This is a genomic window from Labilibaculum manganireducens (genome assembly GCF_963665805.2).
GTDB lineage: Bacteria > Bacteroidota > Bacteroidia > Bacteroidales > Marinifilaceae > Labilibaculum > Labilibaculum manganireducens.
In genome coordinates, this window is the sequence record NZ_CAXXEE010000003.1 from 2,998,922 (window position 1) to 3,056,592 (window position 57,671).

52 protein-coding genes (2 of these 52 running past the window's edge) are annotated in these 57,671 nt (G+C 36.2%); 25 read left to right on the forward strand and 27 right to left on the reverse strand.

Translation table 11 applies throughout. The features are described from left to right. A protein-coding gene (locus tag ACHZAX_RS11625; RefSeq protein WP_320019239.1) for a T9SS type A sorting domain-containing protein crosses the window boundary here: on the reverse strand, positions 1-1,079 show its 5' portion. The gene continues 1,006 nt to the left of window position 1, outside the view; the window shows 1,079 of its 2,085 coding nt (coding positions 1-1,079); the start codon lies at positions 1,077-1,079; the stop codon falls past the left edge of the window. Positions 1,080-1,370: 291 nt separating this feature from the next. On the opposite strand from ACHZAX_RS11625, the gene ACHZAX_RS11630 reads away from it, so the two are divergent. Next, entirely contained in the window at positions 1,371-1,751 is a 381-nt protein-coding gene (locus tag ACHZAX_RS11630; RefSeq protein WP_320019240.1) for a response regulator, read from the forward strand. Between the two features lie 16 nt (positions 1,752-1,767). On the opposite strand, the gene ACHZAX_RS11635 is transcribed toward ACHZAX_RS11630, so the two are convergent. From ACHZAX_RS11635 to ACHZAX_RS11660, 6 genes are all read right to left on the reverse strand, one after another. Then, a complete protein-coding gene (locus ACHZAX_RS11635; protein ID WP_124992798.1) occupies positions 1,768-2,952 on the reverse strand; it encodes a SpoIIE family protein phosphatase in 1,185 nt (394 codons plus the stop codon). After that, the gene (locus ACHZAX_RS11640; protein WP_101307899.1) at positions 2,952-4,805 is read right to left on the reverse strand and encodes a [Fe-Fe] hydrogenase large subunit C-terminal domain-containing protein; all 1,854 of its coding nucleotides are present in this window, start codon (positions 4,803-4,805) and stop codon (positions 2,952-2,954) included. The genes ACHZAX_RS11635 and ACHZAX_RS11640 overlap by 1 nt, the downstream gene beginning before the upstream one ends. A gap of 29 nt (positions 4,806-4,834) precedes the next feature. Next, positions 4,835-5,086, reverse strand: coding sequence for an NAD(P)H-dependent oxidoreductase subunit E (locus ACHZAX_RS11645; protein WP_101307900.1), 252 nt, complete (start codon positions 5,084-5,086; stop codon positions 4,835-4,837). Between the two features lie 126 nt (positions 5,087-5,212). Beyond that, positions 5,213-6,397, reverse strand: a complete 1,185-nt coding sequence (locus ACHZAX_RS11650; RefSeq protein ID WP_320019241.1) for a SpoIIE family protein phosphatase — start codon at positions 6,395-6,397, stop codon at positions 5,213-5,215. A gap of 9 nt (positions 6,398-6,406) precedes the next feature. Beyond that, positions 6,407-8,122: a [Fe-Fe] hydrogenase large subunit C-terminal domain-containing protein gene (locus ACHZAX_RS11655; RefSeq protein ID WP_320019242.1), complete on the reverse strand. Its 1,716-nt coding sequence runs from the start codon at positions 8,120-8,122 to the stop codon at positions 6,407-6,409. Positions 8,123-9,026: 904 nt separating this feature from the next. Next, positions 9,027-9,404 carry a RidA family protein gene (locus ACHZAX_RS11660; RefSeq protein ID WP_101307903.1) on the reverse strand — a complete coding sequence of 126 codons (378 nt, stop codon included), beginning with the start codon at positions 9,402-9,404 and terminating at the stop codon, positions 9,027-9,029. A gap of 71 nt (positions 9,405-9,475) precedes the next feature. On the opposite strand from ACHZAX_RS11660, the gene ACHZAX_RS11665 reads away from it, so the two are divergent. Beyond that, the gene (locus ACHZAX_RS11665; protein WP_320019243.1) at positions 9,476-10,048 is read left to right on the forward strand and encodes an anthranilate synthase component II; all 573 of its coding nucleotides are present in this window, start codon (positions 9,476-9,478) and stop codon (positions 10,046-10,048) included. Between the two features lie 50 nt (positions 10,049-10,098). Here ACHZAX_RS11665 and ACHZAX_RS11670 read toward each other — a convergent pair whose 3' ends face one another. After that, the gene (locus ACHZAX_RS11670; protein ID WP_320019244.1) at positions 10,099-12,720 is read right to left on the reverse strand and encodes a putative LPS assembly protein LptD; all 2,622 of its coding nucleotides are present in this window, start codon (positions 12,718-12,720) and stop codon (positions 10,099-10,101) included. Between the two features lie 164 nt (positions 12,721-12,884). Here ACHZAX_RS11670 and ACHZAX_RS11675 point away from each other — a divergent pair, with 164 nt between their 5' ends. The 10 genes from ACHZAX_RS11675 (at position 12,885) to ACHZAX_RS11720 (ending at position 24,009) form a co-directional block, all read left to right on the forward strand. Continuing rightward, a complete protein-coding gene (locus ACHZAX_RS11675; RefSeq protein WP_394698266.1) occupies positions 12,885-14,063 on the forward strand; it encodes an N-acetylmuramoyl-L-alanine amidase family protein in 1,179 nt (392 codons plus the stop codon). A 58-nt stretch (positions 14,064-14,121) separates the two neighbouring features. Beyond that, complete coding sequence (locus ACHZAX_RS11680; protein ID WP_320019246.1) at positions 14,122-15,351, forward strand: MlaD family protein; 1,230 nt, start codon at positions 14,122-14,124, stop codon at positions 15,349-15,351. A gap of 389 nt (positions 15,352-15,740) precedes the next feature. Next, entirely contained in the window at positions 15,741-17,171 is a 1,431-nt protein-coding gene (gene dnaA / locus ACHZAX_RS11685) for a chromosomal replication initiator protein DnaA (protein WP_101307908.1), read from the forward strand. A 108-nt stretch (positions 17,172-17,279) separates the two neighbouring features. Beyond that, positions 17,280-18,140: an EamA family transporter gene (locus tag ACHZAX_RS11690; RefSeq protein WP_143470801.1), complete on the forward strand. Its 861-nt coding sequence runs from the start codon at positions 17,280-17,282 to the stop codon at positions 18,138-18,140. A gap of 25 nt (positions 18,141-18,165) precedes the next feature. Next, positions 18,166-18,777 (forward strand): IMPACT family protein, encoded by a 612-nt coding sequence (locus tag ACHZAX_RS11695; RefSeq protein ID WP_320019247.1) that lies wholly within the window; start codon positions 18,166-18,168, stop codon positions 18,775-18,777. A gap of 386 nt (positions 18,778-19,163) precedes the next feature. Continuing rightward, positions 19,164-20,069 (forward strand): aspartate carbamoyltransferase, encoded by a 906-nt coding sequence (pyrB, locus tag ACHZAX_RS11700; protein ID WP_101307912.1) that lies wholly within the window; start codon positions 19,164-19,166, stop codon positions 20,067-20,069. 32 nt (positions 20,070-20,101) lie between these two features. Beyond that, on the forward strand, positions 20,102-20,560 hold the full coding sequence (gene pyrI / locus ACHZAX_RS11705) for an aspartate carbamoyltransferase regulatory subunit (RefSeq protein ID WP_101307913.1): 459 nt from the start codon (positions 20,102-20,104) through the stop codon (positions 20,558-20,560). A gap of 133 nt (positions 20,561-20,693) precedes the next feature. After that, positions 20,694-21,353, forward strand: a complete 660-nt coding sequence (locus ACHZAX_RS11710; RefSeq protein ID WP_320019248.1) for a hypothetical protein — start codon at positions 20,694-20,696, stop codon at positions 21,351-21,353. Positions 21,354-22,062: 709 nt separating this feature from the next. Continuing rightward, a complete protein-coding gene (locus ACHZAX_RS11715; RefSeq protein WP_101307915.1) occupies positions 22,063-23,553 on the forward strand; it encodes a dihydrolipoyl dehydrogenase family protein in 1,491 nt (496 codons plus the stop codon). Between the two features lie 141 nt (positions 23,554-23,694). Continuing rightward, a complete protein-coding gene (locus tag ACHZAX_RS11720) occupies positions 23,695-24,009 on the forward strand; it encodes a hypothetical protein (RefSeq protein ID WP_320019249.1) in 315 nt (104 codons plus the stop codon). 66 nt (positions 24,010-24,075) lie between these two features. Here the strand turns inward: ACHZAX_RS11720 and ACHZAX_RS11725 are convergent, their stop codons facing one another. The 5 genes from ACHZAX_RS11725 to ACHZAX_RS11745 form a co-directional block, all read right to left on the reverse strand. Further along, positions 24,076-24,741: a hypothetical protein gene (locus tag ACHZAX_RS11725; protein ID WP_101307917.1), complete on the reverse strand. Its 666-nt coding sequence runs from the start codon at positions 24,739-24,741 to the stop codon at positions 24,076-24,078. Continuing rightward, entirely contained in the window at positions 24,734-25,261 is a 528-nt protein-coding gene (locus ACHZAX_RS11730; protein WP_101307918.1) for an RNA polymerase sigma factor, read from the reverse strand. Before ACHZAX_RS11730 ends, ACHZAX_RS11725 begins: the two co-directional genes overlap by 8 nt. Further along, a complete protein-coding gene (locus ACHZAX_RS11735) occupies positions 25,254-25,484 on the reverse strand; it encodes a hypothetical protein (RefSeq protein WP_320019250.1) in 231 nt (76 codons plus the stop codon). Before ACHZAX_RS11735 ends, ACHZAX_RS11730 begins: the two co-directional genes overlap by 8 nt. 227 nt (positions 25,485-25,711) lie before the next feature. Next, positions 25,712-26,227, reverse strand: a complete 516-nt coding sequence (locus tag ACHZAX_RS11740) for a hypothetical protein (RefSeq protein WP_320019251.1) — start codon at positions 26,225-26,227, stop codon at positions 25,712-25,714. A 49-nt stretch (positions 26,228-26,276) separates the two neighbouring features. Then, complete coding sequence (locus ACHZAX_RS11745; RefSeq protein WP_101307921.1) at positions 26,277-26,636, reverse strand: hypothetical protein; 360 nt, start codon at positions 26,634-26,636, stop codon at positions 26,277-26,279. A 328-nt stretch (positions 26,637-26,964) separates the two neighbouring features. Between ACHZAX_RS11745 and ACHZAX_RS11750 the strand changes: the two genes are divergently transcribed. The 5 genes from ACHZAX_RS11750 (at position 26,965) to ACHZAX_RS11770 (ending at position 34,219) form a co-directional block, all read left to right on the forward strand. Next, positions 26,965-29,325 carry a TonB-dependent receptor gene (locus tag ACHZAX_RS11750; RefSeq protein ID WP_320019252.1) on the forward strand — a complete coding sequence of 787 codons (2,361 nt, stop codon included), beginning with the start codon at positions 26,965-26,967 and terminating at the stop codon, positions 29,323-29,325. Between the two features lie 149 nt (positions 29,326-29,474). Then, on the forward strand, positions 29,475-30,050 hold the full coding sequence (locus tag ACHZAX_RS11755) for an RNA polymerase sigma-70 factor (protein WP_180327157.1): 576 nt from the start codon (positions 29,475-29,477) through the stop codon (positions 30,048-30,050). An 86-nt stretch (positions 30,051-30,136) separates the two neighbouring features. Continuing rightward, the gene (locus ACHZAX_RS11760; RefSeq protein WP_320019253.1) at positions 30,137-31,162 is read left to right on the forward strand and encodes a FecR family protein; all 1,026 of its coding nucleotides are present in this window, start codon (positions 30,137-30,139) and stop codon (positions 31,160-31,162) included. Then, a complete protein-coding gene (locus ACHZAX_RS11765) occupies positions 31,155-33,005 on the forward strand; it encodes a carboxypeptidase-like regulatory domain-containing protein (RefSeq protein ID WP_320019254.1) in 1,851 nt (616 codons plus the stop codon). Before ACHZAX_RS11760 ends, ACHZAX_RS11765 begins: the two co-directional genes overlap by 8 nt. Before the next feature lie 164 nt (positions 33,006-33,169). Beyond that, the gene (locus tag ACHZAX_RS11770; protein ID WP_320019255.1) at positions 33,170-34,219 is read left to right on the forward strand and encodes an LA_2272 family surface repeat-containing protein; all 1,050 of its coding nucleotides are present in this window, start codon (positions 33,170-33,172) and stop codon (positions 34,217-34,219) included. A 173-nt stretch (positions 34,220-34,392) separates the two neighbouring features. Here ACHZAX_RS11770 and ovoA read toward each other — a convergent pair whose 3' ends face one another. Beyond that, positions 34,393-36,528 (reverse strand): 5-histidylcysteine sulfoxide synthase, encoded by a 2,136-nt coding sequence (gene ovoA, locus ACHZAX_RS11775; RefSeq protein ID WP_320019256.1) that lies wholly within the window; start codon positions 36,526-36,528, stop codon positions 34,393-34,395. Positions 36,529-36,693: 165 nt separating this feature from the next. Between ovoA and ACHZAX_RS11780 the strand changes: the two genes are divergently transcribed. Next, positions 36,694-36,936, forward strand: a complete 243-nt coding sequence (locus ACHZAX_RS11780; protein WP_101307928.1) for a GlsB/YeaQ/YmgE family stress response membrane protein — start codon at positions 36,694-36,696, stop codon at positions 36,934-36,936. A 69-nt stretch (positions 36,937-37,005) separates the two neighbouring features. Here ACHZAX_RS11780 and ACHZAX_RS11785 read toward each other — a convergent pair whose 3' ends face one another. Both ACHZAX_RS11785 and ACHZAX_RS11790 read right to left on the reverse strand, forming a co-directional pair. Further along, positions 37,006-37,323, reverse strand: coding sequence for an antibiotic biosynthesis monooxygenase family protein (locus ACHZAX_RS11785; RefSeq protein WP_320019257.1), 318 nt, complete (start codon positions 37,321-37,323; stop codon positions 37,006-37,008). Next, positions 37,320-38,267 (reverse strand): hydrogen peroxide-inducible genes activator, encoded by a 948-nt coding sequence (locus ACHZAX_RS11790; RefSeq protein ID WP_101307930.1) that lies wholly within the window; start codon positions 38,265-38,267, stop codon positions 37,320-37,322. Before ACHZAX_RS11790 ends, ACHZAX_RS11785 begins: the two co-directional genes overlap by 4 nt. 213 nt (positions 38,268-38,480) lie before the next feature. Here ACHZAX_RS11790 and mtnN point away from each other — a divergent pair, with 213 nt between their 5' ends. The 4 genes from mtnN to ACHZAX_RS11810 all read left to right on the forward strand — a co-directional run bounded on the left by mtnN (position 38,481) and on the right by ACHZAX_RS11810 (position 42,534). Continuing rightward, complete coding sequence (mtnN, locus tag ACHZAX_RS11795) at positions 38,481-39,185, forward strand: 5'-methylthioadenosine/S-adenosylhomocysteine nucleosidase (RefSeq protein ID WP_320019258.1); 705 nt, start codon at positions 38,481-38,483, stop codon at positions 39,183-39,185. An 11-nt stretch (positions 39,186-39,196) separates the two neighbouring features. Then, the gene (locus tag ACHZAX_RS11800) at positions 39,197-39,676 is read left to right on the forward strand and encodes an S-ribosylhomocysteine lyase (protein ID WP_101307932.1); all 480 of its coding nucleotides are present in this window, start codon (positions 39,197-39,199) and stop codon (positions 39,674-39,676) included. A 105-nt stretch (positions 39,677-39,781) separates the two neighbouring features. Beyond that, on the forward strand, positions 39,782-40,231 hold the full coding sequence (locus ACHZAX_RS11805) for a hypothetical protein (RefSeq protein ID WP_320019259.1): 450 nt from the start codon (positions 39,782-39,784) through the stop codon (positions 40,229-40,231). 188 nt (positions 40,232-40,419) lie between these two features. Next, positions 40,420-42,534, forward strand: a complete 2,115-nt coding sequence (locus ACHZAX_RS11810) for a M3 family metallopeptidase (protein ID WP_320019260.1) — start codon at positions 40,420-40,422, stop codon at positions 42,532-42,534. Positions 42,535-42,651: 117 nt separating this feature from the next. Here ACHZAX_RS11810 and ACHZAX_RS11815 read toward each other — a convergent pair whose 3' ends face one another. After that, entirely contained in the window at positions 42,652-43,239 is a 588-nt protein-coding gene (locus tag ACHZAX_RS11815; RefSeq protein ID WP_101307935.1) for a TetR/AcrR family transcriptional regulator, read from the reverse strand. Positions 43,240-43,853: 614 nt separating this feature from the next. Between ACHZAX_RS11815 and ACHZAX_RS11820 the strand changes: the two genes are divergently transcribed. Further along, on the forward strand, positions 43,854-45,374 hold the full coding sequence (locus tag ACHZAX_RS11820; protein WP_101307936.1) for a hypothetical protein: 1,521 nt from the start codon (positions 43,854-43,856) through the stop codon (positions 45,372-45,374). Positions 45,375-45,493: 119 nt separating this feature from the next. Then, the gene (locus ACHZAX_RS11825) at positions 45,494-46,723 is read left to right on the forward strand and encodes a hypothetical protein (RefSeq protein WP_320019261.1); all 1,230 of its coding nucleotides are present in this window, start codon (positions 45,494-45,496) and stop codon (positions 46,721-46,723) included. A 50-nt stretch (positions 46,724-46,773) separates the two neighbouring features. Here ACHZAX_RS11825 and ACHZAX_RS11830 read toward each other — a convergent pair whose 3' ends face one another. Beyond that, entirely contained in the window at positions 46,774-47,307 is a 534-nt protein-coding gene (locus ACHZAX_RS11830) for a YkgJ family cysteine cluster protein (RefSeq protein ID WP_320019262.1), read from the reverse strand. A gap of 42 nt (positions 47,308-47,349) precedes the next feature. Next, positions 47,350-48,045 carry a DNA/RNA nuclease SfsA gene (sfsA, locus tag ACHZAX_RS11835; protein WP_320019263.1) on the reverse strand — a complete coding sequence of 232 codons (696 nt, stop codon included), beginning with the start codon at positions 48,043-48,045 and terminating at the stop codon, positions 47,350-47,352. Positions 48,046-48,122: 77 nt separating this feature from the next. Here sfsA and ACHZAX_RS11840 point away from each other — a divergent pair, with 77 nt between their 5' ends. Then, a complete protein-coding gene (locus ACHZAX_RS11840) occupies positions 48,123-49,361 on the forward strand; it encodes a hypothetical protein (RefSeq protein ID WP_320019264.1) in 1,239 nt (412 codons plus the stop codon). A gap of 44 nt (positions 49,362-49,405) precedes the next feature. Here ACHZAX_RS11840 and ACHZAX_RS11845 read toward each other — a convergent pair whose 3' ends face one another. The 8 genes from ACHZAX_RS11845 to fabG form a co-directional block, all read right to left on the reverse strand. Continuing rightward, the gene (locus ACHZAX_RS11845) at positions 49,406-50,695 is read right to left on the reverse strand and encodes a spondin domain-containing protein (protein ID WP_320019265.1); all 1,290 of its coding nucleotides are present in this window, start codon (positions 50,693-50,695) and stop codon (positions 49,406-49,408) included. Between the two features lie 99 nt (positions 50,696-50,794). Beyond that, complete coding sequence (locus ACHZAX_RS11850) at positions 50,795-51,463, reverse strand: Crp/Fnr family transcriptional regulator (RefSeq protein ID WP_320019266.1); 669 nt, start codon at positions 51,461-51,463, stop codon at positions 50,795-50,797. 129 nt (positions 51,464-51,592) lie between these two features. After that, positions 51,593-52,081: a superoxide dismutase [Ni] gene (locus tag ACHZAX_RS11855; RefSeq protein ID WP_320019267.1), complete on the reverse strand. Its 489-nt coding sequence runs from the start codon at positions 52,079-52,081 to the stop codon at positions 51,593-51,595. A 227-nt stretch (positions 52,082-52,308) separates the two neighbouring features. Next, positions 52,309-53,085, reverse strand: coding sequence for a LytR/AlgR family response regulator transcription factor (locus ACHZAX_RS11860; RefSeq protein WP_101307942.1), 777 nt, complete (start codon positions 53,083-53,085; stop codon positions 52,309-52,311). 31 nt (positions 53,086-53,116) lie between these two features. After that, positions 53,117-54,157, reverse strand: coding sequence for a histidine kinase (locus ACHZAX_RS11865; RefSeq protein ID WP_320019268.1), 1,041 nt, complete (start codon positions 54,155-54,157; stop codon positions 53,117-53,119). A 34-nt stretch (positions 54,158-54,191) separates the two neighbouring features. Further along, positions 54,192-55,229 carry a sensor histidine kinase gene (locus tag ACHZAX_RS11870; protein ID WP_320019269.1) on the reverse strand — a complete coding sequence of 346 codons (1,038 nt, stop codon included), beginning with the start codon at positions 55,227-55,229 and terminating at the stop codon, positions 54,192-54,194. Between the two features lie 165 nt (positions 55,230-55,394). Next, the gene (locus ACHZAX_RS11875; protein ID WP_320019270.1) at positions 55,395-56,834 is read right to left on the reverse strand and encodes a hypothetical protein; all 1,440 of its coding nucleotides are present in this window, start codon (positions 56,832-56,834) and stop codon (positions 55,395-55,397) included. 678 nt (positions 56,835-57,512) lie between these two features. Then, positions 57,513-57,671, reverse strand: the final stretch of a protein-coding gene (gene fabG, locus ACHZAX_RS11880; protein WP_101307946.1) for a 3-oxoacyl-[acyl-carrier-protein] reductase. Its footprint extends 588 nt past the window's final position; only the last 159 of its 747 coding nucleotides appear in the window; its start codon lies beyond the right edge, outside the window — the gene reads right to left on this strand; the stop codon is at positions 57,513-57,515.

The window sequence follows — 57,671 nt, forward strand, 5'->3', positions numbered from 1 at the left end:
GTATCTGAATAAGAATCTGTTAGCGGTGCATCGTAATCAGCAGATATTTTTTTCACATCTCCTTGCGGATGATGGATACAGGTTGTGTTTATGGGTACCCGGCCTGATCTGTCCCAACCTGCATAATAAGGAGAATACGACGCAGGTGGTATTACTGAAAGTTCTAAAAGTGTAAAATCCAACCCGCTTGTTGTAGCCAGCAAACTTGATCCGGAGATAGATTGCGATTTTGAACCAACAGAGGATTCACAATCTACAGCTTCATAATTAAAAACGAAAATGGCAACATCTGCATCTTCCTGAGTATTTACAGCATGATGGGCCGTCAGTAAAAAAGGCCGTCCATCATAGCCGGTGTTATTTATCAGGGCACCCGATGCAATGTAACCACCATACAAAATATGGCAGACTGAGTGCTTTTCAACCTGCCATTCATCTCCTGCTGTACAATTAATATTTACATTACAGGTTCCTGATGATTTTAGCCTGGAGGCTCCTTGCAGCTGATTAAAAATATTTTTATAGTCATGCAGTACACTACCAATTTCTAAATCCGCAATAAAATCAGGATGCAAAGGTTCTATATATTCTACAGTTATTTCATCTCCCTGCAAAGGTTCAACCGAAAACCTGCCCGATTCTTTATTGTTTTTTTCGTTGTATGCCCCAAGTATCCGGTTCGATTGATTATTGTAAACAAACATCTGACTACCTGCCGGAATTCTAAATTTAGAAAAAATCAATCCTAAAGAATATGCTCCGGGCGACGAAATGGATATCCGCCAGACTCTTCTGCCATCGTCTAAAACCTGCCATTTACCGGAATTTAAGGCATTGTAGCTTGTTGTATATCGATAAGCATACTGTGCATGCTTCAGATAACTTTTACCTTCAACCTGTTCATATGCCTTACTCATTGTTGCCGTCTTGAAACGAGGCAAATAAATGGTTGACAATTCCGACTTTAACTTTCCTTTTTTTAATAAAGGTTCACCACCATAAGAGATTTGAGCCTTGGAGGAAACCCAAAAAAAAGTTAAGCTAATAAATAGCCCGAATCGAATAAATTTAGAGGTCATGCAGGTATATTTCAATCAATAATTATCAAAAATAGCAATTAAGAAAGAAATGTCAACCTATTACCGATAAACAATCGGTATGACCAAACCTGTTTCAACAAATCTATTTCAAATACAACAGTAAATCGTATGAAAACCAATATGATATCATTTCCTGATAATTCAAAATAAATAGTTAATCAACTACCTTTTTAAAGGGATTCTATATAAAGCATCTTCTTTTGAATGCTAATAATTTTATATAAATTTGAATTAAGTAAATAACCAATTTAGTACACCAAACTATACCTCATGAATTTAATCGAACGTAATTGGTCCTCAAAAACCATTCTTATTGCAGAAGATGTAGAATCCAATTTTCTTTTTTTGGAAGAGGTAATCCGAAAAACAGGGGCTGCAGTTCTCTGGGCAAAAAACGGGGAGGATGCTATTGAAATGTTTAACTGCAATAAGGTTGACTTAATATTAATGGACATTCAAATGCCACTAATGAACGGTTTTGAGGCAACAAAAATCATCAAGAAACAAAATCCAAAAATTCCAATAATTTCGCAAACAGCATATGCAATGTCCGAAGACCGGATTAAGAGTCTGAACGCCGGTTGTGATGATTATATAGCCAAACCAATACCAAGTCAAAAATTATTAGACTTACTTTCTGTTTACATCTAATCAGAACGCACCCAACCTAAATAAAGGTTAAAGTAACATCTTTTAAAAATTTATCCTCAAGAAGACTTACTATTCTTTTTACAACTGTTCTTCTGATCTCCAATTCAATTGGTAAACTGGGATCCTGATGAGCAAAATTAATTCTTGTTCCGGAAATAATAGAAATTTTATCGCTCTGTAAAAGATAGTGCACAATCTGATCTGCAGGCCCGTCTCCCAAATCATAATCACTGTTGTAATCCCCAAGAATCCGGGCAACTTTTCCAATTGTTAAAATGCCTTCGGTAACCAAATTTATGCTTTCCATATAAGAAGCCGGTGGAAGTTCCGGATCAGTAATTTTCATTCCTGCCGCAAATTTCAAATTTAATTCGCGACCCAAAATTTCGGCCGTTGTTCCTCCGCAAATAATTTTTTTCCCTTTAAAATGATACACTCTCATGGCCAGCTCAGCATCCTTATCCTTTTCGTAAGGAGGACCCGTGCAAATTAAAAGTTTACGCGGCTCCCGATAATAAATTACACCGGCACTAGTATCGTCCTTTAGCTCATCCTGATCGTTTCTGGCAGCTTTTTTCACTAACTGCATGCCCAAATTACGGGCAGATATGTAAGGGGTCGATTTTACAATATTGGTGACAAATTTTAACGCACTTTCATGTCCCCATCCAAAAGGCAATTCCCTGCTTCCCATTCCCGACTGCATAATTCCATCGGACCAAAACAGAATACGATCTTCTTTTCGGGCAGTAAATTCACAGGTTCTAAGTTCTTTGCCTTGATTTTCTTCACTGTCAAGCAGAATTGTCCTCCATCCCGGATCAAAAACCTCAGAGCCACGCATTACCACACACAAGGGATTGTCGAACTCAATGATACGCGTTGTTCCATCAAATTCAATATCAATTATGGTAAAGGTTGAATAGCTTACTTTTCGAACGCTGCAAACAGGAAGCGTGTTCATGATAATTTCGGCAATGGTTTTTACATCTTTGTGCTCTGCGGTAAAATTCATCGCCATAGATGCAGTTAAAGTTGCCAGCACATTGGCCTTCACTCCACTTCCCATGCCATCACTCAACACGGCAATTGTTCTGTTTTCCTCTTTAATTCTCTTCGAGAGAAACACATCACCGCAAATCATTTCACCATGATGAAAGAGTTGCTGACAGTCGATATCTATATGAAATTTCTCATCCATTATTCGCCTTTCCCTTCTTCCCCTGAAGCATGGGATTTAATGATCGAGCTTAGTAATTTTTCCGTTTTGGAAGCACTCTCACCCAATAAAAAGGCAATTTGCTGCACTGTTTGAAGATTCTCTTTAATAACCGCTCTTGCTCTGCCAATAACCTCTTCTCGCCTTACTTCAGGAGCGTATAAATCGCGAATAATACCACCAACAATCTTATTCTTTTTAATGGTAAAAACCGAAACATTAAACAACCTGTTTCCAAAATGTACATCCTTATTTAAGATATCCTCTCCATTTAAAATTACTGTGGAAAAGAATTTATGAAAACTGATCAATTTTGTTAAATCTGCATCAACTAACCCGGGAATAATTTCATTTAGCATTCGGGTCTCTTCACCCAATAAATCAACAAAAGTTTTATTCGACTCAATCACTTTCAGCCTTTCGTCGACAATTACAACACCCGAAGGAAGTTTCTGCAACATAGCCGACACCGTTTCTGAAGCTTCCTGCGCTATAATTCTTTCTTCGTTGGCAATTCTTTCCGATTCCTTTAAAGCCGCTTTTGTTTTAGTTAACTGCGCATTTGTATTTCCCAGCTCCTTAATATAGCTGTTCATATTTTTAATTGTAAAGGAAGAACACATCTCATAATTGGCCAGCCCCTGACATTTTGCAATCGCAAACTCCCTGCAAGACTCATAGCCACAGGAACCGCATCCCAATTGATCCTCAATTTTTCCTTTTCCCATCTCCACCAATACTTCCAATATCTCTTCTTCTGTAGGAACAGGAAGCTCCCTTCCTTTCGATTTAAATCCCCGGGTTAAATCAAGATCGCTGTATTCATCAATTTCTTTCTGCCATTTAATCTCATCAAGAGTTTTTAACCTTTTACGCACGTAACGAATTACTTTCGACCGACGAGAAAATTTTCTTCCCCCCGGCGAAGTTCCAGGTCCCATAATGCAGCCTTCGCAATAAAATAAATCAAGATGCTGATATAAATCGTGCTGAGTTTTAAACTCATTGATCGACCTCAAAAAATTATTTCTTCCCTCAGTACTAATAATCCCGCCATTCAGCATCGATATATCAATATCTGCAGCCTGAAACAGACCATGACTAATTGGAAACAGACCTCCTAAACGAGCGAATGGAGGATCAAACTCTGAGAATTCAACTGAGTTTTCCGAAACTCCGTACTCTGTAAACAGCTTCCTTAATTCTGCAAAACTCAAAACCGCATGAACACTTCCGTCAGTTCCATTAAATGCTTTCACATCATCTTTGCTGGCAACGCAAGGCGATAAAGAAACAATCTTAACATTTTTTCCATACTTTTTTCGTACTACTTTTGCCATGGCAATGCCCGGCGGTACAATTGGTGCCAGATTATCAACCAAACCAGGATGGAAATACTCGATATTATTTACAAGAGCCGGACATTTTGTTGAGATATAATATTTCCCATGGAAATTCTTGAACAGTTCCTTGTAGCGGTAGGCCACCAAATCTGCACCAAAAGCAGCTTCAACAACGTAATCAAAGCCCAAAGCCCTAATCATACCAACAAAGTTCCGAAAGTCCAGAATATCATCAAACTCACCGGAAATACTAGGATCACATATGGCAACTACAGGCTCGGTATCAGCTAACAATTGCTTAACCAAATCTTCCGAACTTCTATATTCTATCGCATTTTGAGCACAAACGGCAACACAATTTCCACAACCAATACATCTGCTTTTAATGATGTTTGCAAAATCATCTTTTATTTTAATTGCTTTGGCAGGACAAACCCGAATACACGTATAACTAAGATTACACTTATTCTTATTGGTTACAATTAATGGCATAATGAGTTTTTTAGGATTGAAAGACTTAATTAAACGAGCCCGAAAACACCGTTTAATATTTCAACAACACTATCCGGATCGACTTCCTCGTGCAGTTCATCTCCAATTTTTAAAATAGGTCCTTTTGCACAATTCCCTGTACACAATTCACCATGAAAGAACACCTTGTCTTTCAATTTATTTTCTTCCAAAAAGGTATTAATTGCTTTTAAAGCTTTTCCGTTACCTCTTGAAAAACAAGAACTTCCCAAGCAAATGGTAATTTCGATTTTTTCGGCCATTTAGTTATTGTCTTTATGATCTGTTTCATGAGGATTGTTACTTTCTTCCAATTCACCAACAAGACTACCCACCAAATGGAAATTCAATCAACAATACCCCATGTTTAATATGGGTTATATTTCATTTTAAATATAACTAAGATCTACTTCTTTTAAAAACTTTTCCTCCAGCAGAGCAACAATATTCTTTACAACGGTTCTTCGTATCTCTAATTCCATTGGTAAATTAGGATCCTGATGCGCAACATTTATTTTTGTTCCATTAATAATAAAAATTTTATCACTTTCCAATAAAACCCGAACCAGCAGATCCGCCGGACCTTGTCGCAATGATAAATTTTGCCTGTAATTTTTAAGTAAGCGATATACTTTACCCAAAGTTAAAATGCCCTCGGTAACCAAATCAATACCATTAATATGTGATATTGGCGGCAATTCCGAATCAGTAATTGTTAATTCAACCTCAATTGGAGCCTGAATTTCACGAGAGATAATCCCGGCTGTTGTGCCCCCGCAAACCACCTTCTTACCCACAAATTCCACAACTTGTTTTGCCAACTGTGCATCCTTCGATTTTTCGTAGGGAGGTCCCGTACATATTAATAAATTTCGTGGTTCCCGAAAATAGAGTACTCCACACGAAGTATCATCTTTAGGTTTATTTCCATAATTAGCACAGGCCCGGTCAACAACCGAAACACCCAATTGCCGGGCAGATATAAATGGCTGTCTGCGAATCAATCCTTTTACGTACGCATCCAGATTATCCAAGCCCCAGCCAAATGGCAATCGCGTACTTCCCATTCCCGAATTTGTAACTCCATCGGAGCAGAATACAATCCTGTCTTCCTTCTGAGCCATAAACCGATACGAATACAGTACTTTTCCCTCATTGCGATCACCCGTAAGACTTAACTCTTCACAATCGGGGGTAAAACTTTCCAATCCACGCAAAATCAAACATTCCGGATTATCATAACGAATAATCCGGGTCTCTCCATCGCATTCAATTTCAACAATGGTGAAAGTGGAATAACTTGCTTTTCGTTTGCTGCAAACCGGCAGCGTTTTCATAATTACTTCGGCCGCTTTACGAATATCTTTGTTCACTTTCATGTAGTTCAGAATCATCGATGCAGTTAGTGTACCCAGCACGTTCGCTTTAACACCACTTCCCAATCCATCTGATAAAACAAGAATTGTTCGTCCCTCCTCTTTTATTTTCCGCGACATAAACACATCACCACAAATGGACTGACCATTAAAGTTCTTCTGCTGGCATTCTACTTCTATGTAAAAATTGGATGACATAAATGACAGTTAATCTTGTGAGAGACTGTAAAATTCAACGATGGAGTTCAGCATTTCCTCTGTTTCCGAGGCATTCTCTCCAAGTAAGTAAGCAATTTTCTGCACTGTTTCCAGATTTTTTTGATTTACAGATTTTGCTCTCGATATCACTTCTTCCCTCTGAATAAAAGGTTGCGACATATCCCGAAGAATAGCTCCTACTATTTTATTTTTGTGAATACTGAAAAGTGTAATGTGAAACATCTTGTTGCCAAAACGAATATCTTTCTCCAAATTATCAACTCCCGTTGAAAGTGCCGATGAAAACAACTTGTAAAAAGGAGCAATTTTATGCAAATCAGCATCTGCTAAACCAGGAACCGTTTCGTACAATTGTTCAATCTCGGTTCCCATCATTCTGGAAAAACTAAGATTCGCCTCAATAATTTTCAATTGCTCGTTGACAATTACAACTCCCGAAGGAATTTTACGCAAAAGCGCTGATGATTTATCGTGTGCTATTTTGCGCATGTAGGATACGCACATGTTTGGCTCCGACCGATCTTCAAGCAGTGCTCCTGCAAACTCCCTGCAGCTGTTGTAACCACAACCGCCACAATTAATTTCATCTTTATCGGAGTACTTCCCAACCATGGTTAGTGCTTCTTTTATACTATTCTCAGCATGTTCTCTTCGCTCTATTGGCAGAATAGAATCAAAAGTTCTTTCAATTGAAAAATCAGTTTCCAGCTGATAAGCCTGATCTTTACCAAACTTATTGATTACCTCTAAACGTTTAATCGCAGTTGAATAGGACTTACTGGTTCCCGGTCCATTAACACAACCACCATCGCAGGCCAAAAGTTCCAAAAACATCACATTCGATTTCTTGTACTTATCCAAATCAGTTAAAACCAATTGAATATTTGTAATTCCGGAGAAAGTCATATAAACAGCATCGGTTGCAGTGGTGTTGTTCTTCACGCCCATAATCATTCCTCCATCTATTGGGTAAAGAACGCCTCTTCCTGCTTTTCCCGGAACAAAAACCTCTTCTTTTTCGTCCTCCGAAAATAAATAAGGATCGATATTTTCTTCTTCGAACCATTTCCTTACATCCGAAAATGTGAGTGCCGCATCCAACAATTCAGGAAACTGATCACTCTCGGCTTTTTTTGCGATACAAGGACCAATAAAAACAACATGAGTATCATCTCCATACCGGTTTTTAAGGTATTTGGAATGGGTTAAAAGCGGTGATAAAAACGGGGTTATGTAATTTTTATATTTTGGATAATGTTTACAGATCATCTCAACAACCGATGGACATGCCGAAGAAATATAAATTCCTTTATCCTGATTTTCGATGAATTCCGACACTTTTTTTGAGACCTTCTGAGCTCCCAAAGCAGTTTCAGACACATGTGTAAATCCCAATGTTTTTAAAGCGGCAACAATCTGCCCGTCGGACAGATTTGGGAATTCGGTAACAAATGATGGTGCCAATGAAACAATTACTTTTTGATTGCGTTTCAATAAACCCTTCACTTTATTTACATCGTTGCGAACTTTCTTTGCATTTACCGGGCAAATTAAGGTACAGGTTCCGCAGTAAATACAATCATCGTGGAGAATCTGAGCTGAATTATTAACTACCTTAATTGCCTTCAGTTTACATTCCCTTATGCATTTGTAACAATCCTGACAATCGTTTTGCTCCGTATAAACCGGCTTAAAAACATCCATATTATTCTCCTTGTGTTATCTGTATCGATCAACTAAGGACTTCCGCCCCCTTGACCCTTGACCCTTGACCCTTGACCCTTGACCCTTGACCCTTGACCCTTGACCCTTGACCCTTGACCCTTGACCCTTGACCCTTGACCCTTGACCCTTGACCCTTGACCCTTGACCCTTGACCCTTGACCCTTGACCCTTGACCCTTGACCCTTGACCCTTGACCCTTGACCCTTGACCCTTAGTCATGCAAATCTCAGAATTTATGTTTTAGATATCAGATAAAAACTACTATTCTAGAACACATCAATACTATTCATATGAATTTTAAATAATTTTCATGTATTTATATTTCACTACTAAACAAGGGTTTAATCAGATTGTAATTGTACAAATCAGCAATGCCTCTCGGTTGAAAAATACTTGGACAAGCAACACGCGAACCGATCTGTTAAAACATTCATTCAATCTGTTATTCATCCATATTCTTTTCCTATCCTATTCCGCCCCTGTTTTATCCCCCCTCCAGTATTTTATTTCTATTATCGGTTAATACTGTCCTCAATCCTGATGCTTTATCCATTAATCAATTAGAATATCTCACTTATTTACGAGAGAAACTCACATATTTAATAATATAATTCATTAATGTATGAAGGAAATCTTTAACTGTGTTTAGGAAATTTATTAAGATATGCAGGAAATCATTAAATGTATCAGGGAAATTCTTTAAGATATTGAGGAAATCTTTAACTGTATTAGGGAAATTTATTAATGTATTGGAAAAACTCGATATCGTGTGGCAATACTTCCTTTATTCGAACTTATCTCTTATATAGTTACACCGTTAGAATAAGTAAAGGCCACTAATTCAAAAATCAGCAGCCTTTTCATATTTTACACTCCAGTGAATTTATTTCACCGCAATGGTTTCAATCTCAATCAATGCTCCTAAAGGAAGATCTTTCACGGCAAAAGCTGCACGGGCAGGACATTCTTCTTTGTAATATTCGCCATAAACGGCATTCATTTCAGCAAAACCAGAAATGTCACTCAATAAGCAAGTCGATTTAACAACATCCTTATAGGTATAACCTGCCTCTTCAAGTATATAACCAATGTTCTTCATCACCTGCTCGGTTTGCTCCTTTACACCGCCTTCTACAAATTTTCCTGTAGTAACATCAACAGGAAGCTGACCTGAAATGTAAAGTGTTCCGTTAGCTTCGACAGCCTGGCTGTATGGTCCGATTGCTTTTGGAGCCTTTTCTGAATTAATAGTTTTTTTCATTTTGTTTACTCTAAGTGTTTGTAAAAAAATCGCTTATTTTGCGACTTCAAAGTTAAAATAAAAATGCCTGAATGAGAATAGTAATCATAGATAATTACGACTCTTTTACCTACAATTTGGTTCATATCGTTGAGCAGTTTTGCGAACAGGTAATTGTTATGCGGAATGATCGAATAAATTGGAAACAAATAAAAAATTGTGACAAACTCATTTTTTCTCCCGGCCCCGGACTACCAAAAGAAGTAAAAGTAATGGGTGAAATATTGGATCAATATGCCAATTCAAAACCAATACTTGGCGTTTGTCTGGGTATGCAATACATTGGCGAATACTTTGGCGCTGAATTAATCAATCTGAAGGAAATTGTTCACGGTGTTCCAAAAACTACACTAATTGCCGATGACAACGAACTTCTGTTTAAAAATATTCCTTCGAAGTTCAATTCCGGCAGATATCATTCCTGGGCATTATCAAAAAATAATTTCCCAGAATGCCTTCGCATTACGGCAAGGGACGAACAGGACGTGATTATGGCCATTCGCCACAAAAAATTAAATTTATGCGGCGTTCAGTTTCATCCTGAATCCATTATGACACAGTATGGCAAAGAGATTCTTAAAAATTGGATTCTCAATCAGGCATAAAAAACCAGCATGAAAACATACTGGTCTAATAATATTATTAAAGTTTAGCGTTAAAAATTCACATCCTGCCAAGCCTGTTTCTTTTCGTATTTTAAATCTGCCAAAATCGAAGATTCAACATTAATTCGGAAGTTATAAGATTGATACGCCCCAAATGGTATGGTATTGAAAGACATTTGCCAACAGTGCAGGTCACGGGTAATCGTAAATTGAGAAGAAGTTACTTCTTTAGCTGTAAAATCATATCCTGATGAAAAACTAACCTTCCACTTTGGTGTTAAGCTAAAATTTCCATTCACACCCATTCTCTGTCCAACAGTACTTTTTGATGTTGGTTTCGAATAAGTCCAACCGTAATCAATAGAGAACGACCAGGGAATATCAAAATCAACATATCGGGTATCTCTCCAAGGTTCAGCAGACTTATCATTTTTATTGTCCTTCCCACTATCTCCCTTCAGATCTTTTGACGACAAGCTAAAGCCCAAATCGATAGAGGCATTGGTTAATCGTGGGCCAAACTCATTAATTCTAATATTATTAGCATTAAGTTTATATGGATCGACGGTTGAGCGTACACTTAAATCCAATTTTTGATTAAAAAGCTTGGTTCTTCCCGACATTTGGATATTCGACCAGTTCAATGAATCTGCAAACATATTATATGAGGTAGAAAATTTTAAGCTCTCAATAATTTTTACCTTTTTAAATTCTTCTGTTCCGGTTGAATCATTTGCCGTACGCATTTTTGCCTCAACGTTATTATCCAAACCAAAACTAATACTTCCTGATTCCTTCGCTCCTGTTGGAGTTCCATACACACTCCCCTCAAATATTGAATATTCAACATCTTTATCTGTAGCTTCGTTTCGGTAAGTTTTGTAATATTTACTTCTGGGAATACCAATTTCAGGCGTATAACTCACACTAATACTTGGAGTCATTACGTGTCTGATAGCTGCTAATTTTGAGCTTTCCTTAAACGTATACATTCCATAAATTTTTGGACTTAAGGAAAGTGAAGCACTGGTTGAATAATTGTGTGCGTATTTAAAACCCTGAATCGTATCCGTTCGAACACCACCTTCTCCATCCTTTAAGGTGGCATCCCAGCTTTTCTTTACCGATTTGGAATACAAAACACCTTGATAATTTAAGGTTGGCGAAAGTGTAAGATCTTTCGTTAATTTAAAGTTCGTACTAATTGGAATACTGTGTTGATAACCATTTTGCCAATCTTTAACCAATGAAGAACTCATCAGTTCTTTTTCCTTCGTATTGATTCTATTTTCTAATTTTGAAGAATAGCTTACTCCCACCTTATCATACCATTTCAAATTGGTACTTTTCCCTTTTGCCCGGAACGGGTAAATTTGGGTCATATTTAATGACATACTAGGCAAGGTAAGTGAAATTGAAGTATCTCTGCTATTTTGTGAGTGACGAAAACTGGCATTCAAACTAAACGGACTGTCTGCCCATTTTTTACTGTAGGAAATACTTGATTGCTTCTGGTTATTTGTAATCTTCTGTATCGATTGTGAGTTGTTTCTATCATTATTACTGGTAGAAAAGTTAACCGAGGCAGAAAATGTTCGATACGGATTGGCCTTCGCATCTTGAGTATGATTCCAACGAATCGCGAAATCGGTCGACTCCGAAAAATCGGCCAACCCCTTATCACCATAGGTATTGGAATGATATTCTGCAGCAACCCGGCCATTGAACCGGTATCTCTTTTTATAACTCGATTCCATATATCCACCCCACGATCCGTTGGCAAAAATATCACCAGTCACTGCCAAATCCAGATATTCATTAATCGCCCAATAATAACCTCCTCCGCGAAGATTGAATCCTCTTCGCTGCTCTTCTCCATAACTAGGAACAATAATTCCTGATGAATAGGAAGAACTAAAAGGAAACATCGCAAAAGGCAAACCGATAGGCAAAGGCACATCTTCCAACACCAGATAAAGAGGACCTGAAACAATTTTATCGTCCTTTATCATCTTAGCTTTTGTCATTTTCACATAAAAATGCGGATGAGGATGATCACAGGTCGTATATTTTCCATTTCTAAGATAAAAAGTTTTGTCATCAATACGCTTGGTAATTTCAGAATGTACGAATCCACCTTCCTGCTCGGTAATAATTTCATTTACCAAACCCTTGCCTGTGTCAAAATTGTATTTAAGCTCCTTACATGTAAATTCTTCAGCACCATCTTTAAATTCAGGAGTATCGATAAATGTTCCGGTTGAATCTTTTATCCCGTATGCAAAAGCTTCTTTCTTTTCCAAGTCAAGCTCGATGTAGTATGCCCTTAACTCAATCTCACCATATTTTACAAAAGCATTCTTAGTTAAAAACACCTTCTGTCCGGTAAGAGAAAAGACAATTGTATCATCGGAATTGTATTCAATAGTCGCCTCAAAAAAAGCTTTTTTCTCCTTTTTAACAGAATCAGACACTAACGTATCCGACGAAACTTTTAACAATGTATCTTTTTCTGATATTTTATATTCCAATAAATTTGAGACAGCCACAGTATTCCATTCTGTAACCGGCTGATAATTACCATAATCATTAGTCAGATTAATAAACCCGAAGCTACTCAATGGAAATACTATTCCAATGAAAATAATAAAAACTCTTTGTAGTAATTTCAATTGCAATTTTTATCTGTTATTTTTGTAAAATAATCGAATTAAACGGCGCCAAGTCAGATTGACCAAATTTAACAGTCACGCCTTCTTAGGACGCCAAAAATACAAATAAAAGTGCTATATTCCCTAATCGAAACGAACTTCAAAAACATTTTTTAAGTTCTTTTATGAAGATTTTTCTAATGAACATTATTCCAGAATATATATATCGTGGTCTAATTACAAGATCATCAGTCGTTTTATTACTGCTGTGTGCCATTGTTCTACAACCTCTTGCTGGAATGTCGCAAAGCAGTCATTCCAAGATCAATACTGTAGTAATTGACGCTGGTCATGGGGGAAAAGATCCTGGTGCAGTAAGCAAAATCATTAACGAAAAGGACGTTGTTCTAAGTATTGCACTTAAATTAGGTACTTATATAGAAAAATACTTTCCTAATGTTAATGTAATTTATACCCGGAAAACTGATGTTTTTATTCCATTAGATAGAAGATCGGAAATTGCGAACCAAAACAAAGCTGATTTATTCATATCTATTCATGCTAATGCAAATGATAATCCTTCTATTAGCGGAACTGAAACCTATACTTTAGGATTGCATAAAACCAAAGAAAATTTAGCGGTTGCGATGAAAGAAAATTCTGTTATGCTCTACGAAGATGATTACAGTACAAAATATGAAGGATTCGATCCAAAAAATCCTGCCTCCTATATCATCTTTAATCTATTACAAGGTATGAATAGGGAAAACAGTATTAATTTGGCAGAATTCACCGAATTTCAATTTAAAACAAGAGTCGGTCGTCACTCGAGAGGTGTTCGTGAAGCCGGATTCTGGGTTCTGAAGCAAGTTAGTATGCCATCAATACTGGTGGAAGTTGGTTTTGTCTCGAATCCTACCGAAGCCAATTACCTGAAGCATTCTGAAAATCAGGATTATCTTGCCAGTGCAATTTTCAGGGCTTTTCGCGATTACAAAACTAAAGTTGAAGAATCGAGCGTAGTTTTGGAAAGGAAAGAAGAATTAGTTCGTATTGATACAACTATAGCAACATCTGTAATTAATGAACCGGAAACAAATTCACAACTCGAATATTGTGTTCAGGTAAAATCGTCAACAAAACAAATACCGTTAAACTCTGCTGCTTTCAATAATCTTAAAAATATTAAAGAACGTATGAGCGATGGAGTTTATAAATATACCGTTGGATCCACTGACAAATACAAAGAGATTGTTATCCTTCAAAAGGAAATTAGAAAAGTAATTAATGACTGTTTTGTGGTTGTATTTTACAATGGAGAACGTATTTCCCTGTCAAAAGCGAAAAAACTTCAAAAAACATAAGTAGTTTTGCCATTAAAATTACCCACAACCACTCAATCTGAAATTAAAATACCGAATTATGAAATTTTCAAAAGACGCAAAAATAGGACTTGTTGTTATTGGAGCCATTGTAATTTTAATTTGGGGTGTAAACTTTCTGAAAGGATTTAATGTATTCTCCAGCGAACAAGTTTTTTATGCAAGATACGAAAGGGTTGATGGACTAAAAAAATCAAGCTCAGTTACACTAAAGGGCTATAAAGTAGGCCAAATTAAATCCATCAAATTTAGCAGTGCATCAGCAGATCATCTTCTTGTTGAATTTGCTATCTCTGATCAATTTAAACTTCCTGCTAATTCGGTTGCCCGAATTGAGAGTGCAGACATCATGGGCACAAAGGAGATTAAAATTATACCCGGCAAAGGGAAAACTCTGCTTCAAACCGGCGATACAATTAAAGGAAGTATTGAAGGTGATTTAAAAGAACAGGTGAGCATGCAGATGTTGCCACTGAAGAAAAAGGCCGAAAAATTAATGTCTGGTGTTGATTCGGTACTTACAGTAATACAGTATATATTTAATGAGAACACGCGTGATAATTTAACAAGAAGCTTTGGTAGTATCGAACAAACCTTTAAAAAACTTGAAAATGCGTCGGGAACACTTGACACTATAATGACAGGACAAAAAAGTCATTTTGAAAATATTTTCGCAAATGTAGATTCAATAACTGGAAATTTAAAAGACAACAATAAAAACGTATCTACAATTCTATCTAATTTTTCAAATATTAGTGATTCCTTATCGGCTACAAATATTGCTCAAACCATAAACAATGCAAAAGCAACCCTTAAACAAACCAATGAAATTCTTGAAAAAATAAATTCAGGAAAAGGTTCTATGGGCTTATTAATCAATAACGATACTTTATACACAAATCTGGAAGCTGCTTCAAACGGTCTGACCAATTTACTGATTGATGTAAAAAACAATCCTAAAAAATATATGCACTTTTCATTATTTGATACTGGAAAAACCGTTTATATGGATTCTGAAAAATATCAAAAGAAAAAAGACAAAGAGAATCACGTTTACTATAAGGTTCAGATTATGTCTTCTGCCTCTCAAATACCTTTGGATGACACGGCATTTAAAGGACACAGAAAGATTGAAGAAATCTATTTTAACGGAAGGTATAAATATACAATTGGGGAAACACAAAACTATAAGGATATTATCCGACAACTTAAAAAAATTCGTGATGATTTTCCAGATGCCTTTGTAATTAAGATAAGCCCTGAGAATTGATTTATATTAAAAAGCTGAAATTATAGTAAATCAAAACATCTTAAACAACTGAAGCCCTACCTTGTAAGATCAGTTTAATAATCTATTTAACGCACGACTAGTTATGTTTACAGTGGATTAATTATAGATTGTATAATAAAGACCTTAAAGTATCGTATTCGGAAATGACTAACAACCAGAAAGTTAAACAAAGCCTAATATTAATTCATTGATTAACTGCAACTTAAATAATTTCTTTTTTTTTACGATTCTGTATCCCTTGTTTTATATAGAGTAATAAATGTTTTTAAAAAGTCAATAGCTAAATAATTTTTTTTTCATTTTTTTTTTGACAATCTTGCATAAGCAAAATTTAGCACACCCTACATTTTTAAAACACTGACACAGAAATGAATAATCATCACCTCCAGGTTTGGAATAATTGCTTGGCTGTAATAAAGGACAATGTGCCCCCGATAAGTTACAAAACATGGTTCGAACCAATCGTACCATTGAACTTAGAGAACCAAATCCTGACATTGCAAGTACCAAGCCATTTTTTCTACGAGTATTTGGAGGAGCAATACATTGATATTCTAAGAAAAACACTGCGAAAAGAAATTGGCAACAGTGCTAAATTGGAATACAATGTTGTGATGGAAAATAATCACATTGCAAATTCTAAACCTTTTTCTGTTGTAGTTCCCGGGAATAATGGCTCAAGCACAAAAAATCGTCCGGTTAGCATGCCTTCTGATAAGGAAGAACTAACCATTCGAAATCCGTTTGTTATTCCTGGAATTAAAAAATTACATATCGACTCGCAATTAAATCCGGACTATTCATTTGCAAATTTTATTGAAGGAGATTGCAATAGACTGGCAAGATCAGCAGGTGTGGCTGTTTCTGAAAATCCGGGAGGTACAGCTTTTAATCCATTGGTATTGTATGGTGATTCCGGTTTAGGAAAAACCCACCTTGCTCAGGCAATCGGAATTAAAACAAAAGAATTGTATCAGGATAAAACAGTATTGTATGTAAGTGCAAACAAATTCCAGACACAATTTACTGAAGCGATCAGAAATAATAATAAGAATGACTTTCTTCATTTTTATCAAATGATTGATGTTTTAATTATTGATGATATTCAGGAATTAGCAGGGAAAGAAAAAACCCAAAATACATTTTTCCATATATTTAATCACCTTCATCAATCGGGCAAGCAGTTAATTCTTACTTCTGATAAAGCTCCTATTGAGTTGAAGGGAATGGAGAATCGTTTGCTTTCCAGATTTAAATGGGGACTTTCGGCAGATCTTCAGAATCCTGATTACGAAACCAGAGTTCGAATTTTGCATCAGAAAGCATATAAAGATGGTATTGTACTTGATAACGAAGTGATTGAATACATCGCAAGTCATGTAACCAATAATGTTAGAGAACTGGAAGGAGCATTAATTTCATTATTAGCTCAGTCTACCTTAAATAAAAAAGAGCTTAATCTTGAACTAGCTGTTACCATTATCGACAGGCTGGTGAAAAACACCAAGCGAGAGCTTTCTATTGATTACATTCAAAAAGTAGTATGTGATCATTTTTCATTGCCAATTGATGTATTGCAGGTAAAAACCAGAAAAAGAGAAATTGTACAGGCCAGACAGATAGCAATGTACTTCTCGAAAACACTAACAAAAGCATCTTTAGCTTCCATAGGATCGCAAATTGGGAAAAAAGATCATGCTACAGTGTTACATGCCTGCAAAACAGTAAACAATTTGATTGATACTGACAGAGGTTTCAAAACTCAAATTGACGAAATTGACAAGAAATTAAAAATGTAATTTTATTACTAATTATTATATTACTACCCTAAAAGCAGATTCATTTTGAATCTGCTTTTCTAATTTTAGACAAGATATTTTTCATTACTTTGCGCAAAAATTAAGTCTATGCTCAATCTATTATTTGCAATTCTTACTTCCACAGGAATATTTATCACCTTTAAATATCTGGAAAAATTCAAAATTGATATTCTTACCGCTATTGTCATAAACTATATAACGGCCTCTTTATGTGGTTATTTCCTGACAAATACCACATTCAGTTTCAGTAACATTATTCAACAAGACTGGTTCAGCATATCCATATTAATTGGTATTCTTTTTATCATTGTATTCTTTATCATTGGCCGATCTACACAAAAAGCAGGCATATCGGCAACTACTTTAGCTAGTAAAATGTCCTTTGTTCTCCCCTTACTTTTTTCCATCATGTACTATCAGGAAGTCATAACAGGTAAAAAGATTTTTGGGATGATAATTGCAGTTAGTGCAGTATTATTCAGCATTTATAAAGAACAAGGAGATAAGATAAACCGCAGGTATATTTGGTTGCCAATACTTCTTTTTTTTGGAGCCGGAACTGTTGATTCATTGGTTAAATATGCACAACAGGAATACTTAAATTCCGGAGGAACAGAAGAGTTTTCGACACTGCTTTTTGCAATTGCAGGCATTGCAGGATTGATTACTTTGCTTATTCGAAAAGATAAATTACGTGACCTGTTTCAGCTAAAAGTTTTGATTGGTGGAAGTATTTTAGGGCTTGTGAATTTTGGCTCTCTTTATTTCCTGATTGCGTCACTAAACAATTCAGGATTCGACAGCTCAGTGGTTTTCAGTATTGTAAATATTGGAATTGTAGCTTGTTCTGTATTTATTGGCTTGAGCATTTTCGGAGAAAAACTGAACAAAGTAAATATATTGGGAATACTGCTGGCATTTATTGCTATTTTTATCCTGACAAATTAATTTAACAAGTATTTTTGAATAAAAAATGAGTGGCGATACTTACAAAACAATCAATCTGGCATCCGTAGGGCTATACAAAGAAAAAGGAAGTAAATTCATTGCATATGCTTACCCTGTAACCAACGAAGAGGAGATTAAAGAGTATATAGCCAATCTAAAAAAAGAATACTACGATGCCCGGCATCATTGCTATGCATATATGCTTGGAGCTGATAAATCTGAATACAGGGCGAATGATGATGGCGAACCTTCATCTACAGCAGGGAAACCCATTTTGGGACAAATACTCTCGAATGATATTACCAACATACTTATCGTAGTTATTCGTTACTTTGGTGGAACTAAACTAGGTGTAAGTGGGTTAATACATGCATACAAAACAGCAGCAGCCGATGCAATTGCCAATACCGAAATTATTGAAAAGACTGTAAATGACATTTACAATATTAATTTCGATTATCTGGTTATGAATGATGTAATGAAAATCATTAAAGATGATCAACCGGAACAGTTGGGACAAGATTTCAACCTAACCTGCCAAATCACTTTAAGTATCCGACAAAGTGAAGCAGATAGAATCCTTGAAAAATTCTCAAAAATCGATAGCGTTAAAACAGAATTCGTCAAAACCATTTAGTTAATTCGATATCAACATTATATGCATACACATTTCCCTGCTTATTTTTCGCTCAAAAAAAATGTTAATAATTAATCGATTTCTGATTTGATTTTCAGAATTATTTATGCCTATATTTGTAATCTAGAATGGAGATACAACTAATTCAATCTGGAACTGCAAATAATACCAAAAGAAGTAAAGACCTTTACTCCTTCTTACACATTTTCCATTATTTATTTCGAAGCAAACACGATTTGAGGATTAATTCCCGATTTGGCTATTTGGATAATCCTTTTCAAGAATATTTATCAAAAAACCCAACATTACTATCAAATTTAGTAATTGTTGGTTTTTTTTTGTGCAAAAAAAACAATCATATTATAAACACACTTAATTTTTAATCAATGGATAACAAAAGTTTAGTATCGATCGACGACTATACAAAAGAAGAAATCCTGGAAGTATTAGCTAGAGCTGCTGAGTTCGAAAAAAATCCTAACTGCAGCTTATTAGAGGGAAAAGTTGTTGCTTCATTGTTTTTTGAGCCATCAACCCGCACTCGCTTAAGCTTCGAAACTGCAATCAGTCGCATGGGTGGAAGAATTGTTGGATTCACCGATTCTTCGTCATCAAGCGTTACTAAAGGGGAAACTTTAAAGGATACCACTAAAATGGTGAGTAACTATTGCGACCTGATTGTTATGCGTCATCCGATTGAAGGTTCGGCCCGCTACGCATCTGAAGTGTCTGATGTTCCGGTAATTAATGCCGGAGATGGTGCCAACCAGCATCCATCTCAAACCATGCTCGATCTTTATTCCATCATGAAAACACAGGGAACACTTGAAAACCTGAATATTTTTATGGTTGGTGACCTTAAATACGGTCGTACTGTTCATTCTCTGTTGATGGCACTTTCTCACTTCAATCCTACCTTCCATTTTATTGCTCCTCCCGAATTGGAAATTCCCCGCGGGTACAAAATTTTCATGGAAAAAAATAATATCAAATATTTCGAACATACCGAATTTAATGATATTATTAACGATGCTGATATTTTGTATATGACCCGTGTTCAAAAAGAACGTTTTGCGGATCCTTTGGAATATGAAAAAGTAAAAAATGTGTACATCCTTAAGAATGATATGCTTAGCAACACGAAGGATAACATGAGAATTCTTCACCCGCTTCCAAGAGTAAATGAAATAGCTGTGGATGTTGACACCAATCCAAAAGCCTACTATTTTGAACAAGCTTTAAACGGTGTTTATGCCCGACAAGCTATCATAGCAAAAGCTCTTAATCTATAAATTCATACTCACGAATAAAAGCACATCATCATATGAACACAAAAAAAGAATTGCAAGTAAGCGCTATTGAAAACGGAACTGTTATCGATCATATTCCTGCTGAATATCTTTTTCAGGTAATTACAATTTTAGGATTGGACAAAAGTAAAAATTCAGTGACTTTTGGAAACAATTTGGAAAGTAAACTATTGGGAAAGAAAGCTATCATCAAAATTTCCGACAAATTTTTTGAAGATGAAGAAATCAATAAAATTTCATTAATTGCTCCGCATGCAAAACTAAATATCATTCGTGATTACAAAGTTGCAGAAAAGAAAATTGTAGAATCGCCTGAAAAAGTTATTGGTATTGCTAAATGTATGAATCCAAAATGCATTACAAATGTAGAAGCTGTAACCACTCGCTTTAAGGTGATAAATAACTCTCCTATTACCCTAAAATGCCACTATTGTGAGAAAATAACAGATCACAAAAACATAGAAATTGTATAATTGGCATTTCATTGTTCCTCATATAAAAGAAGTCCGTTTGGGCTTCTTTTTTTTGTAGAATAAATATTCATCCCCCATAGATAAAAGGATAATTGCTACCTTTATATTCTCTAAAAAATAAATATCCCATAACATGACATCTTCAGAAGAACAGCTTCGCAAGCTAATATTACAAGCTATTGAGAAAGGGCAAAACGGAAAAATAAGGGCTTGTAATAAAGACTTGAATGCCATTTATTTGATTCTTAAAAAAGATCCTTTCTTACTTTGGGATGATACTGCCATTTCTCAATTGGGAAAGGCAATTATCATGATGCTCCATTTTGATTTGATTGATGATGAAGAACAAAACATCGGCCTGGCTCATCTCTCCTATCTGTTTATTACCAGAGGAATTGAAAAAGAAGAAAATTTGGCTCCTGAAGAAGATCCGGCGGAACTTTTCCGATTAAGAAAAGATCGTGTTATTCTGATGAAAAGTTGTGATGATTCGTTTGTTGATAGTTTACAGGAATTCTATTTTGCGGATAGCAAAACCAAGGATTTGGATGAGTATAACGATCAGAGAAAGGCAGTATTAAGTCGCCTGCCCTATCTTATATTTGCTGACATACATTTAATTGAACAGGAATACCAAAACCTTAGAGATGACGTATACTTACTTGAAACAGCAAATTTTATTGAGTATGAAAACGAGATGAGTGACGAGAACTTACAGGAAGGACTTTTACTGCACAAAATTTTGTATAAACATACGTTTCAAAAGTTAAAAGAAGGCAAATTGCTTTTTTAATGACTGGACAATTACCAATTGATCGGATTCTTAGTAAGATTGCTGTACCTTCTTGCCTGTCTTAATCGTTTATCTACAAATATTACGCATGGCTGTTGCTGAAATTCGAACTACCCCTAAATCCCCTAAAGGGGACTTCTTCAATGAATAGTTAAATTGAGATAATGGATGCACAAGCCATTTTATGGTTTAGCCTAATGCTTGTCCTCAAGTCGGACGAACTCCTACTTTTCTCCTTAAATGAGAAAAGTAGGCAAAAGAATCAAGCCAATCGAAACCTGTAAGGCATTCCAATTCAAACTTGCAGCCCGAATGGCGTTCGATTGACAATTCCCGATCGAAAACTGTAATCGAAAGTATTTACAAAAAATTGTAACTCCCATAAATACAACGCAAGGCCGTTGCTCGATAGTGACTACTTCTATGTGCGCAGGATTGTGTGAGGGATAGCAGCGGTATCCTTTTTTGAGGAACGAAAAAAAGATTTAGCGAATAGCCCGACCCAAAGGGACACACCCAAACATCAGAAAAAGACTTTTTTATCCGCAAAACATATAAAAGCTTATGGGTTTGCACTTTTATTTATATCTTTCTACTTGATTTCGCGGGAAGCGCAAAAATGGCTGTAATTCTTCCTGTTACAAATACATTTTACCTAAGCATAACATGCTTGTAATTCAGCCAATTAGAACAATAAACAATAGTTTTTATGGATATAGAAAAATACGACCTTGTTGTCTTGGGAAGTGGACCGGCAGGTTTCTCGGCAGCAATGCGTGCCATCGATTTTAAAAAATCGGTTTGTATCATCGAGGCAAGTCATTTAGGAGGTGCCGGTATTATGAATGGTGCTTTAACTTCAAAGGCAATGTGGGAATTATCGAGAGATTTTTCAATAGCGTCGTCGGTAATGAGAGGTTATCGTGCATCGGGTTTAAATGTTGACTACAAAAAGGTTCAGCAAACCATTATACAGGCTGCGAAGCAAAAACAGCTGCAAATGCTGTCGCAAATTGAGACTTACTCGGAACCTTCGGAGACTTACGGAAATATTACCTTAAAATACGGCTGGGGAAAATTTATAGATTCGCATACTGTTGAGGTAATTTCCAATAACAAAATAGAACAGATTAAAGGTGATAATTTTATTATTGCGACAGGTTCCCGCCCCAGACCAATGCCTGATGTTGAGATTGATAATGAGCGAATTATTGACTCGGAAGGCATAATGGATTTAAAAGAATTTCCGGAACGAATGATTATTATTGGCTCGGGAATTATTGGTTGTGAATACGCCACTATTTTTTCCAATTACAACCAGACAGAAGTTCACTTATTGGACCGACAACATAAGGTAATTCCTTATGAAGATGATGATTTGAGTAATTTTGTTGGGAAAAATTTAGAAAGCAACGGTGTAATTATACATCACACGGCAAACTTAAGAACAATTCGAAAACGTCCGGATTTTTTAGAAGTTGTACTGGATTATCAAGATGGACATTCAACAGTAATAGAGGTAGATGTGGCTATTGTAGCTATTGGAAGAATGCCGAATCTGGATAATATTGGACTGGAAAATGTTGGAATCAACACTACAAATCGTGGTTATCTTGATATTAATGAAGTTTGTGCCACAGACAATTTTCAATCGTGCAACATTTTTGCTGCAGGTGATGTATCGGGGCATGCACAATTGTATTCGGTTGCTGAACTGCAAGGCAGATATATTGTTGAGGCTTTGTATGGCAACTCAGAATATCCATTGGACTACTCAAATATGTCGACCTTAATGTTCTTTAAACCTGAAGTTGCTGCTGTTGGTTTGAATGAGAAGGCCTGCCAAAAATGTGGTATTCCATACAAAGTTGCAACCTATTCAAACTCATTGGTAAACCGTGCTATTGCCATGCGTGCTACCGATGGATTTGTGAAAATTATTGTAAGTGATGATGGTAAGGATCGAATATTGGGTATGCGTGCTGCAGGGCCGCAGGCTTCTACCCTAATCACATCCATTGCATACCAGATTACACAAAAAGGAACTTTGAAAGACATTCGGCAAAACGTTCATCCACACCCAAGTATTAGCGAGGGAATTCAGGAATGTTTGCGGGTTTTTGAAGGAAAATCAATTTATAAACCCAAAGCCTTTCCCGATTTAATAAAATTGGAAAGTTGGCAACCTGAAGAGGTTTAATACCAAAATAGACGCGATTTATAATCGCGTCTATTTTTTTTGCACTATTCAACTTTCCTCATTCATGCTAAAAAATGTTTTGATATAAATCCCTGAAGATTTCGTAACTTTTAGTAACCCAAAATCTTAAAACAAACAGCTATGAACTCAACAGAAATGATGAACATTATAATGAATGGTGATTGGCGAAATACAGAAACAAATGATGTCTGTTCTTTTTCCTGGTCGGATTCGGATCATTCAATAACGATGAAATACATTTCGGGAGACAAGACCGGACGCAAGGATTCCCATCAATTTGTAAAATTATATCATAACGCTGAGTACCTGAAAAATTGCAATCTACTGCGGTATCAGAGTAATTTGTTTACCAGTGAATTTACACTTGAATCGGAAAATGGTCCCCTTTTGGTGGTTTCGAATGTTTTTGGGAAAATGAAACTTATCCGACAATAATAAAAAAAACGGAAAACCATCTTACAAGAACATATAAGATGGTTTGGTGCTATTCAATACGTGCTGTTAGTTTTCTATTTCTTTTATTAGCTCAAGAGCATTGTCACGAATAGGTTTATACTTTAATATCCAGAGGATATACCCTAACACCAACAATATTACAAGAATATATATAAACAATCCTGTTGCCATAAATACAATTATCATTGGAAATTCATTTACTGTTTTAGCAAACATTTTATACCAATGCTCTCCACTAAACAGAAACTGCCATGCTTCAACCAAATAAACTCTCCAATTTAGATCTGAATTAAAGAACTGCTTAATTGTTAAAAATATTTTTTCGTTAAGACCTAAACCTACAGCTAAGAAAAGAAATGCAGGAATACTAGCCAAATCTATTGGATGGAATATTCTGTATCGTTTTTCTGTTTTCTTCAATAACATCAAAGTTGGTTCGGCATAAGATATTTTTTTCATTTTCTTTTGTGCATAGGCCATACAAAACAAAAATATGGAAAATCCAGACACAATAAATACTACTTTAAGAATTGGCACAAGTCCTCCCTTTTCTATTTCGAAATAGAATATAGGAATGTAAATAATCAGAAGGACGATGTATGTTATTTTTAAAATCTTATAGAGTTTTTGAAGATTATTATCTTCCCTTTTTAATTTACCGATAAACGATCCCATATCGTTTGTATCCTTTGAAATCTTACTATTACTCATGTCTGCCTCCTGATAATTTAGATTTTAACTGCTCTTTAATTCTATGAATTTTCACCTTCACATTAGATTCTTTTATCCCAATTACATCGGCAATTTCTTTCATCGATAACCCTTCAAGCATCAGCGAAATTAAGGCCTTGTCGATCACAGACAATTGATTTAGCTCATTTTGAAGCTGATTAAGCATTGCTTCCTCCCTGTGTTTTTCAAGCAAACTTTCGTCATCAATGATGGAATTCAGATTTTGTGAATCACTGCTAACTATCAATTTCATCTGTCGGAAATTTTTGCCTGTAAAACTAAGAGAAGTATTCACGGCAACCCGATAAACCCATGTACTTACCATTGAATCGCCCCGGAAATTGTCCAGACTTTTCCAAATGTTTACAAGTACTTCCTGATACATGTCTTTCTGATTTTCGGAATTAGAATTGTAATAATTACAAATGCGCCGAATCCGGTCGCTGTTTTCTGCTAAAATTTTATTAAACTGTTCTTCTTTGTTCACTTTATCAATCATTTTTTTGACATTCAAGAGATTTTTCCTGCAAAGGATGTTGCTTGTTGATAGCACAATATATTAAATAAGCCGCTCCGGTAAGAATAAACACAAACGAAATCCCTTCACCAACACCCAATTCAAAATCCGTCAACCGATCATAAAACCGTCTGCATAATAAAAAACCAATATTCCCAACTCCAAAAGAGGCATACAAGTAGTAACGCAATCCTTTATTCTTCATTTTGTACTTTCATTTTAATTTGCAATAAAAAAACTGAAGAGAAAACTTTTCGGTTTGACTAATCACCTAAATTTCCACAAACCAACTATTATTTATAAAGCTTTCTTATCAATTTAGTACCCGAAATTCTGAATAGTTACAAATAATTTTATTTTTTTCGAAAAAAAAATAAAACCGCTTTACATACATCTGTAAAGCGGTTTTATCTGGAGTTTCATCATCGTAGATCAACGCTTTGCCACCTCAGCAACAACTGCTTCAGGATCTTCTAAAATAGCCTGCTCTTCCCGATTCAGTTCCAATTCCCGTATCAATTTCTCTTTAGTTGGGTAATAAGTTGCGAACAGCAGCATAATTATAATGGCAAAACCCAGCAAAAGCAATTCGCCGGTGAGTAAATAGGTAATAATGGCGAAGAAAGCCGTTCCTTCGAGCATTGCATATTTGATAATGCTGATTGCCCGATAAGATTCCATTTTAGTTTTTAATTCAGTCTCCTCTTTTGCCAGCTTTAATTTTTTGTTTGAAACTAAGTTGCCAACACTATAGGTCACAAGAAAAAACAAGGGTATCATAATCATGAACATAGTGCGCAGCACTTCATCGCCGGCCACAACTGCTCCTTGTGTTTGATTGATAAAAACGGCAAAGGATGCGAAAAACACCTGACCAATTAATAAGGCAGCATGAATAAGGGTACTGCTGCGTTGGTACTGCTGAAAATTTTGTTTTGTTTTATTCATATTGGTTTAAGATTTTTCTTTTTGACAGATACTATTTCTTAGATAAAACTTACTTTGAATTCATATAAACAGTAACCGATTTTGAGTTCAGCAAAACCAAAAGTACAATCAGTGTGATGAATAATACTGTATATGCCATAGCGTAATTCAGGCCCATTGCAAAAGCCATGAATATTGTGGCAAACAAAATAAATCCTGTTAGAATTCCTGCAATGTGCCGAACAAATTTCCATTTTGCCAGCAAGCCAATGGCCAGAATAATACTTAAGCCACCCATTATTTTAAAATGCCCGGTTTCTGATACAAAATACTCTTTGTACAAATCGGTTACAATAGGTATTGCAATAAGAATAATGGCAGCACAAAGTGTTGCTTTAAATCCTTTTTGCTGGTAAAATTTTAAATTCATAAAATTGTAATTTTCGTTTCGTATTCATCTGAAACAGCTCATTTACCTGTTTCAATTCCCGAATCTACAAAACAGAAATTAGCTAACAAAACATTTATATCGAAAAATTTAAACCTACTTTATAACATAAAAAAATTACTTTATCTTATTCTATTGAACCGCGGCTCCATTACCAAGTAAAAAAAGGAGGGTGTTATTAAAATCACCTGAAAAGGATATCAAAAAAACTTTTCGCATTAAAATCATTTTTTCCGTTTCACAGTAGGGGTATTTCTTTCTTCAATTGTCTTCCTGATGATTTTAAGAATAATAATGCGAAATAAAAATCATGAAAATAAGAAATTACCTGTTAGTGTTACTGTTGATTCTTGCATGTAATCAGGAATCCAAAGCACAATCAAATAGTAAACTGTACTCCCAAACCATTCGGGGAACCATCATCGATCATGAAACCAAACAAGGACTTGTTGGAGCCAATATTGTGATTCTGAATTCCGATCCGTTTGAGGGAGCGGCGAGTGACATGGATGGCAATTTCATTTTAAAGCAAGTCTCCATTGGCCGAATTTCCATACACATTAGCTGTTTAGGCTACGAAGCAAAAACCATCGCAAATATTGAAATAGGTTCAGCTAAAGAAGTTGTTCTGAAAATTGAGTTAATAGAATCGCTTACTCATATCGAAGAAGTAACGGTTCATCCTAAAACAGCCAGACACGAAACTTTGAATAAAATGGCTACCGTTAGTGGTCAGGCTTTCACCGTTGAAGAAACCAGCAGGTATTCGGGATCTTTGAACGACCCTGCCCGTATGGTATCTGGTTATGCCGGTGTTTCGGGCGACGGCGAGGGCTCAAATGAAATTATTGTACGAGGCAACTCTCCCAAGGGCATTCAATGGCGAATGGAAGGAATAGAAATACCAAATCCAAATCATTTTGCCGACGAAGGATCAACCGGAGGTGCAATTAATGCTCTAAACAGCATCATGCTGAGCAATTCCGATTTCTTCACGGGTGCTTTCACAGCAGAATACGGGAATGCCTATTCGGGAATATTCGATATTAATTTGCGCTCGGGTAATAATTCCAAACACGAAAATACCTTTGGATTTAGCACTTATGGCATCGATTTTACTGTTGAGGGCCCTCTAAAAAAGAATTACTCTGGGTCTTATTTAGCCAACTATCGCTATTCTTCACTTGAACTGTTGGATAATATCGGATTGGTAGATTTCGATGGTGTTCCCAAATATCAGGATGGATCGTTTAAAATTGTACTCCCTACCCAAAAAGCAGGTAAATTCACTCTATTTGGTCTTTTGGGAAAAAGCAACATCCTGGCTAAGGAAGAGAATGATGAGGAAACTATTACTCTTGGGGAATACAATGTTAATTCAGATCTTACTGTAATTGGAATATCAAACCTTTTGCCCATTGGTAAAAAATCGTACCTGAAAAACACTATGGCCTACTCAGCAACCAATACTCAAAATGAATCAAGAATCTTAGGTGATGACAATACTATGTTTGTTGCCTTAAATGAAAAATATCAACACAATTACTTTAAATATGTCAGCACATTCAACACAAAACTAAATGCTAAAAACAGTGTAAAGGCAGGAATTGAATATACCCGTTTGGGTTTTGACATCAAGAGTGTTAACGACTTTAAAAATACCGGAGCATTTACAACAGATGTAAATTCCGAAGGCAAGTCTCATTTATTCCAATCCTTTGTAAGCTGGAAATACAGAATTACATCAGACTTCACTGTAGTAAGCGGGGTGCATGCAAGTTATTTTAAACTGAATAATGATTACACCATTGAACCAAGAGTTGGATTGAAGTATCAGTTTTTATCCAACCAATCATTTTCCTTTGGCTTTGGTATGCATAGCAAAACAGAGAGCCTGTCCACCTATTTCGTTCAATTACATGATAATGAAAATAATACCTACACGCCAAACAAAAATTTAAAAATGAGCAAAGCCATACATTATGTACTTGGCTATAACAATCAGCTGAACCGTAACCTGAATTTAAAAGCAGAGGCCTATTATCAGGATTTATATGATGTAGCTGTTGAAAACGACCCAAACAGTAAAATAGTACTTCAGGATATAAAAGAGGGTTTGGCCGATTTTGATTTTGTGAACAAAGGAACTGGTAAAAACTACGGTTTGGAGTTGAGTCTGGAACGATTCTTCCATAACAATTTTTACTATTTGCTTACAGGATCTTTATACGAATCAAAATTTACAGCCTTGGATGGTATTGAGCGAAATTCAAGATACAATGGAAATTATGCTGCCAATCTTCTTATTGGGAAAGAGTATAAAGTTGGGCGAAATGATCAAAACAGAATTGGTTTAAATGGAAAAATAACATTCAGAGGAGGACAATATTATACGCCGGTAGATATAGCGAAAAGTCAGGAAGCCGGAGAAACCGTATATCTTGCCAATAGTGAATTCAGTAAACAAGGAGATGATCTTTTTATTCTGAATGCCTCATTCTCATACAAGGTGAATCGTAAAAAAACACAACATGAATTTAAAATAGATATTAAAAATGCAAGTAATAATAAGGCCAAAATATTGGAAAGATATAATGAAGCAACTCATAAAATAGAAGATGGTAAACAACTGTCATTATTGCCTACTTTACAGTATATACTTTACTTCTAAGGCTAAATAAAACAGACCAAAACAAATAAACACCACGCAAGAAGCGCAAAAAACGTTCCTTGCGTGGCATTCTATTTATATCTCAGACACTTAATTAATTTACATCATAAAAAAAACATTTACCTTTGTTGCTCTTAACTAGCTTAACATTGACTACTGAAAAAACAATACAATCGGAATGCATTAACAGAACAGATTTCGAAACTTTGTTTAACGCCCATTACAGTCGTTTGTGTTCTTATGCCTATAATTTTCTGAAAGAAGAAGAAGGATCTGAAGAAGTTGTTCAGGAAGTGTTTTTCAAACTATGGATTCACCGACACGATATTCGCATTGAAAGTTCAATGGAATCCTATTTATACCGTGCCGTTCGAAACTCAAGTCTAAATCTGATTAAACACATCAATATCCGGGAAAAATACAAAGAACACAACCGACAAGAAATCGAATATTCCGAACGTCTGGAAAATGATCCGATGAATGCTTCCGAATTGGAGCTTAAAATCAGAAGCAGTATTGATCTGTTGCCTGAACAACGAAGGAAAATATTTATTCTAAGCAGATATGAGCAACTCAAATACAAAGAAATAGCGGATAAATTAGGGATATCTGTTAAAACCGTAGAAAATCAAATGGGAAAAGCCCTGCAATTTTTGCGAAAGGAATTGGCAGACTATCTCCCGTTGCTGGTTCTGTTCTTCAGTCATTTTTTTAACGGAGAATAGGGTTAAACACAATTACAATTGTCATACTTATAAAGAACAATACACCAAATAAAAGCGATACCCCTATTAAGAGAAATTAATTGTGCATGAAAAACGATAACCTACATATTAGTGATGCATTCCTTGCCAAATTCCTTTTGGGTGAAACCAACACGGAAGAGCAAAGCGTGGTTATTCGTTGGCTGGAAGAAAAGCACGAAAACCGCAGACATTTAGATCAATTGGAACAAATTTGGCTGGAAAGCGGCAAATTAAATCCTCATCCAATTTCGGTTAATAAAAAATCAGCATGGACAAAGCTATCTTTTCGGTTAAATCAGCATGAAAAAACCCTCTCTCCGTCTATTCAACGGTTTTCCCGATTTAGAATTGCTTTAATCAGCTCTGCAGCAGCATTCATTCTTGTTCTTTTTGGTATTTTCAATTGGTATTCCGATAATAAAACTCAAACAGAAGAATTCTTACTGACCAACACCAGCCAATCTACCATTCAGGATAGTTTACCTGATGGATCAAAAATTTATTTGAATAAGTTCGCTCACATTAGCTACCACGCATCAAAAACCAGGCAACGCATTGTAAATTTGCAAGGTGATGCATTCTTTACTGTGAAAAGAGATACACTTAGGCCATTTATTGTTAATGCAGGTATTGGAGGCGTTAAGGTGTTGGGGACAAGCTTTCAGGTGAAGATGAAAGAAAACGGAGATATTGCTGTGGATGTGAATTCCGGTAAAGTAGAACTCTTCCGCCCGAATAAAACCCAAACCGATACCTTGCACATGATTTTAACCAATAACGAAGGAGGCTTAATTTCGAACCAACAAGATACAATTATAAGATTGACAAGCAATTCTTCGGCTTTTTTCTGGGTTGATAAAAGATTGTCCTTCAGAAATAAACCATTAAAAGAAGTATTCAAAGTACTTGAATCCTGTTATCACATCACTATAAATTCAGACAATCCTGAAATAAACAATCTTTACTACTCTTCTTCATTCATTGATGAAGATGCTGAAAATGTGATTAAAGTTATCTCAAAGACATTTAACTTAACTTACAGCAGAAAAAAAAACACATTTACTATATCAGACCCGAAAAAGAATGAATAAAATTGCCCTGATTCTATCAATAACAATAGCCTGTATTCTCTGCACCATGAAGATACAGGCTCAAAACTTTCTGGAAAAGAAGATCAACCTGGAAGTTACAAATCAAAGTACTGAAACTACAATGTTTATTCTAGAGAAACTTGGAGGCTTTAACTTCTCATACGATGCAATGTTACTCGACCCAAGTAAAATGATTTCGATTAAGGGCAAGCATCAGTCTCTCGAAGAAATATTGGATGAGCTCTTTAAAGGAAGATTGACCTATAAAGTGATCGGTTCGCATGTTATCTTACAATCAAAAAATAAGGCTGGTTTGAGCAATACCATGTGGGTTTTATCTGGTGTGATTACAAATTCAAACGGAAATCCACTCGAAAATGCAATTGTTTATGAGGTGAATCGGCAAGCTTCATTCATTACCAATCCGAACGGAAAATACCTGTTGCATTTAGAAGGCAATCAAAATTCTGGTATCAACTTTAGCTGCAAAGGGTACAAAGACACCATTGTTTATGTTCAGGCTGGTAAAAAACAGCAGCTAAATATTGTTCTTAAACCATGGCAGGCACAAAGTATCTTTAAAACAGAACCTGCTTTTGCCCAAAACTTACATTCCAGAACCAAAGCAATTAATTGGGCCTATACCAATAAAGAGTTACAGGATATTGGTTTTGTCAACCTTATGGTGACGAACAAAGCACTCTATATTTCCAACAACCTCAATGTGAGAGAAGTACGGTTTATTCAGGTATCATTTATTCCCTCCTGGGGAACCAATCAATTAACAAATGGACTGGTTACAAACAAATTATCTATGAATATTATCGCGGGATATTCGGCAAATATTGAGGGGTTCGAAATTGGAAGCGTAGCCAATATCATCCGGCAGGAAATGAATGGTGTCCAAATTTCCGGCGTTGCGAACGTGGTGGGTGAAGATGTACATGGTGTTCAGGCTTCCGGTGTTGTCAATACAAATTTGGGAAACATGGATGGAGTTCAAATAGCTGGAGCAATTAACAGAGTAAAAGGCGATATAAAAGGCCTTCAAATAGGTGGAGCCATAAATTCTGCTGCTGCAAAATCATTGGACAGCATCCCCTATAGAGGTTGGAACGGACAAATCAGCGGAGGAATTAATCTGCATGGTGGTGAGCGAATTAATCTGCAGGTCGGTGGTGTCTACAATCAAGCAAACTCGGTAGATGGTCTTCAAATTTCGGGGGCAATTAATCTGGTGAGAGGAACAACCAACGGGGTGCAAATATCTGGAATCTACAATCAAACCGACAAGTTGCGGGGCATACAAATTGGTCTCATCAATTTTGCCGACACTATTGAAAATGGTTTTCCGATTGGATTGGTGAATATCATTAAAAACGGCTATCACAAATGGGAACTTTCAACAGATGAGTCGTTTTACTTTAATGCAGCCTACAAAACGGGTGGCAAAAATCTTTACAGCTTTCTAAGAATTGGAGCGGGTAAATATCTTAACATTGCTTATGGTATTGGCTGCACAAGCAATCCCAAACGCAAATTTTCAATCAACTTGGATGTGTCTGGTTCTTCCCTTTTTAACACTGATTCTGACTATGATGCTTTTGCTGGTGATCTGTACCGGGCTCAGCTTGGCCTTAATTTTAAACTGAACAAAAATATCACTATATGCACCGGACCATCTTTCAATTTTTGTAGTCCGTATAAGGAACAAAAAGAGCTTAACAAAACCAATTTATCCAATAAAAACAATCTCTTTTTTGGAAATTACTATTTAGATAAGTCTGTAAATACCAAGAAAGGTCAGTATTGGTTTGGCTGGCAATTCGGCCTTAGATTTTAAACATTTATAATCAGATTCAACACAAAGAGCATGAAAGGATATGGATGCACTTCTGCATTCTTCTTATCTTCTTTCCTAAGATCAATTTTTTGAAATTTTAAATAGGGGTATCTCCAACTACAATTGTCTTCCTTCTATAAGATCATAAAATCAAATTTATAGAAATGACAAAAGTAAGAATTGCATTAGCATGCATGATACTGAGCTTAATAAGCCCGGTTATTGCCCAAAACCACACAAAATATCAAGCTGGTTTTGTTTCTCCTATCGGAACCAATGGAACAAACTCAATCAAATACATCAACGATTATTCCTTTAACTTACTGATAGGAATTAATGGTGGTGTAAATAAAATGGAAATTGGTGGCTTAGCAAATTACAACAAAGGAAAAACGACTGGATTTCAACTTGCCGGAGTTACGAATATTACCAAAAACATATCAGATGGTTGTATAATTTCCGGAGTCGCTAACCTGATAACTGATGATGTAAAAGGATTTCAGCTTTCTGGTGTCGGCAATATTAATTCCAGGAATTCAAATGGAGTAATGATATCCGGTGTTGCTAATATCACAAAAGAAAATGCCAAGGGATTTCAATTGTCCACGGCAAACATCACCAAAAACAAATTAAATGGCGTGCAAATAGGAGCTTTCAACTATGCAAAAGTCCTAAAAGGAAGTCAAATAGGTGTTTTTAATCTTGTTGACAGCCTTGAAAGCGGCATCCCAATAGGCCTTTTCTCTATTGTAAAAGGAGGTTATTATGCGCTTGAAATTTCTACCAATGATGTTATTCACGCTAATTTAAACTACAAAATGGGTGTTGAGCATTTCTATACCCTATTTACAGTTGGATTTGATCGATACAAGGGCAAAGATCTTTTTAAATACGGCACCGGATTTGGAAGCTTGCTCCCTATTGGGCAAAGATACAAGCTATCCTTTGAAGCAACATCAAACCAATTGGTATACGATAACGACTGGAGTGAATTAAATCTTTTAAACACATTGCAAACCAATTTTCATTTTCACTTTACTCCTCAATGTTCCCTCTTTGCCGGCCCTACCCTTAATGCTTACATAACCAATAAGAAAGTTGGTGAACAATATGGAACAATAGACATGCCACACACGATCTACGATCATACAAGCAGTAAAAACAAATTGTTTGTATGGATTGGTTTTAATGCTGGTGTTTCATTCCAATTTTAACCGAAACTAACAAAAAAGAGGGTGTCCAAAAAGTATAGTTCCATTGTCATTCTGATCCCGATGAATCGGGACGAAGAATCTTTGACTCTGAAAAACAGATGTTTCGACTTCCGTTCAACATGACAATCCGATACAAAATATTACTTTTTGGACACCCTCTTTTGTTTTGTGAATTATTTCTTCCTCCAAATCGTCATCTGCGCTATGGTATGCTGAAATTTCCGTGACGTTTCACGAATTACAAAAGGAACATCCCTGGGCTCATCCAACAAATCGAAATGTTCCCTCAAAATGTTCTTTAAACCATCGAATGATGTAAAAGGTTCACCATCTTTTCGGTATCCTCCTACCCATTTATCAACTTCGGTAAATTCTTCGAGCCAAGTATAGGGTGAAGTAAGAACCAAAATTCCACCATCATTAATCCTCATATGAATATCTTGCAAAAACTTAATAGGATCGTACAATCTATCGATTAAATTGCCTGCAAAAACCAAATCGTATCCGGAATAAATGGGTTTTAAATTGCACGCATCAGCCTGAAAAAATTCTACGCTGTCACGAACGGAACCCAAGTCATGATCCACCAATTTAATTTCCTGATGACTCGTTAGTTTCCCTTCTTCCTGTCGGATATACTTTAACTTTCCGCTTTCTTTCAACTGGGTTCCAATGCGAATAAAACGAGCTGAAAAATCCAAACCTGTTACCTTATCGAAATATTTCGCCAGCTCGAAAGTCGTTCTGCCCGTTGCACATCCAATATCCAATGCATTCCCTTTAGTAAGGCCTTTTAAATGATCTTTGATAAGAGCAAGACAAGCTTTGGAATAATCTTTCACACCAAAATATTCCTCTCCATACTGGAATTCACAATATTGCGATACTAAACTATCCGTTTCATAGTAATCCGTTTCAATTTCCACCTCCTGATCTGATTCAATGTATCGAAAACCTGCATGCTGAAAAAAATGACGGCGAAAAGCATAACGGGAATCACGAATGGCCAGATTTCCTGTTGATATCCAGGATCCACCTTTAATCAGATTGTGTTTAGCATCGAAAGTTGGCGTCGAAAAATCATCGTAAAACGGATGAATCTCAAAACCGTCCAAACCTGAAATAGGCATCTCTGTCCATTGCCACACATTCCCAATTACATCATAAAAACCACCAGTTTCAAATTTATCCACCGGACAAGAAGAAGAATAGTACTCCAAATTTATATTTCCGGGAGCCATTTCCCATTCCGGTTGATCTGCAATATTAAATGAATCGCGCAAACGATAATACTCCGCCTCGGTTGGCAAGCGCAAAGTTTTGCCTGTCTTCGCAGATTTCCAGTTACAGAAAGCCTTTGCTTCCAGATAATTCACTTCTACAGGCCAATTCCAAGGCATTTCAATCATCTCGAGCATGGTACGAAGCTTCCATTCGCTTCCTTCTTTCAGCCACCACAAAGGATGCTCACATTTTTTATAAGTCACCCAGCCCCAGCCTTCTTCCGTCCACCATTTTTCTGTTTTGTATCCATCATCGTCAACAAAAGCCTTAAACTCCTCATTCGAAACCAAAAACTTCGATGCATGAAATGATTTAATTTTAGATTGGAATTCTCCAAACTCATTGTCCCAGCCATACAGGGCATTGTCCTTGCCTTTTCCTATTCTTACCTTTCCCGATTTCACTTTTAACAATTCGTTGACCGGAGCATCTCCCCATTCCATACAAATCTTAAACAGCAAATTGGGTTTTACCAAATGGATAGGCAACTGACGAATCAATACCGATGATGTTTCGATATGAATTCGCTGATGCTCTATTCCCATCATTATTACCCAAAACTGACTTTCCCAATTGATAGGAATTGTCAGCGGAAGCTCTAAAATCAGCTTCTCAATCATCTTCTTTGCCTCATTACGATAAGCCAGAGTTTCCTGCGCAGTTGGCCATTCGTAATGTTTGTCATTCAAATCATCCCACGACATTTCGTCAACACCAACTGCAAACATCGATTCAAATTTTGGATTCAATCTATCAGTAATGATTCCTGCCAATATCAATTTATTTACAAAAAAGGTGGCTGTATGTCCAAAATAAAAAGCCAGAGGATGGCGCAATGGATCAGCCCGGTGTAAAAATGCCTCTTGTCCGTTTAAGCAATCGTATAAGAGTTCATCCAATTCCCATGTCTTTCTAAAATAGTTGAGAATCTCTTTTCTTTTTTCTTCCGGATTCCCTTGGTTCAATATCGGTGTTTTAGTCACCAATAAATCCTGATGACTCTTTGTTTCTATCATATTTTCCATAAAATTTCAGCTTTGAATATTCCATTTTCATTGCAAAAATGAAGTTAATAATTATTCTTATCCATTCAAAAATCCATTGTAATGCAATACGAGTAATCAACAATAAAAAGATTGTTTTTGTTTTAAGAAATTTTAGTAATTTAATAAAGCACTAATTCTCAACACATGAACTATCTTATTTTTTTACTAATTGGACTTGTAGCCGGATGGATTGCGAGCATTTTATTAAAAGGTCGTGGTTATGGCATGATAATCAACCTGATTTTAGGTGTTATTGGTTCTTTTATAGGAGGTACAATCTTTGGTATTTTTGGGATACATTTAAATGGATTCTTTGGTTTGCTAATATCTGCAACAGTAGGAGCTATTGTTCTTATTTGGGTAGTAGGCTTATTTTCGAAGAAATAAGGCTCTTTTTACAGCATTCACCCCTAAATCCCCTTTAGGGATTTGGGTTACATTTATGAATCCAAAACACTATTTCTCGAAAAAATAATCCGATTCCACCTTACAGATTCGAACAGCATATTTTTCGTACCAATTCTCTTTGCCTCTTTCCTGAGCAATTTGATGTGCCGGATGCGCCTGCCATTTTTTAATGGCGTCCAGACTCTCCCAATACGAAACTGTTATTCCAACTTCATTTCTGGCCGATTCGGCACCCAGAAAACCTGGTTGTCTTTTCGCCAATTCCATCATAGAATCTGCCATTTCATCATAAGCATTATCTTCACCAGTTTTTACCGATGAAAATACTACCGCATAATAAGGTGTTCTTATCGTTTTAGCAATCATTTTTCTATAAAATTAGTTTTAACAATCTCCTTATCTTCCTCTCTTAGCATCTGCGAAGGCACACTCTCTTTAATCACCTGACTAATTGCATTCAACAGATTAAGTCTCACCTCTGTTTTTAACGAAACCATACTTATTTCTCTTACCTTCTTCTTCCCTTTTATCTCCTTAATCATTTCTTCCTGCTCCGAAGGAATCATTAAAGTAGATAGTTCAGGCAGGAAAGTAATTCCTCCCTTATATTCCACAATTCTACGTAAAGCGTCGATATTGTTACTCTCATATATAAAATTTCCATTCTGATTGGGCCGGGCACTGCAAATATTAGTCACCTGATCCATAAAACAATTTCCTTCTTTAAGCAACCAAACATCCGAAAAATCCAATTTACTAATGTCTATTTTATCCTGTGAATACAACTCATGTTTATCCGACACATACAAATAAAACTGCTCGTAAAATAAAGGAACCAAATCAAGATTACTCTTTAATTCTATTGGTGTTGAGATAATTCCGGCATGAAAAATTCCGGTTTTAATTCCCTGCAAAATATTTTCGGTGATTGCCTCCTGAATCTTTATTTTAATCCTGGGATACTTTTTATTCAACTCATCGATAAATAAAGGCACAAGAAATGGCGATAAGGTTGGAATAATACCCAGGCAAACCTCTCCCTGAATCTCTTCAGACAATTGAATGGCAAAATCTTCCAATTGCTTCGATTCTGTCACCAAAGATTGTGCTTTTTCCAAAAAAGCAATTCCATTTAAGGTCGGTTCCACATTTTTGGTCGACCGATCGAAAAGAATAATACCCAACTCATCCTCTAAGGCCTGTATCTGCAAACTAACCGCCGGCTGCGATACTCCCATCGATTTGGCAACACCTATATAACTTCCCAAACGGCCTAAGGCCAAAGCGTATTTTAATTGTTTTAAGGTCATTCGATAACTTTTTCTTATTTGAATGTTGAAGTTAATTAAAAATATCAATCTCTCAGCTATCAGATCCACAGTTCTATCTTCGGATAAGAGAAAAACGGATCAATAAAATTCTGATTAATACGTTTAAAACTGCATTGTTTTTTAACTTTGCCCACTTACTTAAAACAGCAATATTATCTTTGTACTTGATACAAACTACTTGATACGCAAAAAATGAAAATTGGAATTATAGGCGCAATGGAAGTCGAAGTAGTTAAACTTCGTGATCAATTGTCCAACAGAAAAGAACAAAAAAAGGGCTCCTTTGTTTTCTATACGGGTACTTTAAACAATGTTGAAATTGTTTTGCTTCAATCGGGAATTGGAAAAGTAAATGCAGCTATCGGAACCACTTTACTCATCGACAACTTTAAGCCTGATTATGTAATTAATACAGGTGCTGCTGGAGGTTTTCCCGGTGATTTAAAAGTTGGCGATATTGTAATATCCGAAGAGGTTATTCATCATGATATGGATTGCACTATTTTTGGTTATAAAACAGGACAAGTTCCCGGAATGCCGGCAAGTTTTGCTGCCAATGAGAAATTAATCTCTTTGGCCGATAAATCGGTTCACCAATTAACCGATTTACAGACAAAAAAGGCAACTATTCTAACTGGTGATCAGTTCATGAATAATGCCGAAGCAACCAACAAGATAAAAACTTTATTCCCTGCCGCCGAAGCTGTTGAAATGGAAGGTGCCGCAATTGCACAAACCTGTTACCAGTTCGATATTCCATTTGTGGTTATCCGATCTATTTCGGATATTGCAGGACAAGAGAATGCAATGGAATATCAGGAATTTGTTGAAATAGCTGCGGTAAATTCAGCCAAAATGGTGACAGAAATGGTACGTGAGTTAGGAAATCAGAAATAAAAAAAGAAAAAATGGAAAAAATACAGAGCTTTACAGTAGACCACAATAAATTGAAAAGAGGGATTTATGTATCCCGTAAGGATAAAGTTGGAGCAGAGACATTAACAAGTTTCGATATAAGAACCAAATTGCCGAATCAGGAACCGGCAATGGATATTCCTGCAATGCACACCATGGAGCATTTGGGTGCTACCTTTTTAAGAAACCATAAAGAATGGGCAGACCGCACAATTTATTTTGGCCCAATGGGATGTCGTACCGGCTTTTATGCAATTTTCAACGGCGATTTGGAATCGAAAGATATCGTAAAAGTAACTCAGGAAATGTTCGATTTTATGGCTGATTTTAACGGCGAAATTCCAGGAACAAACAAAATAGAATGTGGAAATTACATGAGCCACGATTTACCAATGGCCAAATGGGAATCAAACAAATTCAAAACTGAGGTTTTGGAGCATCTTACTGACGAGAATTTGAATTATCCTGAATAAGGATTAAAAGTATACAACAAAAAGAGACTGTTTTTCTTATTAAAAGGCAGTCTCTTTTTTTGTTCAATTTTCCTTATATTTAGTGATAATAAATAGCTCCATGCAATGAAGATTTCCGGATCAAGGTTTCTTATTATTACAATTTTAATATTACTGATTCCCATTTATGCAAATTGGAAACTTATGGTATATGGGGAGAAAACAGAAGGTATTGTAGTAAAAACAGTAGAAGAAAATAGCGGCATGTTACTCTCTTTTTATTCCGTTATTGCCTACGAAGCCAATCAAAAGCAATTTACCTTAAAAGGTCCTGAGAATGTTGAATATCCTATTGGAAAAAAATTTCAGATTCTTCACTTACAAGAAGATCCTCAAAATGCGATTATTTTCTCAATAAAAGGATTCTATTTAAACAAATTCACTTCAACTTCGTTTGTGTTATTCGTTTTATGGATCGCATTTTACTTAAGCTTTTCACCAAAGAGTGCAAACCGGGAATCCGGAAAGCAAAAAATGAATTCAAATAAAAAAAATTGCAGGAAAAAATTAGTTTAAACCTGATTTTCTATCTCCCAATATCCAAAGGATAAAACCTACCCTTATTCATTTCACATTCCAAACATTTTAATTCTAAATTGCAACAAGTATGCTGCGAAAACTAAACAAATCATAAGGAAAACCAGTCAGATTTTACTAATTTGGCAGGCAAACATTCTATAAGTACTAATACTAAACCTAACAACGTGAAAAAGACTTTTCTTTATGTACTTGTTGCAGGTATCGGTTTAACCGCCTGCAATAGTAACAAAAGTGAGCAAAAGACTGAAAATCCGTTTTTTGCAGACTACAACACTCCTCACCAAACAGCTCCATTTGATTTAATTAAATTTGAGCACTTCGAGCCGGCTTTCATGGAAGGCATGAAGCAAGGTCGTGCAGAAATTGATGCTATTGCCAACAATACTGAAGCACCAACTTTCGAAAATACGATCGAAGCAATGGATAAAGCCGGACAATTGTTGACTAAAGTCAGCAATGTATTTTTTAATCTTTCGGGTTCGGATACCAATGATTCTATTCAGGCTCTTTCGAAAAGATTGGCTCCTGAATTGACAAAATATGGTGCGGATATTGACCTCAACGAAAATTTGTTTAAAAGAGTTAAAGCTGTTTATGAACAAAAAAATGAATTAAACTTAGACGTTGAAGCAAATACTCTTCTTGAGAAAACGTACAAAGGTTTTGTTCGTGGTGGTGCCGATTTAGATGCCGGTAAAAAAGCAAAACTTCGTACTATCGATGAAAAATTATCATTATTAACTCTGCAGTTTGGAGAGAACCAATTGGCAGAAAACAATGCATTTGTATTGCTTATTGATAATGAAGATGATTTAGCTGGTCTTCCGGAATCTGTTAAAGCGGCTGCCGCTGAAACTGCAACTGCAAAAGGAGAAGAAGGAAAATGGGCTTTCACTTTAGACAAGCCAAGTATGCTTCCTTTTCTTCAGTACGCAGATAACCGCGATCTAAGAAAAAAAATCTACATGGGTTATGTGAACCGTTGTAATAACGACAATGAGTTCGACAACAAAAAAGTATTGTCAGAAATTGCTAACCTACGAGTAGAAAGAGCTCAATTATTTGGATTTAAAAGTCATGCAGATTATATTCTTGCCGAGAATATGGCAAAAACTCCTGAGAAAGTATTCGAATTATTGAATAAACTATGGGATGCTGCTCTTCCAAATGCAAAACTGGAAGCTGCTGAAATGCAAAAAGTGATTGACAAAGAAGGTGGTAAATTCAAACTAGCATCTTACGACTGGTGGTACTATGCTGAAAAAGTAAAGAAAGCGAAATACAATTTAGATGAGTCTGAACTTCGTCCATACTTCGAAATTAATAACGTTCGCGACGGTGCTTTCGAATTGGCTCACCGCCTTTATGGAATCAATTTCATCGAAAGAAATGACATCTCAAAATATAATAAGGATGTTCAGACCTGGGAACTGCAGGAAGCAGATGGAACTCATATTGGAATCTTCTATTTAGATTATTTCCCCAGAGCTTCGAAGCGTGGTGGTGCATGGATGAACAGCTTCCGCAAACAATCGGGTTGGCAAACAGAAAATGCAATCACTCCAATTATCTGTAACGTATGTAACTTTACCAAGCCTGTAGGCGATCAGCCAGCTTTGCTAAGTGTTGATGAAGTGGAAACTTTATTCCACGAATTTGGCCACGCTTTGCACGGATTCCTTTCAAGATGCAAATACAACACTCTTTCTGGTACTGCAGTATCACGCGATTTTGTTGAACTGCCATCGCAGGTAATGGAAAACTGGTGTTTAGAGCCTGAAATGTTGGCATTGTATGCCAAACATTACCAAACCGGAGAAGTAATTCCTGTTGAATTGGTTAAAAAAGTTCAGGATGCCGGTAAATTTAATCAAGGATTTGCTACTGTTGAATACCTTGCTGCTTCGTTGTTGGATATGAAATATCATACATTATCTGAAGTTCAGGATATCGATGTTCCAAAATTTGAAGATGATTATCTAAAATCAATTGGCTTGATTCCTGAAATCTATTCAAGATATCGTTCTACTTACTTTGCTCACATTTTTAGCGGTGGATACTCTTCAGGATACTACGCTTACATCTGGGCTGGAGTATTGGATTCGGATGCTTTTCAGGCGTTTAAGGAAACTGGTTTATTCAACAAAGAAACTGCGGCAGCTTTCCGTAATAACGTTTTAGCAAAAGGTGGTACTGAAGATCCTATGGAATTGTATAAACGATTCAGAGGCGCAGAACCAAATATTGATGCTTTGTTAATCAAACGCGGTTTAAAATAATTTATAAATTCCTGACTAAAGGCAATTTGTCGTTAGCAGATTTGCAAAAACATAAAGAATCCGGTTCACGATATGAACCGGATTCTTTTTTATTTATAATCTCAAATTGAATAAAATCTAATCTTCGTATTCGTTTTTTTTAATGTACATATTCAAGACTTTTTGCTGCATCTCATCAATTGGATAACCGTCGGGCTCCAAAACAAAATTCATAGCAATTCCATCCAACATTGAGACAAGAAATCGGGTTTCCATCTTAGGGTTTTCAGAACCTTCTTTACTAAAATATTTTCTAATTATATTTAATTTCGGACTTACGATTTCGTGCAATTCATGTTTGTACTGGTCAACCACCCCGGGCTGAAGTCTCAAAGAATAAAAAAGGCGAAAGAAATCAAGATTTTTTTCAACAGAATCAAAATAATCGTCAATAAAAAACAGCAATTCAACCTCCTGCAATTTACCATCCTGATTTGGATCTACTCCATCAAATATTAGATGTACTGCCTCAGCAACAATTGTGTGAAGCAAATTCTCCTTCGTTTCAAAATGAGAAAATAACTTTTCCTCACTAATACCAACTTCACCGGCAATCATAGCACCTGTTGTCGAGAAATAGCCATCCCGCACAAAAATTTCCAAAGCAATATTTAGAATCTCTTTCTTCAATAAATCATTTGCTGGATTATTTTTCGTTTCTGCCATAATCTGAAATTTTAATAATTAAGCCACTACTCCCTTTGTAAGTTACAACAGAATTTAGCTTAATTCCAAAAATTTTTATTTTCGGCAACACCGGCTTTATTTCGAAACTAAATTATATTCAGACAAATCCCGGCAAAAAGTCAGGACATTGTATTAGTTCATTTTCATTTTTTTTCGTTTCAAAAAAAAGACCAGAGTTCTTCAAACTTTAACAGATTTATAAGTCAAAATCGTCATTGAATTTTCGTGCAGAACTTTGAATACTAAAAAAAATGCTATTCAACAATTCGCTTTACTCAATTTTTTATACTCCCTACTAAATATTTTTGACACTTCACTCATATATTTTTTTTTCATAAATGCTTTTTAAGAATATTTACCGACACACAATGACGAATGAGTTATTTTTAGGTATTAAATGACATTTTTATTACACTAATACAATTTAACAATACCAATTTATGGTGTACATAAAATTTAAGTGATTGGACAATTAGATCATCGATTCCAAATCATTTAAAACAGATTAAACAAAGTCCGCAGAAACTCTGTGGCATGTTATGGATAATAAGATCCATCTGTAACATCAAAAAAAATAAAAAAAAGACAATTTTATGAAAAGCTCAACAAAAGAAATGGAGAATGTTGCCACATTAGTTGCAAACAGCCAAACCGGTGGAGATGAATTCTACGCAGAATTGCAAAAAAAAGCCCAGGATGCAGTCGCTTCAATTTTTAAATCACCATTGTATCCAATTCAGTATCCTTCTCAAGGAGATTTTCTATGGAACTGGCAAAACATGAATAACGACTTTAACGAATCAACCTACAATTACATTAATTCAGTCGTAGCTCCCGGGGATATTACAAACACTGCTAAGCTTGGATCACCGGGAAGTTTTCCAAACGCTTATGTTCAAATATTGAATTCAATAATGTACTCGCTGAACACCAAAGATCAAGGACAGTTGGATCAAGCAACAAAAAATGCTTCGACACAGGGAGGAACAGTCGTTTCTGATTACCAAACTTGTTACGGTAACATCTCTGCTGAAGAGATGGAAAAAGTGAAGGTGAAAACCAAACTGGACTATATTATTGGTTATATTTTTGGTAGTGTTTGGAGTGGAAAAGAAGCTGCAGGCGAAAGCCCAATCAGCTATACCCAAATGACTGAAGCCAGAAACTTAAAAAAATTATTACCTAACCGCCCTGCATCAAGTGATCAGGTAATTTCAGACGTTTCTATCTATCTAAATATAATGAGTCCGGTAAACGCTCTGCAGGATGCACTGCAAAACGGCTCGTGGATACTAACATCATTAAAAGATTGTACTGAATTTCCAACTAAAAAAAATGGTGGAATTAAAACAGTAAATCCTAATACCGGAGTAATTTCTGACAAATTCAATGTTGGGTATAGTATCAATAAATCAAAACAGGAGATTTCAAACGACTTGCAAAATAAAGGCCGTACCATTGAAATTAAAATGGAAACACATTCAGCTTCAGGAAGTGAAATGAATGTACATATTGAAGGTCAGACAGGATTTAGTGTTGGTTCCTGGTTGAAATTTGGAATCTCAGGCGGAGGTTCATACGACATGTCGAAAGCTGAAGGAACAAGTACTGATTGTTCCGTTTCAATGAAGTGGGAAGGATATGCAATGATACCAATGGGTCCTGCTGCATGGCAACAAGCTACTGAAAAAGGATGGTATTACGCTGATCCAATTTCTCAAGCTGTAGCTAACGCAGAAAAGGATATTAGCGGATTTAAGTTTGTGATTAAACCGACTTTCAATATGGACACTTTTAAAAATGGTGGAAACTTTGGTATGCTAAACAACCTTTTAATTGCTAACTACCCAACAGTTGAAATCACTTATCAAAATGCAAATTTTAAAAAATTTAAAGAAAGTTGGGAAGAACATGCATCGGGAAATCTGACACTTTTTGGTTTTATTAAACTAGGTAGCTTCAGCCAGGGAGTTTACAAAAGCTCTTTCAAAGAAAGTTCTGACAACAGTTCATTTAAAGTTACATTCTCTGCTTCGGATGCTATTGTTAGCGTTCCTGAACTGCAGCAAAGTGCATATGCTATTGGAGGTGCAGTTACAAACCCAGGCGCTTAATCAGCTGTTGTAACAAATACCTGTTTCCACTATGCAGGTAATACTACAGAAGACCTGCTTTTCAGCGGGTCTTCACATATTACATAGATTCTATCCTTATTGTAAAAAGAATATTTGTGATGACTAAATCTATAGTAAGAATACTTTTTCTTCCGCTCCTGGCATCTGTTGCTCTTTCATATCAAACGGACACATATGAAACTGCTCAGTATAGCAATACAAAAAATGATACGGATACAACACTACAACCTGTATCAGAATCGCTTTACCCTATTCTTACGGATGCAATAAACAAAGGAATTGCTTCCTTCTATCAGGAACAGATAACTCTTATTCAATACCCGTCACAAGGCAGTTTAAAATGGTACTACCAAAATATGAATGGAATATTCAATGAAGGAACGTTCAACTATATAAGTGCACGGGTACAACCATCAGAAGACTCAAAATATTTAGCATCACTATCGCATGCAGGCGGATTTCCCAACGCTTATTCCAATCTGCTCAATAATATATATTATAATACCGGCGAAACCGAACAACTAACTGATTCCATTCCTCAAGGTCGATGGGCATTATATCAACTTACAGAGAATACCTGTAATCCAACAAATGCAAATGGTGGAATGAAAACAATAAATCCGAATACCGGTACTATTTCAGACTCATTTCAGGTTGCCTATACAATCTTAAACTCAATTGATCAACTGAGAACAGAGCTGAAAAATAATAGAAAATCGATAAAAATTGAGATAAAAATAAACAATCCAAACCCAATTAATGTGCAAATCATTACCTGCAATGAAACAACAACCGACAGTATTTTGTACTGCTTGCCTGATTCGATAACATCGCTTCTTCTCCCATTCAATGCGGGAACGATGGAAAATGGAATACTGGGAATGGAATATTACGGAGTTACGATGTTCAATATCCTTCCTAAAAAATGGGAATCTGAATCAAATACAGGATGGTACAATGGATTTCCGATTGCAGATGCAGTCAAAAATACGAACCCAAAAAATAAAGGATATCACTTTGCTGTGACACCTAAATATAATTTAGGCTTACTTAAAGACGGAGGCGACTTTGGTTTCATTACCAATTTATTGATTTGTGACTCTTTGGTCAGCACATTCTCTGATCTCGAAGAACCTGTTTTAAAGGAAAATCCAAATACTCTCACCCCGTCGAACTTATTTCGCGGCAATCGGACTTCTAATGAAAATGTTGTTATCAATCTGAAAGAATCCATTTTTCCTAAATTAAGTGTTCCAATCCTTGAGCAAACAGCTACAGTTATCGGCGGCACTTTTTGTTTTCCCGGTGCAGAAAAAGTAACTCCCTAAAGGAAAAATAAGCTTTTTTTAACTGCTGCCAGTTGAACAACAGACAGCTTCTATTTTTTCAAATCCGTTACCAAACGATTTATAGATATCATATCAAAATCACCAAATTTTTCAGCCTCATAATTCTTAACAAATTCCTGATTGATTAAGAATAGCTTACTGTTGTAAGTATCCTGCATAAAGGTATTCCCGCTGTGAAAATCCTCAAAATTGGTAAAATTAAGCGGACAAGTTGATAATTCCCAGTCATCGCCTTCGGGACTCATAAATAACAAAGGCAATCCATGTGTGCGGCAGATAAAAGGCCGGGATTCGTAGATTTGACACAAATCATGAATCAGAAAATTACAATCGTCAGCTTCTTCATCCAGTTCCTGATACTCTTTTGGCGGGTTTGCCTTCAATTCCTGCAAGATGCTGAAATACTCCACCGGTAAAACCGAAAAATGCATGCAACACTCCGAACAACCTTTTTTGCAAGCCATTTCATCTTTGTGCAGTTTGGCTAACTTCTCACTCAATTCGCTTACTTCATTTCTTAGTTCGCGATATCTTTCCAATTCGTTTTGTGCCTTGTCGTTCATGCTCTTTCTTTTTAGGCTGGCAAAAGTACTTAGTTTAAGTACTTATTCCAATTCGAAAGGCAGTAGTTCTCCTAATTCTATTCTTTCCGGCGTTACAATTGCCCGGATGGGATAAACCTCCACTCCATTTTCGCGAGCTTCTTTTAATGTTGCAGCATAATCAGGATCGATATCATAAGCAGGAGCAAACTTATCGACGTCGGTTCGTTGAATCACATAAACCATCACAGCTCTTTTGCCTTCTTTCTTTACCTGCATTAATGTATTCAGGTGCTTTTTACCCCGGGTGGTTACCGCATCGGGAAAAAGTGCATACTCTCCCACTTTCATACTCACATTTTTTACTTCGATAAAGCACTCCTCCTCCTTGTTCGATGCAAAAACATCAAAGCGGCTATCGCCAAATTTCACCTCTCTTTTTACGAACGAATATCCTCTCAAAGTATCAATTTCCTGATTTTTGACGGCTTCGTAAACCAATAAATTAGGAACATCTGTATTAATTCCGACCCAAGATTTGTTAATTCGGATCATTTCCCAGGTGTACTTTGTTTTTCGTTTGGGATCATCCACGTAAGTAAGATAAACCTCCGCTCCTTCTTCCAGACAAGATTTCATACTGCCCGAGTTTGATGTATGAGCAACAACAATCTCCCCATTGTCCAACTCAACATCAGCTAAAAATCTTTTGTATCGCTTTATTAATCGACCATGCACTAGTTTATTGGGAAAAATCATATTTATAATTTATGTTGGAAAACCAAAGATAAGCAGATTTCACCTACTTTTGTGAGATTAAAAAGATATGAATTTGAATGATGCCAACTGAAATTTTTCCAAAAATATTTATTTACAATCCTACCTGCGAAATGGCCATTGCCAACGGAACGGTTAGCTTTATGCCCAATAAAATATTAACAAAGTTTGAGCAGGATCTGGATGTATTGCCGATGTTTTTTGCAGATAAAATGGATACAGTATTGGTTCATCAATTACCTGATCCGCAATTTATTGATCTGCTGATAAACGCAGGTGTAACTATCCCTAATTTCAAACCACTAAGCGCAGCATTAGCAGACTCTGATTTTATTAAAATGCCAAAAGGCAGTCTTCATCCCTGGGGCTGGAGTCCAAGAATTCATCACATTTTCAAACCATTTAAAGAGTCTTGCAGTCCTGATTTTTTAACTCAACCAAATGCCTGTTGGAAAGCAGAACATCGTGATTTATACAGTCGTAAAAAAGCTCTTGAAATTGGAACTGATGCAATTAACCGCAAAAAAAACTCGCTGTTTATTGATCCCGATCAGACAGCACAAGTCTGCACCAGTGTTTTAGAGGTAGAAAACCTAATGAGCAAATGGAAGCAAATTGTAATTAAAACACCATTAAGCTCAGCAGGAAGAGGCATACAGATTCTTCGGTACGCCAGCTTAAATGAATCCATTATTCAATCGATTAATGGGATTCTTGCTTCACAATCCTATGTAATGGTTGAACCTTTTTTTAATAAATTATTCGATTTCTCGCTTCAATACTATTGCAATGGGAAGAGTGAAGTGAATTATTTGGGATTGGGATTTTTTGAAACGGATTCGAAAGGACAATACCTGAGCAACTATCTGGGGGGTATCCCAAGCAAAATGGAAAAACTATTAACCGGAAAATACATTCAAGAATTGGAATCCTGCATGTCGGAAACTCTTGTTGATTCGGATATAGCAACCAACTATACGGGTTATTTTGGAGTTGATTGTATGTTGGTTTTAGATCGTGAAGAAAAGCTGAGAATTCATCCTTGCCTGGAGATTAACCTTCGGTACAACATGAGTACTTTGGCTCTTTTTTTAAATAAAAATATTCGTTCCGGCTCAAAAGGCAATTTTAAAATCTTTAATCAATTCAAAGCAAGTTTCGACCAATTCCATTTGGAAATGACGAAGAAACATCCACTTGAAATTCAGGATGGAAAATGGGTAAATGGATATCTGCCATTGGTAAGTCCATTTCAAAATAAAACTTTTGGTGCCTATATCTTACTCGAAAAGGAATAAAAAAGGGATTCTCACTTCATGTGAAAACCCCTGTAATTCAAATTCTATTCGGCACTAATTGTTACCTTAATCAAATCATTTACTGCAGGATAAGTAAATCCATCATTCACCTGCATTACCTTAACCGCTTCAGTATCTCCGGTATTCGGTTCCGCTTGTCTTGGTGCCTGATTATTACCTGCACCCGGATATTCATTCACCTCGGTTCCGGCATCCCATAATTTTAACATAGCCGTTACATCTCCGGTAACCGGAATTCCATTATTGAATAAAGCAATTCCCATATCATCAAAAGCCGCAAATATATCATTTGATTGTCCCAACATCGTTGCCAGATTTAAATAATCGCCTTCGGTTGCTTCAAAAGTAAATTCGAAAGCATCTCCCGGGAGTATCGGTGCTCCGCCGCTTTGTCCCACAGGTTCAGAAAAAACACCGTGACCAACAACAGAAGACAAACCGTTCAAATAGGTATCTAAATCTCCGGGATCGCCGTCTTCAGCCAATTTTTCCAAACCATTACCCGCCTGAACTTCACCATCTGTGAACAATGGGTAACCAGCTGTGCTTACCGCAAATACACCGGGAGCAAAAGGGGAAACATATCCACTGTTATCAGCTAAAAACATTCCTTTAACGGCATTCGCTCCATCCTCTGCCAATCCTTCCAAACCATTTGCGGCAACCTGATTAGCAGTGAAAACAGGCATTCCTGAATTATGAATTACCCAAACTCCTGGTGCTATTGGAGACTGGAAAGCATACATGTCGGATACATTATTAATAGTGACTGTAAATTCAGAACCACCATCGTGAGCCAAACTCACCTGAATTACTTCAGAATTTGCCGGATAGGTGTATCCATCCATTACATCGGCAACCAATCTAACAGTTCCGTTTTCATCCATTCCAGTGTTTGCACCAGCTTGTCTGGGAGCCTGATCGGCTCCAACGCCCGGTTCTTGATTTACCTCTGTTCCTGCATCCCAAAGCATAATTTCAGAAGTCACGTCGCCTGTTACTGGATCTCCATTGGCATCGTACAGAGCTAATCCTGTATCAGCAAAACCATAAAACAAATCATTTGACTGACCGAACATTGCAGCGAAAGAAAGGCGGGAACCCTTCCCTGCATTAAAGCTAAAACTTAATGATCCACCTGGCCCAACAGCATCGGATGTACCAGATTTAAAAAAATCTTTACCTGTTTGAATATTTTCCACCCGAACTGTGAAAATTCCTTTTTGAAGCGGATTCATTACAACATCATCGTCCGAATCGCAAGCTGAAAATAACAATACGCCTGCTGCGGCTAAACTTAGTATCTTTTTCATCTTTTTACATTTTTTGATTATTACTCTATACCAAAAGTAGCATCGTCAACAATCGTAAAATGTAAGCCATATCACATTTGCGAAAAAAAGATGAAATTTTTATAATTTTTCTTTCGCTAAAATTTTTATTTCCTTTCTGGAATAATCAATAATTCCCTCTTCCTTCAATTCATTAAATAAGCGTGTCACGGTTTCTCTGCTTGTTCCAATTAAATCTGCAAAATCTTTTTGAGTAAAAAAATGAGTCACAACCAGTTCTGTGCCCTCCATAGTTCCACTTTCATCGGCCATCTCCTTAATGAACTCGCATAATCTGGTTCTAACATCTTTAAAAAGGAGAGCTTCCAAACGCCGTTCCATTTTTTTTATCCGTACACCTATCAGTTTGTAAATTGAAAAGCCAAACTTTTCATTTGTACGCATTAATTGATACATATCCGGCAATTTCATTGGGCACAGTTCGGTAGGTTCACTGCAGGCCAGTGCATAATCACTGCGTTTTTCTTCTCCCAGCAAAGCTTTTTCTCCAAATATTTCTCCTTTCCCGAGAATTGCCTTCACAACTTCCTCTCCTTCTTCGTTATAAGAAACAATTTTCACCTTTCCTTTACTTACCATAAAAATTGATTGCGAAGCATCTTCGGGAAAATAGATAAAATCTCCTTTCTTAAATCCCTCAAAATGATCTTTTCCAAACTCCTTTAACTTATGCGGACAAAGAACCTGATAAAGGTTAACATTCTCGAAACGCCAAATTGAATCACTCATTGTACTGCTAATTTTAGAATCTGAATTTAATTCATTCTATTTTAAATAAACACTTCCTTTTTGCGATCTGTATATATTGAAAAAATCCCTTTCTGTGCAAGAAAGGGATTTGTGAAACACCATATATTTTTAATGATGATGATGCTCTTCCTCTCCAAAATACAAATGAGAAAGCTCATGAACTGCCTGCTTCAACTTCTCAACATATGTTAGATCTGTAGTTTGTTTAGACTTCATTGCATAAACACAAATTTCGTGCAGAACAGCCAGAAGTTCTGCATTTTTAGCCATTATTTTGGGATCATCAGAAACTTTTACCCTTTGAAACATAAAGTACTGGGTAGCAATATCCTGAATTTTATTGGCATGATCTTCTTTATTGGTGATCCATCGAACCAGTTGATTGTAGTCTACTTTTTCTGCAGATGATAATTCAGTAATCTTTTTCATGCTTTTCTCAATGGTTTCAATGTCTTCCGACAACATGATAATCCGAAGAGAATCGGCATAAATTCCGCAGGGAATCTCGCAATGAGCGTACGTTTTTGATGAGGCTCCAAGCAAGAGCATAAACAAGATTAGAAGGCCTGCTCCAATTTTTGATTGTAAAGTTTTCATGGAAATCATTATTTTTTAGTGAATATTCAAACTTCTTATTTAAAATTAGTCTAAACATTCATAATACAAAAATTTCCGGCTTTTAATTTCCAAACAAAAAACTAATTCGTTTACACTGGTCTGTAATTTTACGATCCATCGTACAGAATATTGATGTCAGCATTTTAGTTTTGCTGTTCATTTAAAACTGAAGGCTATATCGAGCTTTGTGTCAAATCAGAAGCAAACTATCCGGCTCCGTTAAACCAATCTTTAAAGCTGCCGACCTTTTCTCTGCTTACAATCAATTCCCTGTCAAATTCCTGCGATAAATCTACTTTAAGTCGTGAATTGGAGTGAACCGAAACACCGTTTATTGAATTAATATTAACGATAAAGGAGCGGCTGATCCGGTAAAACTGCTCCGGATTCAACAAATCCTGAAGCTCTTCCATTTTGTAGTCAATAATATAGCGGTTGCCTTCTTTCAACAGAATAAACACATCTCTGCCATCGGCATAAAAAACAGAAATATCCTCTGCCTTAAAGGATCTTAGTTTTTCGCCGATTTTCACCATGAAACGTGTTTTGTAATTTTTTTGAATAGTAGCCAGAGCATTGCTTAACTCCTCAAAATTCCTCATATTCCCGGCTCCTGTCAATGATTCCTTAAGGTGCTCTAATTTTTTCAGACTGGTATACAGATTATCAAATGTGACCGGTTTTAACAGATAATCGATGCTGTTTAATTTAAATGCATTCAAAGCATATTCGTTGTATGCGGTAGTAAAAATAATAGGTGTTTGAACCTGTACTCTATTAAATATTTCGAAGCTCAGTCCATCAACCAAATGGATATCCAAAAAAATCAAATCAGCTTTGTTTGATGGGTTTCCCAACCAGATAGAGGAATCAGTAACTGAATCGAACCGATCAATCACCTTTATTTTGGGATCGTATTTGTGCAGCAAACGTTCCAATTTATCGGCGGCCAATACTTCATCTTCTATAATAACTACATTCATGGCTAACAGGGATATGTGGTTTAGTAATTTGCTAATCTTCTAAATTAATTTTCGGAATGTAAATTTGGGTGAATTCACTCTTTTTATCCCAAACAAGCTCCTTATTTGAATAAAACCCAATGGCTTTTTTTAAAGTCTTCATCTGCATATTCAATTTAGGAACCGGAGTTAACCGCTCCGATGACAAAAAATAAAATACAATATAATCATCATTTTCGCTCACATCAACAACCAATTTGGTATTTAAATCAACCATTTGGTAATATTCAATCATTTGCAATACCTGCAAAACGGTATTGGGAACAATATGAATTTCTTTTAGAGATGATTCAATTTTCCAATTGACAATAAAGTTGTTGTTGTATTTGTTATTTCTGATGAGTATGTACTGATCAACCTTTTGAATTTCCTCTTCGAGCGAGATAATTTCAGAGTATCTGTTCCCTAATATCCGTCTGTAAAATAAAGCCAGATGGTCGATGAATTTTTCTGCCTGATCAACTTCTTTTTTCCGAATCAGACTAATTACGCTTTCAAGTGACTGATATAAAAAATCCGGATTAATTTTATTCTTAAACACCTGCAGTTCAAATTCAATATTTTTCCGGTTCATTTCCTCTTTCTCGAGCAGAAGCACCTTTTGCTGATCTAAAAACCGGATACTTAAATAAAAAAGATGATACAAAATACCAACTAAAGTAAATACAATAAGGAAAGAGGTCAATTCGGCTCTAAACTCGCTTAATCCCAGAAAATAAATGAAGTAGAGTGAAAAGAAAGCGAAAATAAGAATGATGGTGATGATAAAACTCCCCATAAACAGAAAAAAGGATTTCAGCAAAACCCGTTCTTTTAAATAGCCGATTTTCTCCGTTTGATGAATCCAAAAGCGATATACTTCGAATAAGGCAAAAGTCACAATTCCCAAAAAGAGAACTTCTTCCGGACTAAAATTGTTTCCAATTTCAGAGAGCCGGTCGAATATTAGTAATATCAGCAGGTAAACGAATACAGCAACCAAGGGTGGTGCAAATATCCTGTAAAGCAGATGGTTTAAATAATTAGTCTTCATAGTTAACAGCTGTTCTTTTGGTTTTGCATCTCAATTATTTCAATTGAGAAATCAGTGGTAAACTGACTTTAAAGTGTTCATTTTTATCCAGAAGAATTGTCTCTTCAGTAAAATAGGAATATCTCTTTCGAATATTTTCAATGCCAATTTGAAATGATTCCGGTTGCTCCCGCAACGGATTGATATTGTTTCGAACGCACAAATAATTCTTCTCCGAATCAATTTCCACGGCCAGAGGTGTTGTCTGCGATATCAGATTGTGTTTAATTGCATTCTCAACCAGCATCTGCACGCTTAAAGGGGGAACATAGCTTTTTAAAACAGCATCCGGTAAATTAATCTTTAATTCGTATGCTTCCTGAAACCGAACCTCAAGCAAATAATTGTAGGCCTGCACAAAATCCAACTCCTTTTGCAAGGGAATTAATGCCTGATCGTTCTGCTTAAATATGAAGCGATAGCTTTCGGCGAACATGCGGATAAAGCGTTCCGCCTTTTCGGTATCCTTATAAAGCAGCGAAGAAATTGTATTCAGGGAATTGAATAAAAAGTGAGGATCCAATTGAGATTTTAGCGCTTCAAACTGCAGGTTAAGCTGATTGTTGATCATCTCTGCCGAGCGAATCTCCTCTTCCTTCATCTGATTGTAAGAATACACCACAAAATCCAAAAGGGAATAAACAAATACCAGAATAAAAAGAATGATCACCGATTTAAAGAATTCATCTTTATACATCAACCAAAACTGGGTATAAGTTAGTTCGGTGCGCAGCGATATTAAAAACATTTCGGAATAAATTGCCACCAGTGCCAAACCTACCACATACAGCAAAACACATTGAATTAAAAAACGAAGTGCATGTTTTTGACGCCAGTTAAAGTTCCTGTTTAAATACTGCCCGATTCCCAATGCCGAAAAGCCGGCCCACAAACCAAATACAGCACTGGGCACATAGCCGTTGAATTTAAATTCGGCACCAGGCAATTCGCCTGCATGACCATAAAAAGCCAGCATATAGCACAAAATTCCAAGAACCGGACTGATGATAAAAAAACGTAAGTATTTATTCATTGGTGCATATGGGATTTTAATTCTATTTAGTTTAATACCTGCTAAAGATAAGTCAAGCAGTCTGAAATCAAACTTTTACTGCATCAATTTCGTTCTAATTGTGTAATTGCATGCCGAAAACAATTCATAAACTGTTGATCATCCTATTGAGTTGCAACAAACGGCTTATCTGTCTTTCCGATGAGAATAAATCGCTTTCATAACTTTCCCATATTCATATTCAGAACTTATTTCCTGAGTCGCATTAATAAGAGCATCATAAATTTTCTCATTGCTTAAATCCATTTTTTGACTTGCTCTGGTCAGGAATTGAGCCAATTCGTAATTGGAAGAAATATTCTCAGATTTAAAAATAAGTTCCAACTGCTGTTCTACAGACAATTCCTCCTGATTTAACAACGAATTGTAAAACCTGCTTAATTCATAAGATGAAGAAATATTATCGGATGCTTTTATCAAGTAGTTAAAACGCCCGGTGCCTAAGGCCTCATAACCAATCAACTCATTTAATATTTGTGTATAGGAATATTCAGATGATATCTCTTCAATCAATTCATTAAATTCATCCAGATTAGAGGTATTCAGCAAACCTCTCTTGATCATTGTGCCAATAATTTGTGTCCTTTCATAATCGGAAGATAAGCTGTGGGTTAGTTCAATTATTTCATTCAGGTTCTTTGTTGAGAGTCCGTCTGCATTCAGCAACGACTTAATAATCTGAGATTTTTCGTAGTCCGATGAAAGGTCTTCCACTTCCTTTAGCAAAACAGTTAATTGTTCATTGGTCAGCCTGTCATCATGCAAAGCCAGTTTCATTAAATTGGATTTTTCGTAATCCGATGAAATGTCATCAAAAGCACCAATAAAAAAGGTGAAGTTTTCGTTGGTTAAATCATTCAGTTTGTAAACAGATGACAACACCTGCGATAATTCGTAGTTTGAAGATAATTCTGCCAGGCTTTGAAAAAAATCAGCCGAGACTTCTGCGTCTTCCAAAAATACCGGATTGTACTTTTTAAAAATCTGAGACAACTCATAATCAGAATCAATCCGGTAAGGAAACTCCCTCAGCAAACTTTGCAGTTCCGACTTCTTCAATTTATTATTCTTCAAAAGATATTCAACCATTCTTGAACTAAAATAGTCACTATCGGTTTTCTCCAATTCCGATAAAAAGCCCGTTATGCCTTTCTTCTCATAAATCTTATTAACACGGTTCTCCAGATCCAATCCCGAATTACGAATTACATCTGGCAATACCTTTTTCATCCATTCCCGGCCTTTGGGTTCAAAATTCACCTCCTTATTTCCTTCAAAGTATCGGTAAGCAACACGTCCGTTGTCCGAACTTACGTATAACTTTCGTTTCATGCCGAAACTCACCATGCTGATTTTCAGATATCCGCCATCCGATATCGAAGTGATATCTGTATAAGAATCATTGAATTCGATATCTCCGTTGCTTGAAATCTTAAGATTTTCACGATTCCAGTTCGAATTCCAGCTAATCGTTATTTCTTTATCGGGCTTAACTGCAAAACCATTGTAAGCCGGAAGCAGCATTACGGCTGCCATTACCAGTAAAAACTGAATGCACTTTCTCATATCGTAAGTATTAGTTGTTGTTTGTATGTCTTTTGTAATTTTTCTACGATACAATATTCCGAAATAGTTATTGGAATGAAAAATAAAATGAATTCAACTGTAGAATCATTGTAGTGAATTGTATTTTATCCTGTTCCCTTTCGGGATGCAAAAAGAAAAGACATCTCCATTCCGCTGTCAAAAATCTGTTTGGAGAGTATCTGACGCAAGCCAGACCATCAAAAAATAGTTTGAAGAGCATCCGGCGCAAGCCAGACCATCAAAAAATAGTTTGGAGAGCATCCGGCGCAAACCAGACCATCAAAAAATAGTTTGAAGAGCATCCGGCACAAGCCAGACCATCAAAAAATAGTTTGGTGGGCATCCGGCGCAAGCCAGACCATCAAAAAATAGTTTGGTGGGCATCTGGTGCAAGCCAGACAATCAAAAAATAGTTTGAAGAGCATCTGGTGCAAGCCAGACCATCAAAAAATAGTTTGGTGGGCATCCGGCGCAAACCAGACCATCAAAAAAAAGTTTGGTGGGCATCCGTCACAAGCCAGATTTTACTTTTGTCTCTCCTTTACAGGGATAGAAAACAAAAAAGCCACCCCGAAGGATGGCTTTGAAATATGATTTTGCAATTTCTTATACCGAGTTTTTTCGCTCGCCACGGCTCACTAATTATTCAAAATGGTATTACATGTTCATACCACCACAAACGTGAATGGTTTGTCCGGTTACGTATGAAGAAAGATCGGAACCTAAATAAACACATGTTTTTGCAATTTCTTCAGGAGTACCGCCTCTTTTCAAAGGAATTTTACCAGCCCATTCTTTCACAACATCTTCAGGAAG

What these genes read in the sequence shown, in the direction of transcription:
- ACHZAX_RS11645 (WP_101307900.1), bottom strand. Translation starts at nt 5,086, where the DNA reads ATGGCCGAAAAAATCGAAATTACCATTTGCTTGGGAAGTTCTTGTTTT.
- ACHZAX_RS11720 (WP_320019249.1), top strand. Translation starts at nt 23,695, where the DNA reads ATGAACTCAACAGAAATGATGAACATTATAATGAATGGTGATTGGCGA.
- ACHZAX_RS11695 (WP_320019247.1), top strand. Translation starts at nt 18,166, where the DNA reads ATGAGTGGCGATACTTACAAAACAATCAATCTGGCATCCGTAGGGCTA.
- ACHZAX_RS11790 (WP_101307930.1), bottom strand. Translation starts at nt 38,267, where the DNA reads ATGACCTTAAAACAATTAAAATACGCTTTGGCCTTAGGCCGTTTGGGA.
- ACHZAX_RS11635 (WP_124992798.1), bottom strand. Translation starts at nt 2,952, where the DNA reads ATGGATGAGAAATTTCATATAGATATCGACTGTCAGCAACTCTTTCAT.
- ovoA (WP_320019256.1), bottom strand. Translation starts at nt 36,528, where the DNA reads ATGGAAAATATGATAGAAACAAAGAGTCATCAGGATTTATTGGTGACT.
- ACHZAX_RS11660 (WP_101307903.1), bottom strand. Translation starts at nt 9,404, where the DNA reads ATGAAAAAAACTATTAATTCAGAAAAGGCTCCAAAAGCAATCGGACCA.
- ACHZAX_RS11805 (WP_320019259.1), top strand. Translation starts at nt 39,782, where the DNA reads ATGAAGATTTCCGGATCAAGGTTTCTTATTATTACAATTTTAATATTA.
- ACHZAX_RS11725 (WP_101307917.1), bottom strand. Translation starts at nt 24,741, where the DNA reads ATGAGTAATAGTAAGATTTCAAAGGATACAAACGATATGGGATCGTTT.
- ACHZAX_RS11730 (WP_101307918.1), bottom strand. Translation starts at nt 25,261, where the DNA reads ATGATTGATAAAGTGAACAAAGAAGAACAGTTTAATAAAATTTTAGCA.
- ACHZAX_RS11875 (WP_320019270.1), bottom strand. Translation starts at nt 56,834, where the DNA reads ATGAGAAAGTGCATTCAGTTTTTACTGGTAATGGCAGCCGTAATGCTG.
- ACHZAX_RS11765 (WP_320019254.1), top strand. Translation starts at nt 31,155, where the DNA reads ATGAATAAAATTGCCCTGATTCTATCAATAACAATAGCCTGTATTCTC.
- ACHZAX_RS11760 (WP_320019253.1), top strand. Translation starts at nt 30,137, where the DNA reads ATGAAAAACGATAACCTACATATTAGTGATGCATTCCTTGCCAAATTC.
- sfsA (WP_320019263.1), bottom strand. Translation starts at nt 48,045, where the DNA reads ATGATTTTTCCCAATAAACTAGTGCATGGTCGATTAATAAAGCGATAC.
- ACHZAX_RS11860 (WP_101307942.1), bottom strand. Translation starts at nt 53,085, where the DNA reads ATGAATGTAGTTATTATAGAAGATGAAGTATTGGCCGCCGATAAATTG.
- ACHZAX_RS11770 (WP_320019255.1), top strand. Translation starts at nt 33,170, where the DNA reads ATGACAAAAGTAAGAATTGCATTAGCATGCATGATACTGAGCTTAATA.
- ACHZAX_RS11710 (WP_320019248.1), top strand. Translation starts at nt 20,694, where the DNA reads ATGACATCTTCAGAAGAACAGCTTCGCAAGCTAATATTACAAGCTATT.
- ACHZAX_RS11690 (WP_143470801.1), top strand. Translation starts at nt 17,280, where the DNA reads ATGCTCAATCTATTATTTGCAATTCTTACTTCCACAGGAATATTTATC.
- mtnN (WP_320019258.1), top strand. Translation starts at nt 38,481, where the DNA reads ATGAAAATTGGAATTATAGGCGCAATGGAAGTCGAAGTAGTTAAACTT.
- dnaA (WP_101307908.1), top strand. Translation starts at nt 15,741, where the DNA reads ATGAATAATCATCACCTCCAGGTTTGGAATAATTGCTTGGCTGTAATA.
- ACHZAX_RS11640 (WP_101307899.1), bottom strand. Translation starts at nt 4,805, where the DNA reads ATGCCATTAATTGTAACCAATAAGAATAAGTGTAATCTTAGTTATACG.
- ACHZAX_RS11655 (WP_320019242.1), bottom strand. Translation starts at nt 8,122, where the DNA reads ATGGATGTTTTTAAGCCGGTTTATACGGAGCAAAACGATTGTCAGGAT.
- ACHZAX_RS11630 (WP_320019240.1), top strand. Translation starts at nt 1,371, where the DNA reads ATGAATTTAATCGAACGTAATTGGTCCTCAAAAACCATTCTTATTGCA.
- ACHZAX_RS11735 (WP_320019250.1), bottom strand. Translation starts at nt 25,484, where the DNA reads ATGAAGAATAAAGGATTGCGTTACTACTTGTATGCCTCTTTTGGAGTT.
- ACHZAX_RS11780 (WP_101307928.1), top strand. Translation starts at nt 36,694, where the DNA reads ATGAACTATCTTATTTTTTTACTAATTGGACTTGTAGCCGGATGGATT.
- ACHZAX_RS11750 (WP_320019252.1), top strand. Translation starts at nt 26,965, where the DNA reads ATGAAAATAAGAAATTACCTGTTAGTGTTACTGTTGATTCTTGCATGT.
- pyrB (WP_101307912.1), top strand. Translation starts at nt 19,164, where the DNA reads ATGGATAACAAAAGTTTAGTATCGATCGACGACTATACAAAAGAAGAA.
- ACHZAX_RS11865 (WP_320019268.1), bottom strand. Translation starts at nt 54,157, where the DNA reads ATGAAGACTAATTATTTAAACCATCTGCTTTACAGGATATTTGCACCA.
- ACHZAX_RS11800 (WP_101307932.1), top strand. Translation starts at nt 39,197, where the DNA reads ATGGAAAAAATACAGAGCTTTACAGTAGACCACAATAAATTGAAAAGA.
- ACHZAX_RS11830 (WP_320019262.1), bottom strand. Translation starts at nt 47,307, where the DNA reads ATGAACGACAAGGCACAAAACGAATTGGAAAGATATCGCGAACTAAGA.
- ACHZAX_RS11825 (WP_320019261.1), top strand. Translation starts at nt 45,494, where the DNA reads ATGACTAAATCTATAGTAAGAATACTTTTTCTTCCGCTCCTGGCATCT.
- ACHZAX_RS11665 (WP_320019243.1), top strand. Translation starts at nt 9,476, where the DNA reads ATGAGAATAGTAATCATAGATAATTACGACTCTTTTACCTACAATTTG.
- ACHZAX_RS11675 (WP_394698266.1), top strand. Translation starts at nt 12,885, where the DNA reads ATGAAGATTTTTCTAATGAACATTATTCCAGAATATATATATCGTGGT.
- ACHZAX_RS11815 (WP_101307935.1), bottom strand. Translation starts at nt 43,239, where the DNA reads ATGGCAGAAACGAAAAATAATCCAGCAAATGATTTATTGAAGAAAGAG.
- ACHZAX_RS11840 (WP_320019264.1), top strand. Translation starts at nt 48,123, where the DNA reads ATGATGCCAACTGAAATTTTTCCAAAAATATTTATTTACAATCCTACC.
- ACHZAX_RS11850 (WP_320019266.1), bottom strand. Translation starts at nt 51,463, where the DNA reads ATGAGTGATTCAATTTGGCGTTTCGAGAATGTTAACCTTTATCAGGTT.
- ACHZAX_RS11680 (WP_320019246.1), top strand. Translation starts at nt 14,122, where the DNA reads ATGAAATTTTCAAAAGACGCAAAAATAGGACTTGTTGTTATTGGAGCC.
- ACHZAX_RS11745 (WP_101307921.1), bottom strand. Translation starts at nt 26,636, where the DNA reads ATGAATTTAAAATTTTACCAGCAAAAAGGATTTAAAGCAACACTTTGT.
- pyrI (WP_101307913.1), top strand. Translation starts at nt 20,102, where the DNA reads ATGAACACAAAAAAAGAATTGCAAGTAAGCGCTATTGAAAACGGAACT.
- ACHZAX_RS11870 (WP_320019269.1), bottom strand. Translation starts at nt 55,229, where the DNA reads ATGAATAAATACTTACGTTTTTTTATCATCAGTCCGGTTCTTGGAATT.
- ACHZAX_RS11855 (WP_320019267.1), bottom strand. Translation starts at nt 52,081, where the DNA reads ATGAAAACTTTACAATCAAAAATTGGAGCAGGCCTTCTAATCTTGTTT.
- ACHZAX_RS11715 (WP_101307915.1), top strand. Translation starts at nt 22,063, where the DNA reads ATGGATATAGAAAAATACGACCTTGTTGTCTTGGGAAGTGGACCGGCA.
- ACHZAX_RS11650 (WP_320019241.1), bottom strand. Translation starts at nt 6,397, where the DNA reads ATGTCATCCAATTTTTACATAGAAGTAGAATGCCAGCAGAAGAACTTT.
- ACHZAX_RS11820 (WP_101307936.1), top strand. Translation starts at nt 43,854, where the DNA reads ATGAAAAGCTCAACAAAAGAAATGGAGAATGTTGCCACATTAGTTGCA.
- ACHZAX_RS11785 (WP_320019257.1), bottom strand. Translation starts at nt 37,323, where the DNA reads ATGATTGCTAAAACGATAAGAACACCTTATTATGCGGTAGTATTTTCA.
- ACHZAX_RS11740 (WP_320019251.1), bottom strand. Translation starts at nt 26,227, where the DNA reads ATGAATAAAACAAAACAAAATTTTCAGCAGTACCAACGCAGCAGTACC.
- ACHZAX_RS11845 (WP_320019265.1), bottom strand. Translation starts at nt 50,695, where the DNA reads ATGAAAAAGATACTAAGTTTAGCCGCAGCAGGCGTATTGTTATTTTCA.